56 protein-coding genes and 1 riboswitch (2 of these 57 only partly in view) are annotated in these 57,671 nt (G+C 51.0%); of the genes, 12 read left to right on the forward strand and 44 right to left on the reverse strand.

What is annotated here, in order from left to right:
* The 13 genes from MHH48_RS28445 to MHH48_RS28505 all read right to left on the reverse strand — a co-directional run.
* Positions 1 to 545, reverse strand: partial view of a pentapeptide repeat-containing protein gene (locus MHH48_RS28445; protein ID WP_076324580.1) — the 5' end (the start) only. Its footprint begins 592 nt before the window's first position; only the first 545 of its 1,137 coding nucleotides appear in the window; it begins with the start codon at positions 543 to 545; its stop codon lies beyond the left edge, outside the window.
* Between the two features lie 21 nt (positions 546 to 566).
* On the reverse strand, positions 567 to 2,117 hold the full coding sequence (locus tag MHH48_RS28450; protein WP_076324581.1) for a contractile injection system protein, VgrG/Pvc8 family: 1,551 nt from the start codon (positions 2,115 to 2,117) through the stop codon (positions 567 to 569).
* Positions 2,118 to 2,179: 62 nt separating this feature from the next.
* Positions 2,180 to 2,953: a DNA and RNA helicase gene (locus MHH48_RS28455; protein WP_076324582.1), complete on the reverse strand. Its 774-nt coding sequence runs from the start codon at positions 2,951 to 2,953 to the stop codon at positions 2,180 to 2,182.
* A 150-nt stretch (positions 2,954 to 3,103) separates the two neighbouring features.
* Complete coding sequence (locus tag MHH48_RS28460) at positions 3,104 to 5,752, reverse strand: molecular chaperone (RefSeq protein ID WP_076324583.1); 2,649 nt, start codon at positions 5,750 to 5,752, stop codon at positions 3,104 to 3,106.
* 119 nt (positions 5,753 to 5,871) lie between these two features.
* Positions 5,872 to 6,570, reverse strand: a complete 699-nt coding sequence (locus MHH48_RS28465; protein ID WP_076324584.1) for an iron-dependent peroxidase — start codon at positions 6,568 to 6,570, stop codon at positions 5,872 to 5,874.
* The gene (locus MHH48_RS28470) at positions 6,561 to 7,847 is read right to left on the reverse strand and encodes a normocyte-binding protein (protein WP_076324585.1); all 1,287 of its coding nucleotides are present in this window, start codon (positions 7,845 to 7,847) and stop codon (positions 6,561 to 6,563) included. The genes MHH48_RS28465 and MHH48_RS28470 overlap by 10 nt, the downstream gene beginning before the upstream one ends.
* A complete protein-coding gene (locus MHH48_RS28475; protein WP_076324586.1) occupies positions 7,844 to 9,772 on the reverse strand; it encodes a serine/threonine protein phosphatase in 1,929 nt (642 codons plus the stop codon). Before MHH48_RS28475 ends, MHH48_RS28470 begins: the two co-directional genes overlap by 4 nt.
* A gap of 44 nt (positions 9,773 to 9,816) precedes the next feature.
* Positions 9,817 to 10,701 (reverse strand): protein phosphatase 2C domain-containing protein, encoded by an 885-nt coding sequence (locus MHH48_RS28480; RefSeq protein ID WP_076324587.1) that lies wholly within the window; start codon positions 10,699 to 10,701, stop codon positions 9,817 to 9,819.
* A gap of 15 nt (positions 10,702 to 10,716) precedes the next feature.
* Entirely contained in the window at positions 10,717 to 11,235 is a 519-nt protein-coding gene (locus tag MHH48_RS28485; protein ID WP_076324588.1) for an FHA domain-containing protein, read from the reverse strand.
* Between the two features lie 41 nt (positions 11,236 to 11,276).
* Positions 11,277 to 11,816, reverse strand: a complete 540-nt coding sequence (locus MHH48_RS28490) for an FHA domain-containing protein (protein WP_076324589.1) — start codon at positions 11,814 to 11,816, stop codon at positions 11,277 to 11,279.
* A 36-nt stretch (positions 11,817 to 11,852) separates the two neighbouring features.
* A complete protein-coding gene (locus MHH48_RS28495) occupies positions 11,853 to 12,398 on the reverse strand; it encodes a DnaJ domain-containing protein (protein ID WP_256720720.1) in 546 nt (181 codons plus the stop codon).
* A gap of 126 nt (positions 12,399 to 12,524) precedes the next feature.
* Complete coding sequence (locus tag MHH48_RS28500; RefSeq protein ID WP_076324590.1) at positions 12,525 to 12,956, reverse strand: membrane-associated protease 1; 432 nt, start codon at positions 12,954 to 12,956, stop codon at positions 12,525 to 12,527.
* Positions 12,957 to 13,336: 380 nt separating this feature from the next.
* Positions 13,337 to 15,505: a transcriptional regulator gene (locus MHH48_RS28505; RefSeq protein WP_076324592.1), complete on the reverse strand. Its 2,169-nt coding sequence runs from the start codon at positions 15,503 to 15,505 to the stop codon at positions 13,337 to 13,339.
* A 595-nt stretch (positions 15,506 to 16,100) separates the two neighbouring features.
* Here MHH48_RS28505 and MHH48_RS28510 point away from each other — a divergent pair.
* Positions 16,101 to 18,023 (forward strand): VWA domain-containing protein, encoded by a 1,923-nt coding sequence (locus MHH48_RS28510; protein WP_340388468.1) that lies wholly within the window; start codon positions 16,101 to 16,103, stop codon positions 18,021 to 18,023.
* Here MHH48_RS28510 and MHH48_RS28515 read toward each other — a convergent pair.
* On the reverse strand, positions 17,986 to 18,933 hold the full coding sequence (locus MHH48_RS28515) for a serine/threonine-protein kinase (RefSeq protein WP_256720721.1): 948 nt from the start codon (positions 18,931 to 18,933) through the stop codon (positions 17,986 to 17,988). The genes MHH48_RS28510 and MHH48_RS28515 overlap by 38 nt on opposite strands.
* A gap of 330 nt (positions 18,934 to 19,263) precedes the next feature.
* On the opposite strand from MHH48_RS28515, the gene MHH48_RS28520 reads away from it, so the two are divergent.
* Complete coding sequence (locus MHH48_RS28520; RefSeq protein ID WP_076324594.1) at positions 19,264 to 19,605, forward strand: hypothetical protein; 342 nt, start codon at positions 19,264 to 19,266, stop codon at positions 19,603 to 19,605.
* A 63-nt stretch (positions 19,606 to 19,668) separates the two neighbouring features.
* On the opposite strand, the gene MHH48_RS28525 is transcribed toward MHH48_RS28520, so the two are convergent.
* Both MHH48_RS28525 and MHH48_RS28530 read right to left on the reverse strand, forming a co-directional pair.
* Positions 19,669 to 20,145 (reverse strand): GNAT family N-acetyltransferase, encoded by a 477-nt coding sequence (locus tag MHH48_RS28525; RefSeq protein WP_083659771.1) that lies wholly within the window; start codon positions 20,143 to 20,145, stop codon positions 19,669 to 19,671.
* A 109-nt stretch (positions 20,146 to 20,254) separates the two neighbouring features.
* A complete protein-coding gene (locus MHH48_RS28530) occupies positions 20,255 to 20,833 on the reverse strand; it encodes a GNAT family protein (RefSeq protein WP_076324595.1) in 579 nt (192 codons plus the stop codon).
* 109 nt (positions 20,834 to 20,942) lie between these two features.
* On the opposite strand from MHH48_RS28530, the gene MHH48_RS28535 reads away from it, so the two are divergent.
* Entirely contained in the window at positions 20,943 to 22,400 is a 1,458-nt protein-coding gene (locus tag MHH48_RS28535; RefSeq protein ID WP_076324596.1) for a PLP-dependent aminotransferase family protein, read from the forward strand.
* Between the two features lie 118 nt (positions 22,401 to 22,518).
* Here the strand turns inward: MHH48_RS28535 and MHH48_RS28540 are convergent, their stop codons facing one another.
* Positions 22,519 to 23,019 carry a GNAT family N-acetyltransferase gene (locus MHH48_RS28540; RefSeq protein ID WP_076324597.1) on the reverse strand — a complete coding sequence of 167 codons (501 nt, stop codon included), beginning with the start codon at positions 23,017 to 23,019 and terminating at the stop codon, positions 22,519 to 22,521.
* A gap of 93 nt (positions 23,020 to 23,112) precedes the next feature.
* Complete coding sequence (locus tag MHH48_RS28545) at positions 23,113 to 23,451, reverse strand: DUF2569 domain-containing protein (protein ID WP_179090687.1); 339 nt, start codon at positions 23,449 to 23,451, stop codon at positions 23,113 to 23,115.
* A 155-nt stretch (positions 23,452 to 23,606) separates the two neighbouring features.
* Between MHH48_RS28545 and MHH48_RS28550 the strand changes: the two genes are divergently transcribed.
* Positions 23,607 to 24,695 (forward strand): Xaa-Pro peptidase family protein, encoded by a 1,089-nt coding sequence (locus MHH48_RS28550; protein WP_076324599.1) that lies wholly within the window; start codon positions 23,607 to 23,609, stop codon positions 24,693 to 24,695.
* A gap of 132 nt (positions 24,696 to 24,827) precedes the next feature.
* Here the strand turns inward: MHH48_RS28550 and MHH48_RS28555 are convergent, their stop codons facing one another.
* The 11 genes from MHH48_RS28555 to cobD all read right to left on the reverse strand — a co-directional run bounded on the left by MHH48_RS28555 (position 24,828) and on the right by cobD (position 36,162).
* Positions 24,828 to 26,222 (reverse strand): L-cystine transporter, encoded by a 1,395-nt coding sequence (locus MHH48_RS28555; protein ID WP_076324600.1) that lies wholly within the window; start codon positions 26,220 to 26,222, stop codon positions 24,828 to 24,830.
* Between the two features lie 213 nt (positions 26,223 to 26,435).
* Positions 26,436 to 27,257, reverse strand: coding sequence for an adenosylcobinamide-GDP ribazoletransferase (gene cobS, locus MHH48_RS28560; protein WP_076324601.1), 822 nt, complete (start codon positions 27,255 to 27,257; stop codon positions 26,436 to 26,438).
* Positions 27,254 to 27,832, reverse strand: a complete 579-nt coding sequence (gene cobU / locus MHH48_RS28565; protein ID WP_076324602.1) for a bifunctional adenosylcobinamide kinase/adenosylcobinamide-phosphate guanylyltransferase — start codon at positions 27,830 to 27,832, stop codon at positions 27,254 to 27,256. The genes cobS and cobU overlap by 4 nt, the downstream gene beginning before the upstream one ends.
* Entirely contained in the window at positions 27,829 to 28,899 is a 1,071-nt protein-coding gene (cobT, locus tag MHH48_RS28570) for a nicotinate-nucleotide--dimethylbenzimidazole phosphoribosyltransferase (protein WP_076324603.1), read from the reverse strand. Before cobT ends, cobU begins: the two co-directional genes overlap by 4 nt.
* Before the next feature lie 67 nt (positions 28,900 to 28,966).
* Positions 28,967 to 29,752, reverse strand: coding sequence for an ABC transporter ATP-binding protein (locus MHH48_RS28575; RefSeq protein ID WP_076324604.1), 786 nt, complete (start codon positions 29,750 to 29,752; stop codon positions 28,967 to 28,969).
* Complete coding sequence (locus tag MHH48_RS28580; protein WP_076324605.1) at positions 29,749 to 30,795, reverse strand: iron ABC transporter permease; 1,047 nt, start codon at positions 30,793 to 30,795, stop codon at positions 29,749 to 29,751. Before MHH48_RS28580 ends, MHH48_RS28575 begins: the two co-directional genes overlap by 4 nt.
* Positions 30,792 to 31,796: an ABC transporter substrate-binding protein gene (locus MHH48_RS28585; RefSeq protein ID WP_076324606.1), complete on the reverse strand. Its 1,005-nt coding sequence runs from the start codon at positions 31,794 to 31,796 to the stop codon at positions 30,792 to 30,794. Before MHH48_RS28585 ends, MHH48_RS28580 begins: the two co-directional genes overlap by 4 nt.
* A 257-nt stretch (positions 31,797 to 32,053) precedes the next feature.
* Positions 32,054 to 32,256, reverse strand: a riboswitch (cobalamin riboswitch).
* A 155-nt stretch (positions 32,257 to 32,411) separates the two neighbouring features.
* Positions 32,412 to 33,263, reverse strand: coding sequence for a histidine phosphatase family protein (locus MHH48_RS28590; protein ID WP_340388487.1), 852 nt, complete (start codon positions 33,261 to 33,263; stop codon positions 32,412 to 32,414).
* Complete coding sequence (gene cbiB, locus MHH48_RS28595) at positions 33,254 to 34,231, reverse strand: adenosylcobinamide-phosphate synthase CbiB (protein WP_076324608.1); 978 nt, start codon at positions 34,229 to 34,231, stop codon at positions 33,254 to 33,256. The genes MHH48_RS28590 and cbiB overlap by 10 nt, the downstream gene beginning before the upstream one ends.
* Positions 34,228 to 34,962: an adenosylcobinamide amidohydrolase gene (locus MHH48_RS28600; RefSeq protein WP_076324609.1), complete on the reverse strand. Its 735-nt coding sequence runs from the start codon at positions 34,960 to 34,962 to the stop codon at positions 34,228 to 34,230. Before MHH48_RS28600 ends, cbiB begins: the two co-directional genes overlap by 4 nt.
* A 75-nt stretch (positions 34,963 to 35,037) precedes the next feature.
* A complete protein-coding gene (gene cobD, locus MHH48_RS28605) occupies positions 35,038 to 36,162 on the reverse strand; it encodes a threonine-phosphate decarboxylase CobD (protein WP_076324610.1) in 1,125 nt (374 codons plus the stop codon).
* A 175-nt stretch (positions 36,163 to 36,337) separates the two neighbouring features.
* On the opposite strand from cobD, the gene MHH48_RS28610 reads away from it, so the two are divergent.
* Entirely contained in the window at positions 36,338 to 37,339 is a 1,002-nt protein-coding gene (locus MHH48_RS28610; protein ID WP_076324611.1) for a lipoate--protein ligase, read from the forward strand.
* Between the two features lie 87 nt (positions 37,340 to 37,426).
* Here MHH48_RS28610 and MHH48_RS28615 read toward each other — a convergent pair whose 3' ends face one another.
* The gene (locus MHH48_RS28615; protein ID WP_076324612.1) at positions 37,427 to 38,140 is read right to left on the reverse strand and encodes a metal-dependent hydrolase; all 714 of its coding nucleotides are present in this window, start codon (positions 38,138 to 38,140) and stop codon (positions 37,427 to 37,429) included.
* 285 nt (positions 38,141 to 38,425) lie between these two features.
* On the opposite strand from MHH48_RS28615, the gene MHH48_RS28620 reads away from it, so the two are divergent.
* On the forward strand, positions 38,426 to 39,328 hold the full coding sequence (locus tag MHH48_RS28620) for a DMT family transporter (RefSeq protein ID WP_076324613.1): 903 nt from the start codon (positions 38,426 to 38,428) through the stop codon (positions 39,326 to 39,328).
* A gap of 38 nt (positions 39,329 to 39,366) precedes the next feature.
* Positions 39,367 to 40,173, forward strand: coding sequence for a Cof-type HAD-IIB family hydrolase (locus MHH48_RS28625; RefSeq protein ID WP_076324614.1), 807 nt, complete (start codon positions 39,367 to 39,369; stop codon positions 40,171 to 40,173).
* A 134-nt stretch (positions 40,174 to 40,307) separates the two neighbouring features.
* Here MHH48_RS28625 and MHH48_RS28630 read toward each other — a convergent pair whose 3' ends face one another.
* Positions 40,308 to 41,069, reverse strand: a complete 762-nt coding sequence (locus tag MHH48_RS28630; RefSeq protein ID WP_076324615.1) for a TioE family transcriptional regulator — start codon at positions 41,067 to 41,069, stop codon at positions 40,308 to 40,310.
* 220 nt (positions 41,070 to 41,289) lie between these two features.
* Between MHH48_RS28630 and MHH48_RS28635 the strand changes: the two genes are divergently transcribed.
* Entirely contained in the window at positions 41,290 to 41,700 is a 411-nt protein-coding gene (locus tag MHH48_RS28635) for a GNAT family N-acetyltransferase (protein WP_076324616.1), read from the forward strand.
* A gap of 101 nt (positions 41,701 to 41,801) precedes the next feature.
* Here MHH48_RS28635 and MHH48_RS28640 read toward each other — a convergent pair whose 3' ends face one another.
* The 4 genes from MHH48_RS28640 to MHH48_RS28655 all read right to left on the reverse strand — a co-directional run bounded on the left by MHH48_RS28640 (position 41,802) and on the right by MHH48_RS28655 (position 45,396).
* Positions 41,802 to 42,581 (reverse strand): MBL fold metallo-hydrolase, encoded by a 780-nt coding sequence (locus MHH48_RS28640; RefSeq protein WP_076324617.1) that lies wholly within the window; start codon positions 42,579 to 42,581, stop codon positions 41,802 to 41,804.
* Between the two features lie 160 nt (positions 42,582 to 42,741).
* A complete protein-coding gene (locus MHH48_RS28645) occupies positions 42,742 to 42,978 on the reverse strand; it encodes a hypothetical protein (RefSeq protein ID WP_076324618.1) in 237 nt (78 codons plus the stop codon).
* Positions 42,975 to 44,003, reverse strand: a complete 1,029-nt coding sequence (locus tag MHH48_RS28650) for a TIR domain-containing protein (RefSeq protein ID WP_076324619.1) — start codon at positions 44,001 to 44,003, stop codon at positions 42,975 to 42,977. The genes MHH48_RS28645 and MHH48_RS28650 overlap by 4 nt, the downstream gene beginning before the upstream one ends.
* A 112-nt stretch (positions 44,004 to 44,115) precedes the next feature.
* Complete coding sequence (locus MHH48_RS28655) at positions 44,116 to 45,396, reverse strand: serpin family protein (RefSeq protein ID WP_076324620.1); 1,281 nt, start codon at positions 45,394 to 45,396, stop codon at positions 44,116 to 44,118.
* A 190-nt stretch (positions 45,397 to 45,586) separates the two neighbouring features.
* On the opposite strand from MHH48_RS28655, the gene MHH48_RS28660 reads away from it, so the two are divergent.
* Complete coding sequence (locus tag MHH48_RS28660; protein ID WP_076324621.1) at positions 45,587 to 46,153, forward strand: GNAT family protein; 567 nt, start codon at positions 45,587 to 45,589, stop codon at positions 46,151 to 46,153.
* Between the two features lie 220 nt (positions 46,154 to 46,373).
* Here the strand turns inward: MHH48_RS28660 and MHH48_RS28665 are convergent, their stop codons facing one another.
* From MHH48_RS28665 to cysT, 4 genes are read right to left on the reverse strand one after another with little or no spacing between them, the layout of a single operon-like run.
* On the reverse strand, positions 46,374 to 47,432 hold the full coding sequence (locus MHH48_RS28665) for a sulfate ABC transporter substrate-binding protein (RefSeq protein ID WP_076324622.1): 1,059 nt from the start codon (positions 47,430 to 47,432) through the stop codon (positions 46,374 to 46,376).
* A 35-nt stretch (positions 47,433 to 47,467) separates the two neighbouring features.
* A complete protein-coding gene (gene cysA / locus MHH48_RS28670) occupies positions 47,468 to 48,532 on the reverse strand; it encodes a sulfate ABC transporter ATP-binding protein (protein ID WP_076324623.1) in 1,065 nt (354 codons plus the stop codon).
* Between the two features lies 1 nt (position 48,533).
* On the reverse strand, positions 48,534 to 49,331 hold the full coding sequence (locus MHH48_RS28675) for a sulfate ABC transporter permease subunit (RefSeq protein WP_076324624.1): 798 nt from the start codon (positions 49,329 to 49,331) through the stop codon (positions 48,534 to 48,536).
* Complete coding sequence (gene cysT, locus MHH48_RS28680; protein WP_076324625.1) at positions 49,328 to 50,143, reverse strand: sulfate ABC transporter permease subunit CysT; 816 nt, start codon at positions 50,141 to 50,143, stop codon at positions 49,328 to 49,330. Before cysT ends, MHH48_RS28675 begins: the two co-directional genes overlap by 4 nt.
* Before the next feature lie 299 nt (positions 50,144 to 50,442).
* Here cysT and MHH48_RS28685 point away from each other — a divergent pair, with 299 nt between their 5' ends.
* Positions 50,443 to 50,844: a secondary thiamine-phosphate synthase enzyme YjbQ gene (locus tag MHH48_RS28685; protein WP_076324626.1), complete on the forward strand. Its 402-nt coding sequence runs from the start codon at positions 50,443 to 50,445 to the stop codon at positions 50,842 to 50,844.
* A 180-nt stretch (positions 50,845 to 51,024) separates the two neighbouring features.
* Here the strand turns inward: MHH48_RS28685 and MHH48_RS28690 are convergent, their stop codons facing one another.
* From MHH48_RS28690 to MHH48_RS28700, 3 genes are all read right to left on the reverse strand, one after another.
* Positions 51,025 to 51,618: a TetR/AcrR family transcriptional regulator gene (locus MHH48_RS28690; RefSeq protein WP_076324627.1), complete on the reverse strand. Its 594-nt coding sequence runs from the start codon at positions 51,616 to 51,618 to the stop codon at positions 51,025 to 51,027.
* Positions 51,619 to 51,624: 6 nt separating this feature from the next.
* A complete protein-coding gene (locus tag MHH48_RS28695) occupies positions 51,625 to 52,257 on the reverse strand; it encodes a YigZ family protein (protein ID WP_076324628.1) in 633 nt (210 codons plus the stop codon).
* 106 nt (positions 52,258 to 52,363) lie between these two features.
* On the reverse strand, positions 52,364 to 53,719 hold the full coding sequence (locus MHH48_RS28700; RefSeq protein WP_076324629.1) for a glucose-6-phosphate isomerase: 1,356 nt from the start codon (positions 53,717 to 53,719) through the stop codon (positions 52,364 to 52,366).
* A gap of 197 nt (positions 53,720 to 53,916) precedes the next feature.
* Here MHH48_RS28700 and MHH48_RS28705 point away from each other — a divergent pair, with 197 nt between their 5' ends.
* Positions 53,917 to 54,813: an NAD(P)-dependent oxidoreductase gene (locus MHH48_RS28705; RefSeq protein WP_076324630.1), complete on the forward strand. Its 897-nt coding sequence runs from the start codon at positions 53,917 to 53,919 to the stop codon at positions 54,811 to 54,813.
* Between the two features lie 172 nt (positions 54,814 to 54,985).
* Entirely contained in the window at positions 54,986 to 55,912 is a 927-nt protein-coding gene (locus MHH48_RS28710; protein WP_076324631.1) for a copper amine oxidase N-terminal domain-containing protein, read from the forward strand.
* A 131-nt stretch (positions 55,913 to 56,043) separates the two neighbouring features.
* Here MHH48_RS28710 and MHH48_RS28715 read toward each other — a convergent pair whose 3' ends face one another.
* Both MHH48_RS28715 and tkt read right to left on the reverse strand, forming a co-directional pair.
* Complete coding sequence (locus MHH48_RS28715) at positions 56,044 to 56,361, reverse strand: pyrimidine/purine nucleoside phosphorylase (RefSeq protein WP_076324632.1); 318 nt, start codon at positions 56,359 to 56,361, stop codon at positions 56,044 to 56,046.
* Between the two features lie 100 nt (positions 56,362 to 56,461).
* On the reverse strand, positions 56,462 to 57,671 hold the 3' portion of the coding sequence (tkt, locus tag MHH48_RS28720) for a transketolase (RefSeq protein ID WP_076324633.1). 812 nt of this gene lie beyond the right edge of the window; only the last 1,210 of its 2,022 coding nucleotides appear in the window; the start codon falls outside the window, past its right edge; the stop codon is at positions 56,462 to 56,464.

The following is a 57,671-nucleotide window of genomic DNA, read 5'->3' on the forward strand; positions in this document are numbered from 1 at the left end:
TACTCGCCTACGCAAATTTCGAATTGCGTGTCTTTAGCAAGCTCCTGGTAAGAGGGTAGGGTCATTAAGCGATCGACAGCATGCCGGACGGCATGAACCATATACACGTGAAAAGAATCCACTTGTTCCCTTCTCCAGTAGTCCAATGATTGCGGCGGAATAATCCCCATATATTCCTTCCGTTTGTTTTCACAAGCTTGGCTCCAAGCCGTAAAATAATCATGAATCCACTTTGCCTCATATCTATAAGGTGAGATCTTAGTACTACCTAAAGTTTCGTGATCGAAAACTTCCAGCATATACTCCGCATGTCCCTCAAAAAGTCGAGTACGCAGCAAGGATATTTTAATAACGCAGCATTTTTTCATAAGATCGAGGTTTTGCAATTGAATAGCATACTGAAAGAATTCATCCATGACCAGCACGAGGTCCGCGGCAATTCGATCCTTCTCCCGGCCAAAAAAATCATGCAAAGCTCTAATCTGTTCCGTTCTATACTTCAAAGCTTCCTGTGTGAATTGCTCCCATGCTTCAATCCGATTCATTACGACCTCCCGTAATAGAAACTATTCATCCATTAGAATTTCAACGCCTTTTAACTTAACCTGACCTTGGTCAATCGTTATACCAGCCTTGCCTTCCTTCGTAGACATATCGATTTGATTCCCAAGGAGCAGAATCGAATCAGACACCATTTCAATCTGCTTTCCAGTCTGAAGCTTTATCTTACTGTTACTGTTTAAAATAATGGTGCCTTCGTTGGTCAACGTTATCGATGCGCCGTTCTGCGCCCCGACGATCGTAATCTTGTCTTCCTCGAACATGATTTTCTGGCCTGTCTTAGTCAGGAAGAATTTCCTATCCGGGTTACTCATCAAGTCTTCTTTTATATCCGCATCATAGTGAATAACAGGCTGCAGCATTTCCTGCTTGACCACTGTCGTTGTGGTATGGCTGCCGCCACTATTCTGACTTCCGCTCTGCTGCTGTCCGCCTCCTCCTGTTCCGGAATCCTGAGGAAGCTTCTTCCGTACACTGCTGAGCGCGATGCCTTCTGCCTCATTTGCACTTGGAAAATAAATACGCACATCATCGCCCTTCTCCGGCATGACGTACCACCCTGTCTGATCCTCCGAGGCATACATGGTTGAATAAGGGAACAAATATGCAGTTTGCTGGTTCCAATCCTGATCATATTCCAGCTTCACCTTGACCTCATCGCGAACCACGACGGCTACTTTGCCTTGAATCGAGGCACCGATAATTTTGGTATTATTGACTCTTCTTTGATATCCAGCTCTCGGTAAGCAAAGCGTATATGTATGCGTAAGAACTCCACGAGACATTTCAGTGAGTACTTCAAACACGTGGAGTTGCTGATTTTTGAACGTGACTCTGTCTCCCAATTCCAATTCCTGATTCAGTACAATCTCATAGCAGATGAAATCCTGCTCACTGAGGCCGGACTCTTTTGGGTCTCCCGTATTTTTAAAAGCAAGTAAGTCTTTATACACCCGATAATGGGTTGCCTCAATTTGCCCTCGGTCGCTATGGTCGGGGATGCCAAGATAGAAACAAATGCTGTCGCGCGAAGCAATGGGAACAAGAGGAGCATGATACCGAGATGCCAGACGCTTTAGGAACTGCCAGTCTGTCTCCTGATATTGCAATGTGAATCCACTCAGAGTACGCTGTTCGGAAAACGTATTTCCAATATAAGCTCTCGAATAAGGCGCGGCGATATGCTTCATCACTTGTTCAATCTGCTGCGACTTGTCCTGAAAAGCACGGTACTCCAGCTTGATATCCATAGCATATGTGTGAGACGCAGCCTCAGCCTCCAGCCAATAGACTTCCCGATCTACCTTAATGTGCAACTTGAGCAGCATACCGTGAAACAGCGTCTTTTTTGCCCCCTTTTGATCGTAGTAGAGCAGCTCTACGGGGGTGTGCTCATTGGCCATTCTCATATATTGCTCTTCCATCTCTTCAGGAATAATACCGCTGAAGGTTAGTCTCGCATGGTCATTGATCTTCTTCACCAGCTTCACGTCATGCAGCTTCATCTCAAAAGGAGCAACTTTCAAGGTATCATACGCAACGATCAAGCTTGACATATACTTCATCTCCTTTGCTTACTTCTTTTCCTCTATCTGTAGGCCGACCGCACCAAACTTCCCTAATCCACAATCACCCGCTGGCCGCCGCCCGGGATCATGCCCATCTTACCGCCACCACCCCGGACACCGTCCAGGATACGGCTCAGATACTTGTGGATCTCCACGTTGGTGTACTCCCTGCTGCTTATGCCAAGACGGTTCGCCATATAGTGCAAGATGACGTCCCGAGCGAGGGTTCCCTCGTTCATGCACATCATCGTAAACATGAAGTCCTGCGGATCGCCGCTTCCCTTGCGTATCATTTCCTCGGCAAAGCAGCGCAGGATAACCGGGGACAAGGTGCTTTTGCCGTAAGCCGCATAGCGGACATGCAGAACATTCACGGTATTAAATTCAGTCGCCAGGTCCCGGAAGCCCTGGTAGTCCTGCCGCAGCCGGGCGCCTTCCTTCAGCTTGAAGCGGCACAGCTCGAGCTCGGAGGCACCCGTCTCCATCTGTTCGTCGATCACGATCTCACTGCGATACGTCTGCCAGTCGCTGTCTTCTTCGCCTGCATGGAAACGAACCTTCAGCGCGGCCTCCCTCCCTGTAGCGCGGTACTTGGTGCTCACAGCATCTTTCAGCAAATATAAACGCCCTTGGTGCTTGACGATGCCGGGATGAACGGTCAAGGAATCTGCACCTACCTCAACACGGGCACCTGTAATGATGCCGTCCGTATATTCCTGATAGTAGACATCCACATATTCGCGAGGGAAATCCCGCAGATTTTCCAGCATCGCCGTCTTTAGGATCCGGCCCTTCTCGAACTTCGGTGCGATATGGTTAAACATTGCCTTCCCCTCCTTCCGGCTGTAACGTTCATACGACTCTCCCGGTTAAGTTCTGTGTGATCAGATGACGGATCAAGCTTAGTGTCCCTCCATATGAACTCCATGCAGGTGCAGGACAGGATTGGAAGTAAAGATTAGAAGCACACTCCCCTACTTCATCCCGTCAAAAAAGTCCAGCTCCGACCGCTCATTCTCAAACGGGAACAACTCCTTGCGTCCGAGCAGCAGCCCTTCGTCCTGGCGGGCGATCGGCAGCACGTGAAAGCCCCAGTGATTGTCATCCGCAAAGACGAAATACTTCGTCTCTCCGTTCACGATAGAGTCGGTATCGTCCTGCGGAATTTTATCCTGATAGACCGCCTGGATATCCTCATATTTCACGGACTCATAGTCCTTGATCCGGTTATGGTACACATAGCTGTGCCGCAGCACGCCGTCCGATCCCCGCAGGAGGAACTCCACTTCCTGTGTGTGGTAAGGCCGGGAGATGAAGCCCAGCACCCGGTTCGTCCGTTCCAGGCTGGAGATTAGCTCCAGCTCGCGGCGGTCATGGGTGTATGCGCTAACCGAATACGGGATGACAGCGGCATGATTCGTAATGCTCGTCTCGATGACGCCGGCCTTCCGGGCGTTCAGATAGCGGATCGCTCCGCGCAGGCAGGCCAGCTTCAACTCGGGAACACGGCCTTCGACGGGTTTTTGCCGGAATTCGATGCTCCGTCCCGGTACAAACTCCTTCAGCGCCTCGCGAAACACCTCGATCCGGCAGGATTGCCCGGTCAGCTTAATAATCGAATACTCGCCCAGCACGCCGTCCTGGTAGAATCCATCCAGAAATTTGCGCAGGACCTCGTAGATATCCCCTTTGATCAGTTGGGTAATTTCCTTGATATTGAACACCACATTCGGAATTTCATATTCATCCTTCAATTCACCGCCCCGCAGCACCGACAGGAACCATCGCTCCATCGTCGTGATCTGCAGATCGTTATCCCGGCTGTCGTCCTCCTCTGCGTCGAAGCGGTTCCTCAGGATTCCGGTCTTGCGGAAAAACTGTTCCTTCATACCCTCGGCAATCTCCCACAAGAAATAAAAATTGCCGCGAACCCGGTAATACTCGTCCCGCGAACGATTCTCGTACATTGCAAAGGCGGTCGGAATCATCGCCTCCGCCTCACGATAACGCCGCTCCAGTTCGGTATACACTGCGGCTACGCCGTTCTCATCCACTTCGCGGAACAAGTCGTTTGCCGGAATATCAATCAAATCATCGATATCCGTCACTCTGCGCCGCCCGCTTGTGTAATAATCCGCGAATATGATTTTCATAAACTGCATAATGCGATATGTAATGTTGTTGCCGCCAAAATGCGTATCCCCGTTCTCATACGTCGCATCCATTACGATGCGGTAGGACATATGCCCGTCCTCGACGCGGAAGCGGCAGGAAGATAAATCCGTCGTTCCGCCCCCGCAGTCGATCACGAGTGCTTTATACTCCGTCCCCTCCATGAATATATTCCGCTCCAGGCCGTCCGCAATTGTGTTGTACAGTACGGCCATCCCCTCATCCAGCGCCTCCTGCTGCTCAATTCGATAATCCGGCAAAATCTCGGCGAACATTTTAAGGAATGGAGCCTTCATCTTGACGGGACTCGTGAAATGCAGGTTCTTGAACTTGCATTTGAATTGATGTTCCGCCATCTGGATAACGTATTTCAAATACGCCTGGATGATATCCCGCCGCAGTACGGAAGCCGTATTTCCTTCGCTGTCCATAATCTCGACTGGCTGGTTATAGCTGTTCACCCAGCGTTTAAGCCCCTGAAATACCGAGGCCCTGCTGCTGTAGCTGCTGCGGCGGATATTCAACAACGCCTCATGGCCGAACTGGTATTTTACCGCTGCCGGGTCTGAGCAATCGGCTACGCTGACCGCGGTAGGCAGCGCCTCGAGCCATTCCGTTCTTCGGTACGTCGGATCGGGAAACTTCACGAAATTCACTTCATTGGATCGAATATGACCGTTTAACACATCAAGACTGCTCGGAGACTGCGCATACCCGTGGTATAAAAAAGCGCCGGCCGTCGTATTGGAAGTACCGAAATCGATCGCCAGCACGGCATCCGTCTTTTGCAGCTCCCGTATGTCCAGCTCAGCCAGCGGAATTTTATAATATTGGATTTGAACGGGCGGCAGCGCCTGCGCCTGGTAATACGCCTTATACACGTATTCCGAATCACGCTTGCGGAGGAACAACAGGCTGTACTGGCGATTGGACGTGCGCTGCCATTCCATGCTGCTGTCCGCTGCCAAATAAAAGCTGCCCGCCTCGCCCTCCTCTTTGCGCAAATGAAGAATGCCGCAGAGCTCCATCCGGTCGTTGACGAGCAGTACATTGGACTCCGCTAATACCGCAGGGGCCTTCACCTTATAGCCGTCGCTTTTATCGATGGCGATGTTTGGATAAATGACGATGCGGGCCGGAACGCGAATGCCCCCGTCCCCTTGAAGCGAGGCCTGCATGTATTTGCGCATCACCGTCTTTACGCGCTCGAAGCCGCCTTCGCAGAAAGGGCCGATGAACATTTCTTCGTCCGCGCCCAAATACTTCAGGATGACGCGGATCATTTCTTCCCGGTCCAGCCGATGGCTAAGCCCCTCTACGAGCCGTTCCCGGTAGCAAATATTCCGCAGTTGGAAGGTGGTCATCTCCGTAAGCTCATCCTGCGTATATGAAACCTTCCCGCGCACCCGCTGTTGGCTGGTGGAATCCGTGTACAGTTTATAGCCCTTCATGCTTGATCAATTCCTCCTCCAAAATGGTTAGGGGCATCCTTAAAAAACACCTGTTCAAAAAGTCGAATTTTCAGCACCTAGAAGGTTGAGTGAAGTCAGGACTGAGAAACTACCTCTCTCTAATACATGGCGATGCGATCCTGGATCATTGTATCCGCGGCATCGATAATCCCCACATGGCAATCCCAATACACCTCGGTGCGGTAGCGAACCGGGAGGAACAGCTCCATCAGCAGCTCCAGCTTCCGGCCGGCGAGCTCCGTCTTCTTCTGGCCGATGTAGAACAGCATCTCATCCTTCTCCTCGCTGTTGACATAAATCGTCGAGCGACGAAAAATTCGGCTTACCGTGCTTCGAAGCAGGTTCAGCGTCTCTCCCGTGTCATACATGCGGAGGATTGCGCAGGCGATCCACTCCCGTTCATCCCGCTCGAACAGACCGATCCGCTCCTTTACCCGTTCACCGAACGCCCCGGCTTCCAAATCCCGCAGTACGAATCGTATGTGATATTCCCGCTTATTCATGCCCTGCATGAAGTCCAGCTCCGCCAGGAAATGAATCAGAATATCAAACGACGTATGGCGGATCTCCTCATCTTCCGTCAAGTTGATGTTCAGCAAATCGCGGAACACATCGGAGAATCGATAGAACGGGTTGACCTCAACCTCGACCTGCTCGCCCGCAACGGCATTTAAATCCTCTAAGCTAAGCTCCATGTATGGCGAATACACCTTGGCCGGAAGGAAAGTAACATCCCGCTTATGAATTCCGGATTCCTGCGCCTGAACGAGCAAATCCCAAATGTAATTCAAGCCCATTCTCCTTCACAGCGATATTCGGGGAATGACATCTGGACTTGGGACACCAAAAAGCTCATCATATCCTCGGCTAAATAGCCCAACTCCTTGCCGGATTCCCGGTAGATGAATTTCAGGCACATCCGCCATTTTCCGTTATCCACCCGAACCTCATCCGTAATGAACCGGTTCAGCTCATAGGTCAGCGCGTTATTGGCGGAAGGGGGCCGAATCTCCACGTCCACGAGCTCCAGCCATTCCGATACGGCAAAAGAATGGATAATCCGCACGATCTCGCCCTTGGAGCGAACGACCTGTCCTTGACTGCGGCCATAATTGCTGATGAAATCGTCCCGCTGCCGGTTCGACATCAGTGCGTAACTCAGCTTGCCCATGCCTGTACTAACCGGCTCCACCACCATCAATACCTGCCAGGAATCCGATTTATCGCGCGTCGATACAACGGTCAGTTCTTCCGGCGAACGCTTGATGTAACGAATGCTGTCGTCGTTGGTGTCGACCAGATAGCCATGCTGCAGCCCGCTTTTGCGCAGCGGCAGCACATGTTCGAAATTCACGCGATCAGCCGCCGGAACCGGGAATCCTCCCGTTTTCAGTTCCAGGCGCTGAATGTTCCAGAGCGGAACTAGATCCGTTCTTTTATATGCTTCGTATTCCTCCAGATGAACGGTGATCTCTTGAACTTCCTCTTCTACCGCCAGCTGTACGTCTCCCCCGATCAATACGACGTTCACGAATTTGTAAGCGTAAGGATGATTGATCGTTTTCCAAGGCAGGCCATTGCTTAGAAAAACATGATACAGCTTCTCGATTTCTCGAATGTATGCGGTATTTCGCTCCAGCTTGACTTGAATGACATGACGGCCTATATTCGTAACCAGCTCTCCGCGAAATGTCCGGTCACTGTAGAGCAGCTCCTGGATCATTGGATATTTGCATTCCAGAAACAAGGAGAATAACGGCTGCTTCTCTCCTTCGTTTAGACGGGCAACCAAATGATGCAGATCAATCCTGCGCGGCTCCGTATCCTCTGTAATCATCGGGAACAAATACTCGTGCAGGGGGTCCCATTCCTCACGGCGGCACATCCCCACATACACATCGTATTTGCTGTCCTGATTGCCGACCTCCTCGAATACTCGCCGCTCAATCTGGCGGTTCAGCTCCTCCTGGTATTCGACCAGGCCGAGGAACACGCCGCTCATCAGATTGCGAAGCAGCCGGCGCTGCTGCAAATCCTCCATTTTACTAAGCCGATCCATCACGATATCCTTCATGATCCCCCGCCTCCTTCCGGCGTAGCTGACCGATCCTGCCTGTCGCTCGTAGAACTTGCTGGGCTTGCTCCTGCCTCCTCAGAGCCAACGGTTGTACCCTGATTCACCGAACTTGGCCCTGATGAAGTTGATCCATCAGGCGAAGACGTGCCTCCTGAAGCTTGATCCTCGCTTCCTTCATGTCTCGTGGCTCCGTCAATGCTCGATCCTGAAGCACCGCTCCACTCGGAAGCCCCGCCGGATCCATTGCTCCCGTTCGATCCGTTATTTCCACTTGAGCCATTCTGTCCGTTCATTTCATTCCAATCGTTCATCCCGGACATGCCCGAAACGGGCATCCCTCCATCCGGGACAGAAGACGAATCCAATTGCCCCGCCGCAGGCACGATGGGATTGCGCTTCTCATCGGCCTTGGCAATTTTCCGCTCCATCGCCAGCACCCGCTCCAGCTTGTCGATCTCCTGGTAAATTTCCTGGGCCAGCGAATAAGCCTCAATGGCGGCGTTATAATCCAGTGCGGCTAGCGCGCGGTCACCTTTTTTCTCCAAATTGTCGGCCTTAAGCGTTTTGGTCTCCCGATAAATGGTATTGATTTTCCCCTCGGTCTCTTCCATCTTCGTCTCCAACTGCTTCTGACCGCTCGGATAATTCGCTTCAATCGCTGCCCTGTACGCCTTCTTGTATGTCTCTAGCGCGCTGGTGTAATCCTGATTCTGGAAGTGGATATCGCCTTCCTTTATGACTTCCGTCAGCTTGGCGACCGCCTCACTTCGCTCGATTCGCGCCTGAATATCCTCTACCTTGAACGGCTTGTACTTCTCCGCCTCACCCAGCGCTTTCGCATAGCTGTCCAGTGCCATATCAAAGCTGCCGTCCTTCACGTATTCGTCGCCGTCCGTCATGGCTTGGGCCACGCGCTGCTTGTTGCGAAGCAGTTGGAAATGCAGCTTGTCCTTCAGCTTGCTGGCCGCGTTCTTCGCTTCACTGTAAGCCTTAAGCGCCTTCGGGTAATCGCTGGCGGATGCGTATTCGTCACCCTCCTGCTCAAACTCGGTCATCTGCACGACCGTCTCGGCCAATTTAGCCGCCTGTCTAGCCTTCGCATACCAGATGCCTCCCCCGGCGATCACCATGGTGAGCACCAGTATTGCGATGCGTATGATCCATTTCTTCCGGTTTTTGGGCTTCTCGGTAAACGTCTTGTTAGCGTAAACAGCGGCTGCAGTATAATTCTTCACCGTCTGCTGCTGCTTGCTGAGGACAATGTCCTCCAGCGTATCCGTCAAGCTGTCGGGATCACTCGATTCCGCCAGTGCATCGAGCATTTCCGGCAGCTCGACCTCTTCCCAAATTCCCGGTGTGCATAGAAGAAGCACATCTCCATCCGAAAGCGGAGTTTTATTTGAAATATAGGGTTCAAAACGATCTGGCCGCCCCATATAACTCAACAAATTTCCTCGCTCCTCATGGCCGGAAAATCCTTCCTCGGACACCCTTCCGTCCTCCAGAAGCAACTGCGCCAGGCTCTGATCTTTGGAACGCAAATTCAGCCGACCGCCGCGAAAATGGTATAATCGCGCATGGCCACAGGTCGCCCACACCATCCGCGTATAATTCGTCACGACAACGAGCACGCTGGCTTTCAGCCGGACTCTGCGGCTTTCAAACTTCAACCACTCATGAGCTGTCTCCAAATCCTGCCGGATTTTTCTCCGTGACAAGGATGGCTTCTCCATAAAATTCTCCAGGATGACACTGACTGCCATTTTTGCGCTATGTGCCTCTCGATCCGTATCGAGACCATCCGCAATAACGTAGCAAGCCATGTCCTCAAGCTCCACGAAGGCAAAATAATCTTTGTTGTCGATATACGAACCCGCTTCGGAGACAAATGCGGTCTTGAAATCGCTGTTCTCCTTTCTCATGTGTTCCTCCGTTTCCCCCGACCTGCTGCGAGAATAATGATGTGTTAATCCATTTGCAAAATAATGGCCGTTGCATTGTCCTGATGCTTGTAACTCTTGCGCTCAATCAAGCTGATCATCTCTTCCGCGGCATCCTGCGGCGGCAAGCCCCGCATCAATATCTGCTCCATCTCTACCTCGGTCAGCGCATCATAAACCCCGTCACTGCACAGAATGATCGTGTCATTTGCTTGCAAGGATACCGGATCGCCAACCTCCATGCTTTTAAAACCGCCATATCCCAAATAGTTAACCAGCTGGTTCCGATTCGGATTCTCCTTGGCTTCCTCCTTGCTGATTTCACCGGATAGATACTTTTCCTCCAGCACCGTCTCCAAGGTATGCTTGGAATTGATCGGAATAAATTCGCCATCCCTAAACAGAATAATCATGCTGTCTCCAACCGCAGCCCAATGCAGTAATCCTCCGGACACGATGCCCACGACGAGCGTCGTTCCTCCGGTTTCCCCGCCAAGCTGCTCCAGGATTGCCCGGTTGCTGATCAGTGCCGCTTTGTGAAAATACTCGGTAATATCCGCCGGATCGTCCACCTTTAAGTACTCTCTCGAGAACACCGTAACGGCCAGCGTACTAGCCATTCGTCCATGCGACAACCCGCTAATGCCGTCGGCTATCACAGCCATCGTACCGATTTTCGTTGTCGAGCTTGAGAAGTAATCATCCTGCTCTTCCCGCTTGCCGATCGTCTGGGCATTCCCAATTTTGTTCGTTTCAATAATGTCTGGAATATACAGAAGTTCGCTATTCTCCGGCGTAGTTTCTACAGCGGGGCTCGTACGCAGCTTTTGCCGCATAACAAGCAATACGGCGACGGTGATCAGTGCAGCCGCAACGATTCCGTACGATTCGAAAAAACTCAAATCCTCCATCGTTACCATCCGTTCTTAACTGTTATCCCACTCAAAATGTGGTCCGCATAAAGGCACGAATACAAATTTACTGCGCCCGAGCTGGATTAAATCATAGGCGTTAAGCTCAGCCGGCGTGTATACCGCTTCGTTGTTGTGATAAGCAAGCCCTGAGGCATCGCCCGGCAGCAAATAAAAATTTCGCTTCTTCGGATCGTAGACGATCACGGCATGATTGCGTCTGGACACCGCGTTATCCCCGATAAGCCGAATCTGCATTTCCTCCGCGCGGCCGATGAAATTTTTCTCAGCCATAATACGGTAATCCTGTCCCATCTGCGGTCCCTCGACACATACCAACCAGCCGGTTACCGGCTGAATTCCCGTCGTCTCCCCCAGATAAGGCATCGTCTTCTCTTCCATATCCTCCGCGACCTGGGGTCTGCGTGATTCGTTCCGCGAAGGCTGCTCTAGCGTCGTATTGCAATATGGACAAGTGTTGCCATGCTTTCTCGTACTGAACATGTGTCCATTCAGGCATCTCGTCAAGCTCATCTTCGATTCAATCCCCCATTTGTAGGTAAGTGTGTTCTCCGTTATTTCACTAACAATCGCGTATTAGCAATAAAGATCATATCCCCTGTACCAATCTCTACAGGCTCTTCGACAACAAGCCGATTCGCCTCGCTGCGTCCTGCTTTGCGGATGCCTGTCCCGCTGTGGGAATCCGCATCTTCAATGAACCACTGATCGCCAACGCGATTCAGGACAGCATGCTCGGAGCTGACAAGCGACGCATACTCGCAGTCCGACAAATCTATGTCAACCTCGCCGCGCTGCGTGTTTTTTCCGATCAGGACTGAGGTTTCTCCCTTGACGTACCATTCCTTCACGCGCTCTCCGTCATCATCGAGCAGCACGATCTTCGCGACCGCTTCCCTCGCTACCTGTGGCTTATCGTTGGAACGACCACTGGTCCAAATCAACACGCCTGCAATCACGGCCGATGCCGCGACGATGGACATTTGCAATGTATAATGCAAAGGACGGAGCAGGGCATACAGCACCATACCGGCTAATATTCCGTATATCAACAGATCAATAAGTGTAATCCATTTGTGGTTCTCCGGCTTCAAGTCGCTCCCCCCGTCAATGTATGTAGGCAATATCGGTTATTTTTTATAGCCAAAAAATTGATTGAACATCGCTGAAGTATCCAGCGGATTCTTATCGTTTGCTTCCTTATCCTGCGAATCTGACCGCCCCTTGGGCGACGACATTCCAAAAAACTGCTCAAATTGCTTGTGTATCTCAGCCGGATCAAAACCTTCCGACTCCACCTTCGCCGACGATGTGCCAGACGATTTCCGTCCGCCCTGTCCTGACTGCGACCTGCCATTTTGCTGCCCTGAGGATGGATTGGCACTAGTCTGCCTCTCGTCGTAAGCTGCACGAAGCTGCTCATCGCTTAAGGTCTCGTAAGCCTCGACAATCAGCTTGAACTTGGCTTCCGCTTCTGCATTCCCGGGATTGACGTCCGGATGATAACGCTTGGCCAGCCTGCGATAGGCTTGCCGAACCTCGGCTGTCGTGGACTGCCTAGAAACTCCGAGCTCTGTGTAGTAATCGGTACCATTCAACGCGATTTCCCCGCTTTCGCTTATGCCTTTATCGGCCTGATCAAAGAGCACCTGACTTGCTTTCGTGCTTTTTCCCACTGTCGGCAGGTTGTCACTACTGCAGCCTTTCTTATCTCAAGTGGGCGTTCGCACAAGGTATAGTAAATCTCAAGGGGCCTGGCCCCTTGAGATTACTTGCTGCCCTGGTACTATGAGTGCAATGAATTAATTGCTTGCGTCGTAACCGCCGTTAAGCTTAGCCAACTCGGTTTTGTCTTTCTTCTGCTTCACGTACAGCTCGAAAGAACCTACACCTTCGGTGTCGCCGAACGTTTCTTTGTAATCCACCACAAAAGCGTTAGGGAATGTAATTTCCCGAACCACTTGATCCGCTGCGATCACTTCAAGCGTCAGCTTACGGTAGCAATCCGCCTTTTCTGCAGGAACCAAAGACCACAGCGCCAGCTTCAGCGTGTCATCCGCTTTGTCACCGTCCGTGGCAGTGATGATTTTACCGCTGATTTTCAATGTGGAACCAACATCAGTTGATCTAGCATTTGAATCATCCGGTGTATCTGTGTCATAAATCACTTTCTGAATGTTGTCCAATCCGAGCTCGATCGTTTCGGCTCCTTCTACCTTCAATCTGAATCCCATACGTAAATCCTCCTTAGCATAAGTGAAATTATTTGTTCGGGCAGATGTACTTGCCCAAAATTTATGTAACGAGACGAACCGTTGAAGGATCGTCTCCCACATACAGATTAAGTTGATGCTTCAGCACCGGAAGGCCCGGCTGAATTCAAGATTCGATGCCGAGTATTCCCTCAGTTCCCGCTTCGTGATCAAACTCCCCTTTGAATTTCCTCTAGGCAACTTTTCAGCACCGAGAAGATTGGATGAAGACGGAACTGAGGAGCGGAGCGTAGGCAAAACCTACGTGAGCACCGGAAGGCCCGGCTGAATTCAAGATTCGACGCCGAGTATTCCCTCAGTTCCCGCTTCGTGATCAAAAGTTGTTTTTTGAATTTCCCCTCTTAGGCTTTGACTGGACTGGTGCCTTTGGTAATCATGACTTCCAAATTCTTCACATTGCCGTTATAGATCAGATCAATGTGACACAGGTTGTTCTTATCGTCGATCACATAATTCATGTCATCGCCGTCATGAATAATCGAATTTATGAAACCGCGCTTGGCCAGCCACATGCTCTTCTGGCTGCTCGGATTGTTACTGAAAAATTTAATGATGTTCTCATGCTTGAAGTCGGCCGTCTGGAAGCGAAGAATCCGCTCTATGTATGTGCTGACCAGTGTTTTGTAAATGGAGTCGAACCCGTCCTCCGACGCAGCTAGGCTTCTCGCCTTGTACACCGTAATCCGGCGGATATCCTTGCCTTGCAGCTGAGCGTTCTCCGAGGAGAAAATAAAGCCGAAGTTCTTCCGGTTAATCGAATCCTTGATCGTATTCGTAAATCCGGTAATTTCCTTCGCCATCGTCGTGACCGCCCGCAGGCTGTTCTCGCCAGCTTCAATGTCAAAACGAACGCCAGGGAACTCTTTGCTCGTGTTCTTGAAGGATTCCTTCAAGTACTCCGGACATTGATAGGCTGAGACGATACCCGCAGCCACATACGAGGCCCCAACATAAACACCCTCGATCCAGAGCTTGAGAATGTCTTCCTTTTCCTTGGAGAGCTGGGCTCCGTTCTCGGTCTGAACCATGCGGCTATCGATGATTACGCCCGACTTTTCCTTCGGAATGACCGTAAAGTTCGGAATACATGGAATTGCATATTCACTGTACTCTTTACGGAGGAGCGGCGTGCATTTATCGATGTATTTATCGATTCCTGCAGTAGCCATATTGTTGAACGTCGTCTCTTCTCCCGATTCGAAGCTGAAGAAGATTTGCACCTTGAAGTCTTTGACAACCTGCATGAGCATCGACAAGGATTCCATGGTGTTGCCATCCTGCTTGGCAATTTTCTCGTTGCCCTTGAAGCGCTCGCGGGTTACCTTCACCTTGCCGGCACTCTCCAGCTCTACGGAAGGGACGATGCCGAACCAGATCGTATCCGAGAAATCATTCTTGGAGTTGACCGTGTTCAAATAAGTCTCCAAACGAGGGATATTGGCGCTTTTCACGATCATATCCAGCTTCGTATTCGTCACGAGCAGCGAAGGTGCCATCCCTTTGTTCTTGACGGCATATTGATCAAAAAACATTTTGACGCCGAGAATTTTCTCCACCAGCGGCTTCACGGTTTTGACGAAATCATCCTTGGCCGTTTTGTAGAATTCCAAATACGTGTTGTAGTTCTGTACCTCTGTCTCAAGATTCACTTCCGTGCTTACCGCCGGCAGCGGACTAAAGGTTCGTACAACCAAATCCTTAACATAACCGGATGGAGTTTCCGTGATGGAGTTGTAATCGTCTTCGAAGACAACCGCCAAACCATTGGAGCTGTTCTCGTCCAGCAGCACGAGTTCCGTGCTGTCCCCCTTCGGAGCCTCGATGATTTTTAACTCCCCGCTCTCCCCGATCGTCAGCATCCCGATTTGCACCGCTTCGGAATCGCTTTCCTCGTTGGAGCTGCCGAGCAGCAGACGCGTCTTAATATCCTCGATCGCCAGTGGAAGCATAGCCATCACGTTGTTGTAATTGGCACTCGCCTCTTCGAACATCGCGTTCAGTTTGTCGCCCATATCCAGCTTTTTCGGATCCTCGTCATCCAGCTTCTCGTATTGTCCGTACATGTAATGGATTTCCTTACGAACCTGACGAATGTCATCCATGACCTTCTTCGGCGAAATCATGTCGAGCAAATGCTCAAACTTGAAATCGACGTTCGTCATTCCTTGGCTGCGTTTCGTGTCGATCAGTGTGAACAACATTTTCAAGAAATCATTGTGCTGATCAATCCGGATTTCGGAAATCGCCTCCTCGGCGATTCCTTCGGGCTTCTTCAGCATGTAGACGACTTTTTGGTTAGCCGCATTGAAAAATGAGTACACCGTCGGCGAGAACTTGTCCAAAAATTCATCGAAGCTTCGCACTAAAAGCTGGCTATTGATCTCCTTGATTTTGTCGTCGCTCAGACTATCAATGCCTTTAACATCGCCCACAATGGTGATCAGGTCCAGCTTCTCGGGATTGATCTCTTCGAACAGCATCGTTCGATTGGTCTGATTGATAATATCCATTGTCGTTATTCCTCCTCCCGTTTCTAAAAAGCGCAGCCGGCCTGATGAAGACCCCGGATTCTTTCCCATGCCGGACGCTTGCACTACTGATTTTTCTCGACGGTATCCGACTATCGTATGGGATACCTAGGTCGTATGACCGGGACGAGTTTCACTGTACCCGGGTCTCGAGGGTAATATTAAACATCGCTCATATCAATTGTCAATATCTTGAATTGATGATGAATATAGGGACTTAAGAACCTTTCATCCATCATCTTGAGGAAAATATATCCAATCAAAGACCTATTTTTTGGAATAATATACAATAAACAAGGCCCAATTCCGATATAAGTTTGAATATACATATTTGAGCGACTATTTCCGCTCTATTCCAATACTATATAGTACATAAGGCGGGTATCGGTAAATGAAGAAAAAAAGGCAAAAACAGACTCCAGGCACTTTTTTATTCACTAGGACTTTTATCCTGATTTTTCTTTTCATGTTTTTTACGACAAATTTTCACAATTCATTCCCTGTTTCTGCAAATTCCTTACAAAAAAATCACACCGATGCTTTTGATGCGGTCTTTGTTCTGGATACAAGCTATTCTATGAATCATGCTGACCCCAACAAAATGGCGAACGAAGTGATTCATATGTTCATGGACATGAGCGAAGCGAGCCGGACGAGAATCGGCTTTGTAGCCTACAATCATCAAATTGTGGATTCCAAACCGCTGACCTCCATTTCGGTAGCGGCGAACAAGACAGAGCTCAAACAAAAAATAGCCGGACTCCGCAGAAGCGGATATACCGATTTAGGATTAGGGCTAAACACAGGCGGGAACTTGATTTCATCCAAGTCGTCGGAAGGAGAGGGCAGCGGACGTAAGCCGTTCGTCATTCTTCTTTCTGACGGAGAAACAGATTTTGGGCCAGCTTCCCGGTCTCAACGAACTGCTGCCGATTCGGCTAAGGACGTAGACAAAGCTATTTCAAAAGCGCAGAAGGATGGATACCCGATCTACACGATCGGACTGAACCACGACGGCACCGTCAATCCTGAGGAATTGGAGCGCATCGCGAATGAAACTGGCGGCGCCTCTTATATGACCAGCAGTGCTGACGATTTGCCTGAAATTTTCAACCGGATATTCGCGGCTCAAATGAGATCCGTGCTGCTTCCGGTAGCTGGCGTTACGGCGACGGGGCAGCTGCAAGAGGTACAAGTCGACATTCCCAATTCAAGTATGGGTGAAGCCAACATTATTTTGCTTTCCGAGCATCCACTTAAGGAGACGCAGCTTTTCTACAGCTCAGAGAATATACGTATGTTCAAGTCAGGGAGCTACACGCTGATCAAGGTATCTCAGCCCAAGAAAGGCACGGCCAAGCTTAAATTTAGGGGCACATCAGGGGATCTTGTAAAAATAAATTTGCTCGGAAGCTATGAGCTGGAAGCCAAAGCGGCAATCACGAGCAAAGCCGCCATCAAGGGTCAGCCTACGGGTTTCGAGGCTTATTTCATCCATCCGGCTACAAATGAGCAATTAATGGAGCAGGAAGTGTATCAGTCTCTGCAAGGACAGCTTGTCGTGACGAATCTAGAGACGAATAAGGAAGTTGTTGTAGATATGAAGAACGAGGGCACACGCTTTTATGCCGAATACATCTTTTCCACCTCAGGAAAATACAAATGGCAGGTAAAAATGGACGGTCCGAGCTTCTATCGGCACAGTATCGTCCAAGATCAGAATATTGTGAATATAGCGCCCTCCGTCCATGGCAGAGAACAACTAGAGGTCATCAAAGAAGATGGTCAAGTCGTTCTGGACATGAACGATTTATTCCTTGATGAGAACGGGGATGATTTAACTTACACCATGAACAGCGGCCACAAGCCAAATAAAATGCTGACCCCTGAGCTTAAGAACGGGGAACTGCTTTTGTCTCCGCTTCAAACGGGACAGACCCAAATTACGGTAACTGCTGCCGATTCGGAAGGCGGCTCGGCTACGGCGATATTAACCGTTAACGTCAAATCGAAATACACGGTGCTTAAATGGTCTATCGCCGGAGGAATTGTTCTTCTTGCCATTGCCGCCGGTTTATTTATGTGGCTGCGTCCGAAGCCGGGCTTTGCCGGCAAGCTGGAAGGATATTTTCTGGCAACGGCCAGCGGCAGTGAAGTGCCGGTCAAATCATGGCCGCTCACCTCTTTTGGGGGACGTAAGGTAAGTCTGCTGGAGCTGTTCGTAAGCCTTGATGTACATGAGCCGCTTCCGGAAGCGCAACAAATTGTATTCACCCCGGGCAAAGACGGTAAGCTGATCGTAAAGAACACATCACGTTGCTCACTTGTTCGCAACCGTACGCCGCTGCCGATGAATAAAAAAGAAATCCTCGAATATAATGACAAATTGTACATTACATTCGAGGACGGTATAACTGAAATCGAGCTGCGTTACAAGGCCATTAAGCCGGCTACAAATATTTTTATCCGGAACGAATCCACCGGCGAGCAGACGGGCTAGTCACATATTCCATCGTAATCGCAACCTTGAACCATTTAAGAGAAGAACAGCGTTTGTCCGGCTCAACGATCAAGCCGCGTCGGATGGCTCGGGACAGAAACGGCCAACGGCGCTTCAACCCCGTGCCCATCGGCTCCAGCCGATCATCGAACAATCGCTTGCGAACATCTGTGGGCGCCGTGCCGCGGCAGCAATAATACAACAATGCAGCCAAGCTGTATATATCGCTTACCGGCCCTTGACGAGATTGTTCGGAATAAAGCTCGAGTGGCGAATACCCGGCTGTTGTCAGAATCGGGTAGCCGCCGCTGCCGTCAAAACGAATGGCTGAACCGAAATCGAGCAGCTTCGCGCGCCTCTGGTGATCAATGATAATATTGCCCGGCTTTAAGTCACGATGAATGATTCCTTGCTTATGCAGATGTTCCAGCGTCTCAATCAAGGGAAGCATCGTCTTGTACAGAAAGCCGGGCTCAACTCTATCTGGACGTCCCTCAATCATTTCTGCCAATGTAACCCCTTCTATAAACTCCATCACAATATAGACGGTCTCATTTTGTTCAAATTGACCCATAAAGCGGACAATACCGGGATGCTCACAGTCCTTCAAAATCTTTCCTTCATTAATAAATGCATTCCTTAAAGCTTCATACTTATCATCCGGCACTCCCGATAACCGGCGTACAGAGCTGCCATCTTTCCCTCTACGTACTAACGATTTAGGGAAGAACTCCTTGATCACAAACTTCATATCCTTCTCTTCGCATCTGACCGCGTATACGATGGCCAGTTCGCTTGCAGAAATCTTACTGCGAACCCGGTAAGTCAGTGACGATCCTGACTCCCTGCTGTACAATCTATAATTGCGGCGCAGTCCATTCCCCTCGTTTTCCATCATTACTTTACTCACTGTCAACCTCCACGAACGTTTTAAAGAAGAACCTGGTTGTTATGTTTTTTGCGATTAATATCAAACAACCTATATATGTAATATCCTCATCTTACCAATTTCTCAACAAATTGACCATGCATGATCTGATATATGTTCTCTCAAAATATCCCCCTCACCGGCGAGTAAATATATTGAATTCTTCTTGCGCCCTCAAGGGTTTGAGTCAATATTCCGGGTGCGAAAGTTGAATAACAATATACTCGTTATTTTTTCTCTTGAAAAACTCATAATTCCAAGTATAATACTTGGTATAAAGATAATTAGGAGTTTGCTAAGGGGGCTTTCAACTTGGATCCATGCGATAAAGAACCGACATCTCTGACCCTCGATGATTATCTGGATCTTCTCAGTTTGGCTATACGCTTGGAAGATCGGAAGTGGCAAGCGGACATTGTTCGTACACTTCGCCACATGCAGGAACCTCAGGGCGAGAAAAAAGCGAAGTCGGAGGAATGCACGGAACATGAGCTGTGGCAATGCATGAACCAAATCAATGACCGCATGTTTGCCCTTTACAATGAACTGAAAGCAACGGATGATAAAGATAAACAGCGGAAGCTGCTCGACCAGATGTGGGAACTTAAAATTGCCCGGGTTGAGGTTTTCCGCAAAATACGCTCGATATATTAATAACAAACAAAGACGATAGCTCCTTCTGGAGTATCGTCTTTGTTTGTTATTGATGACCTTTCGCTATGATAAATCCAAATAATAATACGCAAATTCTTCATCCTGCACATACCCTGCGGATGCATACAATTGCTGAGCAGTCACGTTATGAAGCTGCGTGGACAGAGTCAGCCCCTTAGCTCCGGTCTGAAGGGCGTGCGCTTGGGCTTGATGGAGCAGTTTCCTTCCGATACCAAGCCCGCGATATTCGGAATCCACGTACAGATCATTCAAGATCCACAACCTGGACATCGATAGCGATGAGAAGGACGGATATAACTGCAGAAAGCCAGCCGTGACCAGGGTTCCCCCACTATTGTAATCCGCTAAATACATAACGGAATCGCCTCGAGTCAGTCTCTCCCTGATATATTCCTCGGCCCCGTTTAAATCATCTTCTCGCTTATAGAATTGACGATACTGATTAAACAGAGCGGCTGCCTTATCCAAATCCTTCAGCTCTGCTTGATATATATGAATCTCTGCTTTCAAATCACGCACATCCTTTACATCCGACGTTATTCCAAGTTTACTGGATGCCGGTCAAGGTTTGGAATGCAGAAAACCACGAATGGTTTGCACGCAACTTCATTCTCAGGCAGCCAGGATGCTATTGCCCTTGGTGATACAGCGCCCTGTATTCCTCCTCCAGCATGCTCATTATTATAGAGTCATGGTAACGATGCTGGTAGTACAATGCGTCTCGCTGAACCCCTTCACGCTTGAAGCCCACTTTCTCATAAGCCTTGATGGCACGCTCGTTATAATCAAACACCTGCAGCTCGATCCGGTGAAGATGAAGGATTCCGAAGGCGTATTCAAGCAAGAGCTTGATGGCTTCCGGTCCGTACCCCTTGCCGAGATGCTCGCCCTTATCAAGGGCGATGCGAATATTCGCATTCCGGTTAACGTAATCAATATCCAGCAGCGCGATATCGCCAATAATCTGATCGCTATCCGATAAAGCGATTAGCAGCAGGATGGTGTCGTGATTACTGGATTTCTCCTCGATATACCGACGTACCTCTTCCAGCGTAAAAGCCCGCTTCGTCCCGGTCAGCCTCCGCATTTCCGGATTAAACAGCATTTGAAAATACTCTGCGGTATCCTCTTCTCCAAAGGGACGCAAGTAGACCCGCTCGCCTTCAAGAAACCGTACCGGCTTCGTATTTGTTATAGATGAGTTCATGTCGATTGTAACCTCCCGTTTCCTCTGGAACTAAAAATCCCTTATACTATATCAAGAAATTGACCATATCCAAATATGCAGATTCGAATATTTATAAAGGACAGATGAGATGAAACAGGTTCCGGTAAATCAAACAGAAATCACATTATTGCTGGATGATTCCAGCGTTCCCCTGTATGTAAAATTGTATCGATATATGAAACAACAGATATCCGCCGGGCATTGGCTTCATGCAAGCCGTCTCCCATCGGTTCGAAGGCTTGCCGAGCTGCTTGGCATTAGCACCACCCCCATTGAAATGGCTTATCAGCAGCTGCTTGCTGAAGGCTTTATTGCGAGCAAGCCACGGAGCGGATATTTTGTGCAATGGCTAGCCGATCTTCCTTTTGCGCTTCCCGTGGAATCGGCTTCTCCCAAGAGACCTATACTGAAACGACACCATTACTTTAAATATGACTTTCATATGTCCAAAAATGAATACGAATACTTCCCGATGACCGAGTGGAGAAAAGCCTATAACCGTTGCTTGCAGGAAAACAGCACGGCCGACATGCTGTTCTATGGGGATCCGCAGGGTGAAGAAGGGCTGCGTTGCCAGATTGCCAACTATGCCAAACATTTTCGCGGGGTAGCCTGTACGCCTGAACAGGTGATTATCGGCTCTGATCCTTTCCCTCTGCTTGATTTGATCAGCAGACTGCTTCTTCCTTACGGAAAGTCCATCGCTGTTGAGAACCCTTGTTATCCACAGCAGCCGGAGGTTTTCCGGCAGAAGGGGTATGATGTCATTCCAATCCCCGTGCTGGAGGATGGGATCAGTCAGCATGAATTGCAGAGCAGCGGGGCAGCATTCGTAACCGTCTCCCCCTCCCACCAGTTCCCCACCGGCGTCATTATGCCCATCTCCCGCAGGTTGGCGCTGCTGCAATGGGCACAAGAAACTGGGGGGTTTATTATTGAAGATGACGCTGACGGTGAGTTTCGATACTATGGAAGACCGATTCCGAGCCTCCAAGGGCTGATGCCCGACAGTCGTGTAATATACCTGGGCGGATTCTCGCAGGTACTGTCCCCTGCGCTTGGAGTCCAATATATGATATTGCCGAAGGTTCTGCTGCCGGATTATCACCGATTAAAGTTCCAGCTCTTTCTCGACTGTACGGCCTCTAAGCTGAATCAGATGACACTAGAGCGCTTTTTGCGGGATGGCTATGTTGAACGACATTTGCGAAAAATGAGGATGATACTCCGTAGGAAGCATGATCGCCTGATCGGTTCTATTCAACGTCACTTTGATGAACATGCTCAAATATCGGGTACAGGCTCCGGGTTTCACCTCATGCTTCATCTCAACCATCCGTTATCCGAAGAGGATCTGCAAACGTTAGCCGAAGCAAGGGGAATCCGCGTAAGCTCCGCTGCCTATACGCGAATGCTTCCTGCCAATGAGCAAAGCGGATCGGATCGTAGATCATTCATTCTTGGCTTCGGCGGATTGAAAGAAGAAGAGATTGAAGCAGGCATAGAGCGGCTTGCTGACTGTTGGCTGGGAGCGGTCTCCCTCTAAATATCATAACAACATGAAAAAAGCTGTCCTCTCATTTACCAAAAGGGACAGCTTTTTGATATGTTAGTCTGTATGCCCTTTAAGGCAAACTATAAATCATCCATTAACGTATCAGCACTTAAACTGCACGACCGACAATGACCAAATCCCGCTTGATGCCGTCAAGCTCCGCAACCCCGGGGAGGAGCCCCCATTGATCAAAGCCAAACTTCTTCAACAGCTTAAGGCTTGGTTCATTATGGCCGAATACAAATCCGACCAGATTACTGACGTGAAGGCGCGGAGACTCCTCGATTGCCTTCTGAATCAATATACTGCCGGCACCAATGCCGCGATATTTCTCGTTTACGTATATGCTGATCTCAGCTGTGCCGTTATAAGCCGGACGACCATAAAAGGATTGAAAGCTCATCCATGCAACCATCCCGTCATCGGACCGCATGACCCACAACGGACGAAAATCGTTGCTGTGCTCTTCAAACCAGCGTATACGGCTCTCCACCGTAACCGGCTCCAGATCGGCGGTTACTTTTCTGCCTGAGATCGTCGAATTGTAAATGTCCACAATAGCCGGCAAATCCTCTTTGACGGCATAATCGATACGGTATTGTTGCGTCACGATGTCCTACCTCCGAATAGATGCGTAATCTTTTTGTACGAGATCTATTGTACAAGAGGCAGCGGAAAAACGCTTCTTTTTTTTCAAGCGGCATTAATTCACGAAAGTGTTGCGCACTCGCTTGGAACGGATAAAATAAGGGATCCAGATACAGGCGTATAAAATGGACCGGGTAACTTCACGCATGAATGTCCCATCATCCCCCTGAGCCAGGATTTCGATTTGGCTGACTGCGACATAGTCCACTATGCTGGTCAGCAGACTAAATAAAATATAACCGATCATCAATTTGGGAAACGCCCTTTTTTTGCGATACAACAAAAATAAAGCAAAGACTAATGCAATAACAAACACCACATTAACCACGGTCTCAAAAAGGATTAGCTGGACAAGCGAACGATTATAAGCAGGTGACCCTTTATCGGTAATCATACTCCATATCTCCGGCTCAAACACCGGGAAAATATGATTAATATATAGGAAGATCAAGCCCATAATAAAGGAAAACTTTACTTACGCGATTGAACGCGATACCCTAACATTAATGGTATGACAACCGTCTTCGGGTGAAGAAAGGAATGAACAGGATGAACGAACGATTGCAAAGTTTGCAACAATCCATGAATACACAAGGCTGGGATCATGTCCTTGTGACAGACCCCAAGCATGTTTACTATTTGACGGGATTTGCGAGTGATCCCCATGAGCGTTTTCTGGGCCTGCTCCTCTCCTCAGTGAATGATCCGGTGCTGATTGTGCCCGCATTGGATGCAGACGCAGCCGCGGCCGCTTCAACGGTTAAGCATATTGTAACGCATCAGGATACCGATAATCCGTATCTCTTGCTGAAGCAGCAGTTTCAAGGCGCAGCCGGTACGCTGGCCGTTGAGAAGGATCAGCTCACCGTATCCCGTTATGAACAGCTGCAGCAACATGTGAACGCGAACCGGATCGAGGATGTTGGAGCTGTACTCCGGGAGCTCCGAATTCGAAAGTCGGCCGATGAAGTGAAGATCATCAAACATGCAGTGAGACTGGTTGAAGATGTGCTGACGCAAGGCCTGGCCCATGTAAAAATCGGCGTCACCGAGATTGAGGTTGTGGCAGAGCTGGAGTACTTAATGAAAAAAATGGGTGCGGATGCTCCGTCCTTCGCCACAATGGTATTATCCGGCCCCAATACCGCCTTGCCTCACGGTGTTCCCGGTACGCGCCGGATTGAAGCAGGAGATCTGCTCATGTTCGATTTGGGAGTGTATGCGGGTGGTTATGCTTCGGATATTACCCGTACCTTTGCCGTAGGCGAGCTGATGCCTGAAGCCGTCAACATCTATGATACGGTTCTTGCAGCGAACCTGGCCGGTATTCAGGCCGTAAAACCCGGCGTAACCTATGGCTCGATTGACCAAGCGGCTCGCAAAGTGATTGATGACGCAGGATACGGACAGGCATTTGTACATCGCTTGGGTCACGGGCTTGGCATGGATGTCCACGAATATCCATCCATCCACGGTTTGAACCAGGATATTTTGCAGCCTGGGGCGGTATTCACGATCGAGCCCGGCATTTATCTGCAAGGAGTAGGCGGCGTAAGAATCGAGGACGATGTGATCGTAACCGAGGATGGCGTCGAGGTGCTCACCTCCTTCCCGAAAGAACTGACCATCATCGGATAAGCAATTTTCAGCATAAGAAAAAAGCCCGGATTACCGCTTCACTTTCGGTATTCGGGCTTTCTCTATGTACCAGAAAAGAGCCATCCTCGGCAGAAACAATGCCTGCGCAAGATGGCTCTCATGGATACGTTCTTATGCCTGAACCATATCCAGTTCAATATTGTCGTCGTTGTACACGTCTTTGTCCACTTCATTCATGACTTTCCCGGTAATCACACCGGCTGTCATGGAGTCATTCACGTTCAGTGCCGTCCGTCCCATATCGATCAGCGGCTCGACGGAAATTAACAGACCCGCCAAGGCAACCGGGAGGTTCATCGTTGAGAGCACGATGAGCGATGCGAAGGTAGCTCCGCCTCCGACACCCGCCACGCCGAAGGAACTGATCATAACGACCACGATCAGGGTAAGGATGAACGACCATGAGGTCGGGTCCACACCGGCTGTCGGCGCAATCATGACGGCCAGCATGGCAGGATAAATGCCCGCGCAGCCGTTCTGCCCAATCGTGGCGCCAAACGATGCCGAGAGGTTCGCGATGCCTTCCGAAACGCCCAGCTTTTTGTTCTGGGTCTGCACGTTAAGCGGGATCGTGGCCGCGCTGGAGCGCGAGGTGAAGGCAAAGGTCAGCGTCGGGAACACCTTCTTCACATATTTGAGCGGGTTAAACCCGAATATCGCCAGCAGCACCAGATGGATAATGAACATGACGATCAAGGCCACGTACGAAGCAAGGACGAAATCGATCAGATTCATGATCACCGCAAGATCGGTCGTGGCGATCGTTTTGGCCATGAGTGCCAGAATCCCATAAGGCGTCAGACGAAGCACCAGCGTCACGATGCGCATAACCACGCCGTAGACCGCAGAGATCATGTTGCGGAACGTTTCCGCCTGCTCTTTGTTTTTTCGGTCCAACCCGAGAACGGCGATCCCGACGAATGCCGAGAAAATGACGACCGCAATCGTCGAAGTTCTTCGTGCTCCCGTCATGTCAGCAAACGGATTGCTCGGAATGAAATCCAGGATCTGCTGCGGCAGCGTACGGCCCTCAACATCCCCGAGCCGTTCTTGCAGCAGTGCACCTTGCTGCTCCTCCGCTGCACCGCCTTGGATATTGACGGCGGACAAATCGAAGGCCAACGCGGTCGTAATTCCGACAGCAGCGGCTACGGCTGTCGTCAGAAGCAGCACCGTAATGATAAGCCCGCTCATTTTGCCCAGATTCTTTCCGCCCTTCAGCTTCATGATGGCCGATATGATCGACACCATGATCAGCGGAATGACCATCATTTGCAGCAGCCTAACGTAACCGTAGCCTATCAGATTAAACCAATCGGTGGATTTCACCACCACATCGGAGGTCGAAGTATAGATGAGCTGCAGTGCCACTCCGAACAACACACCCAGTCCGAGTCCAGCAAACACGCGCTTGGTAAACGAGTAATGCTTTCTTTGCATCCAGTACAAAATACCGACCAGCAGAATCAGAACAAGGACATTGATGATAACCCAAAGCGTTTCCATCCTAATGATTCCTCCCATTCTTTAGATAAGGATATAGGTGCTCCATCCTCATGTCATAAGTGCGCTAGTATGTATTCATATCCATTACAGCCCACTCTAAACATATCATTACCCGATTGAGAAAATTCCTGCCCAAAATCGTTGTGTTCTCATCGATGCGGATTATGTCGACTATGTTGATCGGATTACCACTGATATTGCTCTACTATCATATCATGTAAACTTCAAAAGGAGAACCACAAATATTAACACAACCGTTTCAATCAGTTCATTGAGGGCTCCGTAAGTATCCCCCGTCAGTCCTCCAAGTCTTCGGGTCATCCGTTCTGCCGTTAAACTGCCAGCGGCCCAGGCTATGAATGGTATGACAAGGATTCCTCCGATTCCAATCATCCCAAGATTAGTCTCGCCTGCCGTGATCCATAGCAAACCTACAATAACTAGCGTTAACAGGACAGCCATTACGCCTGCCAGCGATCTCCTGCCGGCGGTCAATCCATGAAATAGAGCGGCAAGCCCCTCACTTCCCCGTGCCATCGGCCAGCGATACATCGCATGGACCATAAACCAGCGGCTCCAAACCGGAGCGAGCACCAGCAGCCATACCTCTTGTTTCCATGCCCCGGCTGACAAATCCCATATAGACATGATCAAGGAAGCTTTCAAAAGGAGCAGCAGCATACACGCCATGACCCCCATTGCACCTACACGGCTATCCTTCATGATTTCCAGCATCTTCTCACGCGACCGATGGCTAAGCAGCGCATCAGCACTATCCATCCAACCATCGAGGTGCAGCCCTCCCGTCAGCGCAACCCATACAACCAGCAGGATGACGGCAGCGGGAAAGGAAGGCAGCACAAAGCTTACGCCCAGTCCCAATCCGGCAACGATCATACCAATAACCGCACCCACCAATGGATAAAAAACGACGCTCCGTTGTTGCACTTCCGGCGTAAAAGGAATTTCCCTCCGCACCGGCAACCTCGATAGAAATTGAAAAGCGGCCGCAGCCGCTTCGATTATCTTGCTCATATGAGATACTCCTTGCTCTTGATTTCCATCGGAATTCCCGCAGTCACCAAAAATACTTCATCACATATCTGAGCCAGTCTCTGATTCATGATCCCTGCCCAGTCGCGATATATTCGGCCTAGCGGATATTCCGGAACAATCCCCGACCCCACTTCATTTGTTACCAGAATGACCGTTCCCGGATAACCCTGTACCGCTCTTGCGAGCCTGCCGATTTGAAGTCCCAGCCGTTCTTCCATTGCAGCACTTCCTTCAGGCTCTGCTTGCAGCAGCACATTCGTAAGCCACAGTGTCAGGCAGTCCACTACCACCGCAGGAGCATTAGGTTGCGATTGGCCCAGCGTATCCAGCAGTTCCGGGAGGGCGACAGGCTCCTCGACCGTCTCCCAACCGTAGGCCGAATCATGCCGACGGTCTTGATGAATTCGGATCCGTTCCCTCATCTCATCATCATAGGCTTGCGCAGTCGCCACATACGTTCCGGACTCCGAGCGCTTCATGCACAACTTCTCCGCGAATGAGCTCTTTCCGCTTCTGGCCCCACCCGTGACCAACACGCTTCCACGATGGTTCATACGGCCCCTCCGCTGATTCCGGCGCTCTCAAACGTCGCCATCTCATGCATGATCCGGCACGCCGCCTCGACCAGATGCAGGCACAGTACTCCGCCTGTACCCTCGCCAAGACGCATGTCCATTTGCAGCATCGGATGCAGCCCCAGCTCTTTCAACAGAAGCACATGCGCCTGTTCATGCGAAACATGAGAGGCAATCATATAGGAGAGGGCGTCCGGGCAGATGCATTTGGCAACCAGCGCCGCCGCACTGGATATGAAGCCGTCAATGATAACGGGACAACCGTGGGCAGCCGCACCCAGGATAAGTCCAGCCAACCCGCCGATCTCATATCCTCCAACTTTGGCGAGCACGTCGATGGGATCATCGGCATGAGGTCTATTAACTTGTATAGCCTGTTCCACAACTCGAATCTTATGTAGCAGCCGTTCATCGGTTACGCCCGTTCCCCTTCCCACGACTTCAGATGGCTGATTGCCGGACAGAACGGAGAAGATCGCTGCACTCGGTGTCGTGTTCCCAATGCCCATCTCCCCGGTCACGAACATTTGCGTTCCTTGCGACACCAACTCGGCGGCTACCTCTGCACCGGTTACAATGGACTGCAGTGCCGCTGCCTTTGTCATCGCGGGCCCTTTGGCCATATTGGCAGTTCCTCTGCCAACGTTCCGCGACTTCAGCTTCTCATCCTTCAGCTCGATCGCGACACCGATGTCCACACAATGCACGTCCGCCCCCGCCTGACGCGCCAGCACATTCACAGCCGCCCCTCCATTCAGGAAGTTCATGACCATCTGGGGCGTTACCTCAGCCGGAAATGCACTGACTCCTTCTTCACAGACTCCATGATCACCAGCCATGACAACGACGGATTTTTTGGTGAACGACGGCTTCACATTCCCTGTAATTCCCGCTAATTGGATCGCTAGCGCCTCCAGCTTACCCAGACTGCCCGGAGGCTTCGTCAGCGTGTCCAAATAAGCGGCTGTTTCGTTCTGAACCTCGACATTCAGCGGTTTAATGTTAGCAATGATGTGATTTAAACGATTAACGATTGTATCCGTCAATGAAACGACCTCCTTGTATCTTGTTCCTAAATCTTACATCCTAAAGCGGAATATGCGACAACATCGGTCAGGACCACGTGCTATTCGCCGTTAACAGCACCTGCGGAGCACCATTCTCGGGATGGGCCACAATCGAGGGCTCCACCCGGAAAATTTGACGTATATACGCCGCTGTCAAAACTTCTTCCGGCTTGCCAACCCCGGCGATCTTTCCCTGATCAAGCACCAGCAGTTTATCGCAAAATTGGGCCGCCAGATTCAAATCGTGCAGTACGCTGATCACCGTAATCCCGGACGAGTTCCGCCACTCCGCCACCATATCCATGAACTGAAGCTGATAGTGGATATCCAGATAGGTCGTCGGTTCATCCAGCATCAGCAGCGAAGGCTCCTGGACCATTACCTTGCCAAGCGCGACACGCTGGCGTTGACCGCCGCTTAACTCGGTAAGCCGCCGTTCTTCCAGACCATTCAGATCCAGCTTTCGGATAATGGCCTCAATGAGCGGGGCTGCATCCTTATCTTCACGGCCAAGCCAGTTCAGGAAGGGGAACCTCCCCATCTCCAACACTTCCCGAACGGTAAAATCGGTAGGATCAAGCCCTTCCTGCTGAAGCACCGCCACGATCCGGGCCAGCGTCTTACGAGTATAGTGTGCAAGCGCCTTGCCCCGAAGCGTCACACTTCCTTGCGTAGGATTCTCCACACCGGATAACAGCTGCATGAGGGTGGATTTACCGCTTCCGTTCGGACCGATGATCCCCCACCATTCCCCTTCGGCAATGTGAAGGTCCACGCCTTCAAGAATCGGCACCTTGCCATATGCTTTGCCAAGTCCTTGAGCTGTAATCATGATAGACCCTCCCTGCGCCGTTTTTTGTTCCGGTATAGCAAATACGCAAAGAATGGAGCGCCTATGAATGCCGTAACCACACCAAGCGGTATTTCCGTTGGTGCCAGCACGGACCGTGCCGCCGTATCGCACCAGACCATGAATATCGCGCCGCCCAGAGCCGACAGTGGAACAATGACGCGGTAATCGGAGCCGGTGATCAGCCGGATCATATGCGGTACCACAAGTCCCACGAATCCAATCACGCCGGATACCGACACGGCTGCGGCGGCGAGCAGGGTAGCAACGATGAGCACGCTGGTCTTCAACCGATCCACATTCAAGCCCATATGGGCGGCCTGCCGTTCCCCCAGCGACAAAATATTAAGCGCTCGCGACCTGCTCCATAAGTAGATAAAACCTGCGATAAAATACGGGAAAAGGATGGCCGTATACGACCATCCACGCATGCTCAGGCTCCCCATCGTCCAGTACAGGATCTGGTTTACCGTATCTTTGGACATGACCGTCAGAAAGGAAACGACGGCGCCCAGAAACGACTGCATCACCACGCCGGACAGAATGAGCCCGTGGATCGGCAGTTTTCCTTGATCCCTCGCCAGTAGCAGGACGGCCCATAAGGTGCCTGCTCCGGTCAGAAACGCTACAAGCGGCAGCGTGTAACCTCCGGCAAAGGAATATTCCATCCCGAAAAAAATCAGGGATGCTGCGCCAAGCGCAGCACCCGAGGATACACCAAGCGTAAACGGATCCGCCAGCGGATTGCGCAATACCCCTTGAAAGGCGGCTCCGGCGACGGCCAGGGAGGCTCCTACGAGCATCCCCAGCAATATGCGCGGCAACCTCACCTTCATTAAGATTTGCTCGGATGAAGCTTCCCAGCCCGGAACGATGGAATCGCCGATTCCCGGCAGCCGGTGCAGCAGCATCGCGCCAATCTCTCTCACAGGCAGGTGCACGGAGCCGATTCCGAGACTGACAACCAAGGTTAACAGTAATAGGATGATGCCGGCCGCACCGAATCCTGCAAGTTTTTTACTCATGGATTCATCAGTTCCGGATAAACGGCTTTCGCCACTTCTACCAACCCTTGCGTCACACGGGGACCAGGACGGCTGAGCAGGTTCGCATCCACGGATATGACCTGATCGTTCTTGATGGCTTCGATCTGATCCCAGCCGCCGCGCTCCTTAATCAGCTGATCCAATGTTTTCTTGGTTGCTTCATCAACCACATCGTCCGTGTACAGAATGACGTCGGGGTTCGCAGCGATAATATTTTCCTCACTGATTTCGAACCAGCCTTCCGCATCGCCGGCTGCGTTGACGCCGCCAGCTAAGGTGATGATCTCATCCATAAATTCGCCCTTGCCGACGGTCCATCCCGGAGAGAATTCCACATACACTTTCTTCTTGTCTTCATCCTTCACGGCTTTCACGGCTTCCGTAACGGTAGCCAATTCCTGCTTCATCTGATCCACGACCGCTTTCGCCTCCGCTTGACGGTCCGTAATTTGTCCGATCAGTTCGATGTTCTCCATCACGGCATCAATGGTTTTCGGATCATTGACGAACAGGGTAACGCCAAGCTCACGCAATTTCTCGGCATTCTGAGCATTCATCGAAGCCGCAAATACCACATCGGCATCGGCTGCAATAATAGCCTCTTCATTCACTTGGAACCCGCCCAATTTAGGCTTGGATTTGGCCGCTTCCGGATAATCGTCATTATCGGACACGCCAACGATTTCCTCATCCAGGCCCAAAGCGAACAGTTTTTCCGTCTCGGACGGTGTCAGGGATGCAATTTTGGCCGGAGCTTTCTCAAACGTCATTTCAACCCCGGTTGAATCCTTAACGGTCAGCGGATACGTCGTTTTAAGCTCTTCGCCGGAATCCGCCGGCGCTTCGTTATTCTGCTCTTCCTGCTGTGCAGGCTGCGTTGTATCCTTCGGCGCCGCTTCTTTGTCTCCACAGCCAATCAAGGCCAGAGCCATCAGTATGGCTACTAGAAGTACGGACCATGTTTTGTTTAATGCTTTCATCTCTTGAAATCCCCCTATGCATAATTGAGAACCTGGCGCTTTCGAGTTTACATTCCTTCGACCGATCCTTACCGGGAGAAAAACATCAATCGTCATACTCCAAAGAAAAGCAAAAATCCCTGACTCCTCGTAAACAAGGACTCAGGGATTACGTTTTAACATAAGGACATCTGGATAACCGTTCACAGATAGCGCCTTAAACTTCCGCCCACACATGCCGCATGGGTCCGGCAAACGTAATCCTCTCCTCGAAGGACCGTCATTCATTCGCCGAGGGCAGGTCTCCTGACTTGCAGGCTGTAACGACTTCTCCGCCTTCCCAAGCGCTATGGCTCAGTGGCATATGAAGAAGTCCCTGCTTCACAGTGGCGGGACCGTGCCGGACTTGCACCGGCTTCCCTATTAACCCGGCAGAAGGCAACAACGCCTTCTATCCGGGACCCTCGCAAATAATATGAATTTATGTATGTTAGGCCAAGCATGGTTTCTCTGCCCAAGATTATAGGCGATAAACCTTCCTCTTACAACCGAAAGATTCGGTCATTTCAAATGCCTTATGATACGGATTTATCCCGTTATCGCCCATTCCGCACCGATATCATACGATTTCATTTATTAGCTTAACCGCACGCCTTGCCAGCGTTCTCCATCCCATGTCAATTGCAGCTTGAGCTCCTCGCCCGGTGACACCTGCGTTTCCCAGAATTCCGTATGCGAAAGGGTAGCTGCCGCGATCTGCCGGATGACGCCCCCATGGGTGACCACAAGCACATCCAACTCTGCCCTCTGTGTCCCACAACCATAACCGGCTGCCTCTGCCTCTGCCTCTGCCTCTGCCTCTGCCTCTGCCTCTGCCTCTGCCTCTGCCTCTGCCTCTGCCTCTGCCTCTGCCTCTGCCTCTGCCTCTGCCTCTGCCTCTGCCTCTGCCTCTGCCTCTGCCTCTGCCTCTGCCTCTGCCTGCACAAGGGTATCCGGATCTTCCTCCACATGCAACAGTTCCTTCAAATCCAAATACAATCCGGTCAAGAATGCCTGAATCCGGGAACAGAACATTTCCCAGCTCTCCCCATTTGGCGGCGCAACTTCTGCGGGGTTATCAATCCATCGCCGATAGGATATATCGGACTTCAAGTCCTCGTAGGTGTTCCCTTCCCAATCCCCGAAATCGAGCTCACGCAGCCGCGGATCATACTCGACACCTCGAATAAACCTGCCTGGATCTTCATCATCAGGAATAGCGGACATTGTTGAGTCCGATAAGATAACATTCAGCGTCTGCCTGCATCGAAGGAGATCACTACAATAGATCCGGACGAACTGCTTGGTACAAAACCTTTCCCGCAGCGGGAGGAGCTGCTGTCTTCCTTCCACCAGAATCCCCTGATCCTCGTGACCGAGATAACGGCGCTCCTCGTTCCACAACGTGCGGCCATGACGGACCAAATGCAGGGTAATCCTCATATCCATAAGCTTCCTCCTGCTGCGGCCACAAGTCCGAGCACCACGGTACCCAGTAACGTAAACAATACCGATACGCCCAGCAGCAGACGATTTGTCACCTGAATATCCTCCGCTTCAAGCGGTCGTTCGGGATCCCCCATGTAAGCCCGGAACGAGATCACGCCTTGATAGGAATTCTCGCCTCCCAGACGAATGCCCAGCGCACCAGCTACGGCCGATTCCGGGAAGCCGCTATTCGGACTGGGGTGCTTTCGCGCATCCCTTCTAACCATCTTGATCGCTTTTTTCCATTGCAGCGAAAACATCGCAGCCACTATGGTCAACAGTCCTGCGGTCAGGCGTGCCGGTATCCAATTGGCGATATCGTCCAGCCTTGCGGATGCCCAGCCGATATGCTGGTATTTGTCGTTTTTATAACCGACCATGGAGTCGAGCGTGTTCACGGCCCGGTAGGCCATCGCCAGCGGCGCTCCCCCGATCAGGGCAAAAAACAGCGGAGCGATGACCGCATCCACGATATTCTCCGCAACCGTCTCCACCGTTCCCCGTACGATCTCCGGCTCATCCAGATGGCCGGTGTCTCGCCCGACAACCATGCTGAGCGCGCGCCTGGCCTCCGTGATATGGTCGGAGCGAAGATGGCCGTAGACCTCCAATCCTGCTTCACGCAGTCCCTTGATGGCAATCGTAGTCGCAATAAGCACGATCTCCACTCCCCAAGCAAGCCAAGGATGAATCGCTGCACACAACAACAGCAGCAGCCACGCCAGCACGAAGGAGCCACCGGCCACGATCACCGGCAGCAGAATGCCCGCCCACTTCAGGCTCTGAGCGGAAGTCGCCCAATGGCGTATCCAGCCTTCAACCCGGCGGATGGCTTTCCCCATGCCAATGACGGGATGGGGGAGCCATCTCGGATCTCCAATCAGCAGGTCCAGTACGACCGCTGCCCAAATGACCCACACGACGGTCATATCCGGTCCTCTCTTTCGGAGACAATGCTTTCCGTAACACTCTCGTAGACAAGGCGGCCGATCATGCCACCCAGATCGGTTGCGGTTCCGGCATAATGGTGGTTCACGCCATACGCTGCATTGCCGCTGACCCCAAGGACCATCGCGTCCGTCGTCGTTCCGGTCGCGACGGCTCCGGTTTCATGATCCTTCACGCCCAGATCATGTAGCGCCGCGGCTTTCGCTTCCGTCGCCGTCAGCATGGCGTTCACCATACAAGCCGGCGTCATCATCCCATCCACCATCAGCATGATATTAATCGTGCCCGGCTGGTAAGCGGCAAAGGTCGTACGGCTCGACCCAGCGCGGGCTGCATTGCCCACGCCGGCGGTGGTGCAGCACAGGATGGAAGCCTGTTCACTCCGCTCTTCCCGGATGGAAGCATATTTCAGTTTTACAGCCGTCATCAATCCAGCTGTAGATTCAGCCGGATAACCGTGAGCAGCTATAAAGTTAGACATATCGTTCACGGGGTCGCTGCAATCATAATGCTTGTCCACATAACGATTCACGATATGATCCAAGCTTACGAATCCGCCGCCGTATATGGCGCTGCTAATGGACACGGCCTGCTCCGGAAGCAATATCCGGATATGAGGCTGTTCCAGCTTCGATTCGAGGGACACCACCGCTCCCGGCCACGCATTCGAACGATATAGGTGATTCTTGCCTTTCAGAAAAGGTACTGCCATGTTTCTCTCTCCCTGCTCTCTATGATCTAAATCTGCTTGATCCCGAGCTTCATTGGTATGTGCCGTTTAATACCCTTAAGTTGCGTCTTCAGAAGAAATGCCAAGAACCTCCGCCATAATGGCAAGCAGCCTGTCGTTATCTGCGGCATGTTTAACGGCTAGCCGGATATGACGCTCACCAAGGCCCGGGTACATGGCGCAGCTGCGGACAAGCACGCCGCGTCTTCCCATCTCCGACTGAAACATCTCGGCACGCCATGGCCGCGGAAGCTCCATGAGTAGAAAATTAGCCTCGCCCGGCGTAACGTCCAGCCCCAATGCTCGTAAACCATGTATGAGCTTCTGACGCTCTGCGAGAATCAATTGCAGCGTATTCTGCTCGTAGTCCCTGCCGCTGCCAAGACAAGCCTCGCCCGCAAGCAGCGCCAGTCCATTGACACTCCACGTCACCTGCTTGCCTGCCATCTTGCGTATCACATCGGGATGCGCGGCCGTATACCCGAGCCGCAGGCCCGGAATCGCATAAAACTTGGTCATCGATCTGACAATCACGGTTCGAGGATAGTCATGAAGCTCTGGCATCAGGGTCTGTCTGTCTCCCAGCGGAATAAAGTCGATAAAGGCTTCATCCAGCACCAGCCAGGTCCCTTCTTGCTCTGCGCATGCCGCTATTTCACGGATATCCTCAAGGCTGTACTGAACCCCATTTGGATTGTTGGGCTGTCCTAAAAACACGAGATCCGTGCAAGCTATCAGTTCCATTACATCCGCCTTGTCTGCTCTCCAGTCCCTCTCCGGATGTCCGCACACGGAGCGGATGTCGGAACCAAATTTTAAAGACAATTCCCGGTATTCGGAAAAACACGGGTCAACCACGCCCACAGTCCCTGGCGATAGCCCCATCAACAACAGCGCCATGCACTCTGCCGCTCCGTTGCCGACAAGGATTCGCCGGGGATCGGTGCCTAGCTCTGCTGCGAGCAGCTCCTTGAACTTGCGGTGTCCCGGATCCGGATAACGAATGACCGCACTCATTCCCTCTTGTAAGGCCGTAATAACTCCTTGCGGCGGTCCAAGCGGATTAATATTGGCGCTGTAATCCAAGAAAGCCGAGGCTTGCCTTCCGAATGCGGCAGCGGCCGTCTCCACGTCCCCTCCATGGCCGTACACCTCGATCAAGGGTTGTTTTTTGTCGTTCATAAGGGCTCCTCCTGTTCCATGCCCTGGACTCTTGCAAGTCCTGCCGTTATGTAATGCCATCATTATGTCGCTACTGTCCCTGACTCGTCAACATGGAATCCTTTGTCTCTGTCTTAAAATTGGTTTACAATAGTCTGGAAGCACCACATTTTGAATTGTGACGACGGAGGATACTATGCTATTTATCGATAATCAGGGGATCCACGATCCATCCATTAATCTAGCAATTGAAGAATATGCCTTGAAGCACTTGTCCATGGACGAGAGCTACCTTCTCTTTTATATCAACAAGCCTTCCATTATTATCGGAAAGCATCAGAATACGATCGAAGAGATCAACCAGGAATACGTTCGTGACAACAACATTCAGGTTGTACGCCGGTTGTCCGGGGGCGGGGCCGTATACCATGATCTCGGCAACCTGAATTTCAGCTTCATTACGAAGGATGACGGCCAGTCCTTCCACAACTTCCTGAAGTTCACGCAGCCGGTCATCGACTTCCTGCAAAAGATGGGTGTACCCGCCGAGCTGAGCGGCCGGAATGACCTGCAGGTCGGCGAGAAGAAAATTTCGGGGAACGCGCAGTTCTCGACGCGGGGACGCATGTTCAGCCACGGCACGCTCATGTTCAATCTGAACCTGGATGATGTACAAGCCTCGCTGAATGCCAATCCGGAAAAATTCAAATCCAAGAGCACCAAATCCGTCCGCAGCCGCGTGGCGAATATTAAGGAGCTGCTTGGTACGGATATGACCATTGAACAGTTCCGTGCCGAGCTGCTTCGCTCGATTTTCGGTATGGAGCCGGATCAAGTACCGCAATATGTCCTTCAAGAGAAGGACTGGGAGATCATCAACCAGATTTCAAAGGAACGCTATCAGAATTGGGATTGGAACTATGGACTCTCCCCTGAAAGCAATGTGAAGCATGCCAAGAAGTTCCCGGTGGGCATTATTGATATCCGCATGGACATCCGTGAAGGACATATCGGGGAGATCAAGATTTACGGCGACTTCTTCGGCGTCGGCGATGTCGCTGATATCGAGAACCTGCTTCGCGGCAAACGGTATGAAGAAACTGCTGTGCGCACAGCGCTATCCGGCATCAACGTCAAGCATTACTTCGGCAACCTTGAGCTCGACGATTTGATCGGCTTGATTTTTCTTGAGGAATAGAGCCGGCTCGTATTAAATAAGCCTCCCGCCCGTATGCTGCATGCATAAGGGTGAGAGGCTTTTCATTTCAAACAGGTATACCTCGGATCAAGATGAGGCCATAAACACATACCAAACAAGGACCAGTGTTAACACGATACATACATTCTCTACCGTGCGTCCCCATTTGCTTCCGGTGCTCATGATTTTCAGTTTAATTCTCCATTTGAACGGAGGAAGCGGACGGATTCCGCGATTGGTCAATGCATCTGCAAGCAAATGGATGGAGTAGGATAAACCGCCGGCAAACCATAAGCTTTCCCCGCCGATCTTGCCCTGCGATGCAAAATACAGCAGGCCCGTCCATCCGGCAGCGGCATAGACGGTATGGGTTAACCCCCGGTGGGTCACCAAGGAGCCTGCAATGAGCACGCTGCCTGCGATTGTGTTCCATGGGCTGAAGCCCTGCCCGAAGGAGATCAGTCCGAGACCGATCAGGAACATGACGATATGGCGCAGGGTCCGGCTCGGCAGGTACGAAACAACCCCGATCAGCCCGGCCAGGGCGATGTTCCATGGGGCATACTCCTTGCCGTAGAAGACAACGAAGATGGCTGCGCCAATCATCGCTAGCTGGAGGATTCGCAGCAGCCCGGAAGGAATGGCTTTGCGGACCAGCAGGGAGTTGGGCTCGTCGATGTCGGGAAGCAGTGCGCTAACCAAAGCCACTGCGGCAGCCGGCAACGTGACAGGCACTTCGCTCATGCCCATGACGGATAACGTAACCCCTGTGCTAATAATCAAATGAGCTCTGCCCATCATGATGACAATCTTCCTTTCTAAGCTCAATGCTGACTATGGGATCGATGGAGTTGCCGGTCTTCACGTCCGATAACCCAGGGTCATGAGAATATACGTTCGGTTCATTAGTATAGCAAAATCATCCTCTTTTTGTCTACCCCTTCCACTTTGGTTAGGCTTAAAAATGGTTGTCCGATTCTCTGATATGGGATACAATTTGATCACTTGCCCCAAGGTTACGACCGGGGACGAATGTACGGGAATCTCATCAGGAGTTTCACATCTTCAAGAAAGGATGACTTCCGAGTGAATCGCTCACGAATTGCCGATCTCAGCCTGCTTCTGGTGGCCATGATGTGGGGATCTACGTTCCTCATCGTTCAGCATGCGGTCCGCGTGCTCCCGCCGATGGCCTTCAATTCGGTCCGCTTTTTGGGAGCGGCCCTGCTCCTTGTATTGATCATTACCCTCTTTTACCGGAGCCAGTGGAAGCTAATATCCGGCAAAATGCTGCTGCATGCTTGCCTGCTAGGTCTTTTTTTATTTATAGGGTATGCCTTTCAAACCGCGGGCCTTCTGTACACAACCACGTCCAATACAGGCTTTATTACCGGCTTGTCCGTCGTGCTGGTCCCTTTCATATCCTATGCCCTGTTAAAGCACTCCATCTCCAGATTCACCTGGATCAGTGCCTTGCTTGCGGCAGCGGGTCTGTATCTGCTTACCTTCACCGGTTCCGGCATGAGCTTGAATAAGGGGGATTTGCTCGTATTCGTTTGCGCCATCGGTTTTGCGCTCCATATTGGTTATACGGGCGTTTATGCCGGTCGATACCCTGCTTTGCTGCTGGCGGCGCTCCAGATGGCTGTCGTGGGAGTATTTAGCTTAGCGGCATCTGCACTGACCGAACATGTCGGCAATATGACCGACCTGATGGAGAAGCTGACCCAGCCGAACGTGCTGTGGGCACTGGCTATATCCATCGGACCTACCAGCGCATTCGCCTTCTGGATCCAAACCGTCTGTCAAAAATATACGACGCCATCCAGGGTGGCCATCATCTATGCAACGGAGCCGGTATTCGCCGCGCTGACCGGAATCCTGTTCGCGGGAGAACTGCTTACGCTTATCGGCGGCATCGGTTGTCTGTGCATTTTGGCGGGAATGGTGATTGCGGAATTGAAGTCTGCGCCACAGAAGGTACAATAGAGTTAAAGACAGAGACAGAAACAAAAGGAGAGATACCCATGACAACTTACAAATTGATGGCCATCGACATTGACGACACCTTGATCAATGACGATAAGGAAGTAACCCCCGGCGTCCAGCAGGCGCTTGAGCAAGCCGTAGCCCACGGTGTCGTTGTGACACTGGCAACCGGACGTGCCTATGCGTCTGCTCAAGCAATTGCCCGCCAAACCGGACTTAATGTTCCTATTATCACCTACCAAGGTGCCTTAATTAAAAATCTGCTCGACGAGAAGGTTCTCTACGAACGCTTCGTTCCCGTCGACGCTGCCGTGAAGCTGTATGAATACTGCGTAGAGCATAATCTCCATCTGCAAACCTACATCGATGACAAGCTGTATGCCCGTGAAGAGAATCAGAAGCTGATCGATTACTGCGCCCTGAACCGGACGCCGTATTATATCGAGCCTGATTTTATGAAGATGGTTCAGAAACAGACCCCGAAAATGCTCATCATTGACGATCCCGACTATCTGGATGAACTGATCCCTGTATTCCGTGAGCTGCTGGGCGATGACATGCATATTACCAAATCCAAACCGCATTTTCTGGAGTTCATGCATAAGGAAGGCACTAAGGGACATGCCCTCACCTTCCTTGCGGATCATTTCGGCTGCGATCTCAAGGAAACCATCGCTGTCGGCGACTCCTGGAACGATCACGAGATGCTGGAAGCCGCCGGTCTTGGCGTCGCCATGGGCAATGCGATCGAGCCGCTTAAAGCGATTGCCGATTACGTTACGCTCGGGAATAACGAGGACGGCGTGAAGCATGTCATTGATAAATTCGTGCTCAACCAAGGTTAATATACGGGACAAATAGATCTACACAAACAAGCCTCCATGATATCCATGGGGGCTTGTTTGTGTCCATAAAAAACGCAGCCATTGCGTTCCCTAACCGGTCAACTGGGGTGGCGCAAAGGCCTTACGCCTGTCCGTTATTCCCGGTCCGGGTTAAACGTCAGAATCGGCTTCAGAAGTGCCGTATCGTTGAACTCCAGCAGGCCTACCTCCATGCACAGCTCCATCAATTTATGAATGCCGTTGAATTGCTGCAGATTCCGTTGATGAATGACGGATAACGCTTCGCGAACCATTTTTTGTGCCTGCTCAATGCTCTGATGCTCCACGGCCTGAATAATCTCCTTGATACTCTCCAAGTAATATACAGTCCGCCTGAGCGAGCGAATCAGCAAAATCTGCCTGACTTGCGACGGGGTGTACAGCCGATATCCATTCTCGGGGTTTCGATCCGGGGTGATCAAACCTTCCTTCTCCCAGTGACGGATGGCGGACGACTCCACGTTGGTCAGTTCGGCGACTTCCCCGATCGTCATATGGGCTTTGAGCTTTTTGTCCTTGATGATGTTAAGCTCGGGATTCTCAAGCAACGCAAGCGTTTCATCCGCAATGTTTTTTTCCTGCAACAGTTTAACTTGCTCCCCATTCACGACCCAGAGGGCTTCATCCATCTCCCTCTTCTGAATGTGGCGAATCACATCATAAGTCACCGCGTAACCAAAGCCCGGAAACATGGCGCGCAGACAACGGAAGTAGGCCATATGCATTTGCGTGTATAAACGGTAGCCTTTCTCGTTCCGGGCAGGAGGGGGTACCACTCCCCAAGCTTCATAATGCCTTAAAGCACTCGTGCTGATGTGCAGCTCTTTGGCGATATCTTTCGGCTTGTAGTAATGCATGCCGTTCCCTCCCCAATCACGATTGAGAACCTACTTTACCAGAATCGCAAGCCATTGGCAAACCTTAAATTAAAACATTAAAGTGCTATGAGAAGGCCTGTGGGATAACACCGTTGACTTGGTTAGATTCGCTACAAGACATCTTCTCACTTGCATCAATGTTGTATATTGAGTGGTGTAGAGACGAGTTGAACTTATTCTTAACAGCGGGAGGCTGATTATGATGAACGTGCACATAACCGAGGATGTTCCACAGAATAAAGAATACATGGATCTAAGAGTAGATGCAGGACTGCCTGAGGTTGAGATTGCGGCCATAGAGACAGCGCTAAACCGCAGCGTGCTGTCCCTTCTGGCCAGAGACGGCCATGACCGGCTGATCGGGATGGGAAGGGTCGTAGGTGACGGCACTTTCTATTTTCAACTGGTGGATATTATGGTTGCGGCCTCTCACCTTGATCAGGGGGTTGAAGAGATGATTGTGTCCGAGCTGCTCTCCCGCCTGGAAAAAATAGCGCCAAGCGGAGCCGAGGTCACTGTCATCACGGACGTGCCCGGAATCAAGCTGTACCAACAGGCCGGCTTCAAGCTGCTGTACCCTGATCGATACGGCATGGCCAGGTCTGTGTAAGAGAGCGGCGCCTTCAAACCTGTGTAAGGCATCCCCACTGGGCTGCGTAATCGCTTCCGCTACATTTTCACGCTCCTAGTCACAAGAACTCATAATTTTCTTCACTTGCTCAGCTTTACTGTCATCCCCGCCATCGCCACACGGACTCCCTCTGGAAGAGGCAGCTCATTCCGAACGTCGACGTCGTGCGACATATGGGTATACACCGTTTGGCGAGGCTTCACCTCGGCGAGCAGCTCTGCCGCTTCCTTCATGTCATAAACGGAGCGCGTCTCGAATTTGGCAGTTTCATGAACAAAGCTCGTTCCCAGCACCAGGAGATCCACGTCCTTCAGCGGTTCCTTTTCCGCAGGGCTCAGATTAATCGAGTCTGAATTGTATACCCATGTGTACCCTTCCTTCAGGAACCGGTATGCGTAGGAGTACCCGTTCTGTCCATGGTTTACCTTCCAGCAGGAAATCTCCCAGCCGCCAAGCGTCATCCCATCGTCCACAGCCGTCATCTCCATCTGGCGCGGAAGCCATGGATACTGGCGTACAATCTGCTCCAGCACCTCGGCAGGGGCGTATAACCGACCTTTTTCCCTCTGCCATCTGCAGGCATCACTCCATTCCGGAAGACCGCCGATATGATCAAAATGGGCGTGCGTAATCAGCATATCGCTCATCTTCCGCTTTCCCAGCCCCTCCATCATAAAGCGCCAATCCGGGCCGCAGTCGATCATGAAAGTCGTTTCTTCGCACCCCACCATCACGGCAGAGCGCAAACGCCGATTGATTCCCGTATTCCGAGCTTCCGTGCATACCTCGCAATCGCAATATACCCGCGGAACGCCCATGGCATCTCCCGTTCCCAAAAAAGACAATGTATCCCCGCTCACATGACATCCCCCATTTGTGTTATCGATTCGTTCTTGGTTACGCAAACCTTGTCCTTATATTGTATAAGTCAATGAAGAAAAAACAAAGACCGCCCGGATCATCCCGAACGGTCTTTCGTCATTTCTGTCATACGATCGATATGGCTATGATAGCAATTCATTAAGCAAACGAGGGCTTATTATCGTCAACAGCTCCGCTGATGACCTTGACGTATTTCTTATCTACACCTTCTACGGAAGGACCAACATATACACTGCTCTTGCTTGAGCGTCTGACCGAGCGCTTCCGGGATTTCAGCGTACTCATCATCGGTACGGGTCCCCGAACCACCCAGCTGCTGCTATTGGCGGACCCCTGCGGATGACCTGACGTTCTCTTCTTCTCATTCCTGCTCACGACGAATCCCCTCCAACTAAATGCCTGATGGTACGAAGCAGCTCACGATTCTGCTCTACAACCTCCGCGAGATCTTCATCCGTAAGAATCTCATGTCCCGTAAAATGCACGGACAATACATGATTTACACCTAAAGGATAGCAGAACACATACACCTGCGCAACTTCCTCTTCGTGATAAAATGCCCATTTTCCACTATTATAGACATCTATCACGTAAATCGACTGGTTACTTGGCGAATGTTCCTTATTCCCATCGAACGGGAAATACCGTCCTCTACCTACATTACCCCCAATTTGGGCAATGCCTTCATCTCTTCGGCCCCAGAACGCGGCGCCGGTCACCCTGAAGTCCCCTGCAGCCGGTGGGAGCAAGGAGTTTCGGACAGCTTCACTCAGTGCATGATATTTTTCCGCTTCATCAATCACATGCACATTTCGGTTATATTCCCAGAAAAAATGCAGCACGCTTTGCTTGCGCTTCAGCTCCGCATCCTTCTGCTCAATCACGGTGCTCGGGTTGTTGTAGAACCCTTCGGTTTCGATCGCACTCAGAATATGCCCGCAAGCGACATCGACGGCCGATTTGTAATCGTCATCGCTTCGCAGTTCGTATTCGAGCAGCGTTATGCCCTGCAAGTCGGAGAGTAGATGATATTCCTTAACGATAACATCTTGAACGGAACTGCTGTCTGCCTCCACTTGATCCGGGATGATGCAGTACACCCTTCGTCGCCCGAGCCTTCCCCAATACAGCCCCATTTCGAACAACGTGTTATCGCGGGTAACAAATACATGTTTGCCTCGAATGAGGGCCACATCATCCGGAGAAAAGACGAACACACCAAAATCACTGGACGCAAGCTGCTTCTCCAAAGCTTCCATCGTATACAGGTTAGCCCCGAACGTCCCGCCGTACCAAGGTGTCACTTGAGCGGATCGTTTGATTTGTTCGTGGATCGCCCGTGCATACTTGATGGCCTCTCTGGAAGAACCTATGAATAAATTCGGCTTCGGTATGGTCATAGGCACATCCTATTCTCCCTTTGTTATACATTTTAGTCTTATTCGACCATTATAACAAAGTTGCCTATTTTTGGGTGAAAATTATGGCAGGCGCATGTTGGTATAGTATATGCTAAGGTCTCAAAACAGACCCCATAAATAACCATGTGCCTGTGTCCCGATCTTCAATGGCAAAGAAAAAAGGGCGGTTGATATTCATGACGATCGGCTCGGTAGGCTCAGCAGCGGTTGTCTCGATCCCCACGGCTGTAATCGCTGCGGCCACCGTGCCCTTCTCACTGACATCAACTACGGTTTTATGTCTTATCTTATCAATCCAAAATTTCTCTCCATCGTGTGCCATGGCGCTAAAATCAGCTGCATCCCTGTCGAATGCCTGAATCATCCCCAGACTTTGAAGCGCATCCGGGAGCTCGAAGGTCTGTTCTACCTTAAATTTGGGCAGCCCAAGCTGGATGGTCTCATGCGGGAAATCGCCTTTCCAGACGGACGCATCCTTCCACAGCTGCTGATGCAGCTCACCCATGGATGAGGATTCCTTCGGCAGGATGACCAGCATGTGCATGCGGCCATCTCCATACGGAATGCGAATGGCCTGCCAGGACTCCCCTTCTTTGTAACTATATCGTCCTTCCCGCTTCATCATCGGAATTTTTTGTGTAGTGCCGTCAGAAAGCGTGAATTCTTCATCCACGGTATTTGCCGGATCAAATTCATCCATCCACCCGCCGTTAAAATAAATGGCATTGATCAGAACCGCAACGCCGCCCGGAGGTTTATCATATATCGAAGGGATCATGCCGCTGGTCTTGTCGTTCACCCACTGGTTTATAGCATCCATGGCATCGGCATGCATCAAGTTGGCCTCCTTAACTTCAGCACGATAGCTATCCTTAACGGTCTGCAAATACGGCTTCTTCATCTCAAGTCCTTGCTGGTGCCACACGGAATTGGCCACATTCAGCACGACGCCTCCCCCGTTCTCCAGTAAGGAGCGCAGCTGGCGGTTGCCTTCGTTGATATCGTCCACACTCATGCCCTTCCATCCAAGTACATCGGACATCTCGGCAGCCGTATCGCCGGCTGTCCCGTTATAGGCAAGTGCCAAAGCTTGCGTGATGCTGTATGGAGAAATAATCAGATTACCGCTCTTGTACTCAGAGCTATTCGATAACGCCTGGTGCAAACGCAAACCAAAATCATTCTGCGCTTTCACCATGCCGGTATCTACCTTGCCCAATACCTCTTTGCGTTCCTGAGCCGACAATTCCTTCACTTTGGGCTGCTTATGCACAATTCCTTGCGGTTCCCCTGACTGGATCTCGCTGCCCTGAGCGCAAGCGGTAAGCCCAATAAGCAAGCATAGGCCTGTGAGTACCTTTCTTTTTCGCATAACCTTGTCCCCCTTCAATGTCAGATTCTTTGTCTATCTGCTATTGACGGAATGCCCCCACCTAATGTTTCATATAAAGGATCAATTATCCAAATTAAGTTGGCAATCAACTTCATCACCGTTACAATGTAGAGAACCTGCACCATACTTAAGGCATATACAGAATACAGAGCGAAAGGAATTTCTACATATGCAAAAAATCCTTCTTGAAGGCAGCAAAGTTACGCTAAGATCCAGGAAACCCGAGGATACCCCTGTTTTATATAATTTGATCTATGGCACCGAGAATCCGGAATGGAAAAAATACGACGCTCCTTATTTCCCGCTCAAGCAGATTTCCTATGAAATTTTTGAAACGCAGTGGAACGCCGACTTCGAAACCGATCAATTTCCGAGTGACCTGCTCATCGAAGCCGAGGGAAAGACGATTGGCATCGTCACGTTTTATTGGGAGCATGAAGCCTCACGCTGGCTGGAAGCCGGAATCCTGATTTACGATCCGAGCCATTGGAGCGGTGGCTACGGTACGGAAGCACTGTCGCTCTGGATTGAATGCCTATTCCAAAATCTCACCATTGCCCGTGTCGGCATTACCACCTGGTCCGGCAATCCGAGAATGATGCGCTGCGCGGAGAAGGTTGGCATGCAGCTTGAAGGCCGCATGCGGAAGTGCAGATATTACGCGGGCGTCTACTACGATTCCATTCGCATGGGCATTCTGCGCGAAGAATGGGAAGCGCAGAAAGCGCGCGTGTAGGGCAAGATGTACTGCGCAATTCGTATACGTGGAATATTTGCAGCGCATGAGGCGTTATTCAGACGATTGCTAATGTTCTATAAATACCAAGAAAGCGAGCCGGCCAGGAGATCCTGGACGGCTCGCTTTCTCTCTTTTTGATTGACGGGTCATTACGAAACGCAACCCATACACACTATCCCTCATGAACCCATCCAATCGCTCCATTTGCCATCAAGCATCATAGCCCGGCCAGTACCTGATACCAGACTCCACGCTTGGAATACAGCGTCTCGCGTACCTGATCCCATCCACCCAGATACTCGATATCAAATAGCCCCGGCGGATTGAAAAACCGATCCTTCGTCTGTTCAAACACCGATTCTTCAACCGGACGGAACCCATATTTCACGAAGATGTTCTGCGCCTCCGGTGTGCGCAAGTACTCCACAAAAGCGGCCGATACATCCTGAGTGCCGTGCTTTTCAGCAAAACGTTTGACGACTGCAGCCGGATTCTCGATCAGCATCGTATGCTGCGGCACAACGATATCATACTGGACGCCTTGGGCAATCCGGGCAAGCAGCTCGTTCTCATACGTTACGATCACATCTCCGACCCCGTATTCAAAAGCCGCCATGGAAGCCCGCCCGCTTTTATCGAGCGATTCCACATTGCGGTGAACCGCTTCAAGGAAAGCTTTCGCTTCGGCAGGATCACGCTTTCCGTTCTCTTCGGATTGTTTCAGCCCCGCGCCGTAGATCGCGTTAATGTCCCACTGGGCGCCGCCCGAGGTCTTCGGGTTCGGATACAACACCTTGACGTCCGATCGGGTCAGATCGTCGAAATCCCGTATCCCTTTCGGATTTCCCTCGCGCGTGCCGAGAACGACAATCGAACGTGTCACCATGCCGTTATACGGCTGGGATTTCCATTCCGGGTCCACAAGCCCTTCCCTGACCAGCTTGTCGACATCCCCTTCCATGGCAAGCAGCGTGACGTCGGCCTCAAATCCGCCCGTGATGGCACGAGCTTGTGTTCCGGAAGCCTCGTAGGATTCCTGAAACCGAATCGTTTCTCCCGTCTGTTCCTTCCACTGCGCTTGAAAAGCAGGGATGATCTCGGACAGGGCATCTCTGGCCACGCTATACGCGCCCAGAACGATCGTTCTCTCTCCGGTTGGGGTTATCACTTCTTCGCTATCGGGCGGGCCACTCGTGCATCCTGCCATAACAAAACTGAAGAGAAGGGCCATGCCAACCAGCAGGAATGAGTTACGTTTCATATTCAAGATCCGCATGAATGAATCCACTTCCCTTCGGATATTTAGAATCATCAGATCATAATTGGCATCGGGTCGACCTTCAGTCGATTCTCCTCGATCCAGCTGTGCTCTTCATTAAAGAGATAAGCCCGGTGAACGAGGACGCGGACCTCTTGACCCGGATACAGCGTTTCCTTCTCCAGTGAACGGTAGGTGATCAGCTTATGTCCCTTAACCTCTACCTCCACCAGCCATTCGCTGCCGCGGAAATGCAGATGACGGACGATCCCCGTCTCTGTTGCGGACAGCACGCTGAAATCATGCTTGCTGCCAATCTCGATATATTCCGGACGAATCAGCGCACGCGTCGCATTCTTGTTAGCCGCTGCCTCAAATCCCTTCAGCTCGGCTGCGCTCGAAATCACGGTGGATTCGCCTATGAACGAAGCAACGAACGGCGTCTTCGGCTCCTTGTAAATATCCCAAGGCGTTCCCTTCTGCTCAACACGCCCCTGATTAATAATCATAATTTCGTCCGCGACTTCAATCGCCTCATCCTGGTCATGCGTCACAAAAATCGACGTTATGCCGACCCGCTCGATCAGCTCGCGAAGCCAGGAGCGCAGCTCCTGGCGGATCTTCGCATCGATGGCTGCGAACGGTTCATCCAATAAGAGCAGCTGCGGTTCAGGCGCGAGCGCTCTGGCAAAGGCTACACGCTGACGCTGTCCACCGGATAACTGGTGCGGATAGCGGCTCTCGAAACCTGCTAAACCGGTCAGCTCCACCAATTCCATGACCCGGTCCTTGATTATGGCCTTGGGAGTCTTCTTCACCTTCAAGCCGAAAGCGATGTTATCAAATACGGTCATATGCTTAAACAAGGCATAATTCTGGAACACAAAGCCGATTCCGCGCTCCTGCGGCGGAAGATCATTGACCACTTGACCATGAAAGGAGATTTGCCCGGAGTCCGGATTCTCGAGTCCCGCCAGCATGCGCAGGATGGAGGTTTTACCGCCTCCGCTGGGCCCCAGAAGTCCGATCAGATGTCCCTTCTCAATCTCAAAGCTGACATCTTTGACGGCATGAAACGTACCGAAATGCTTGTTCAGATCGCGAACTTCCACATGCATATCAATGCACATCCTTTCTTTTTTTGGCCCATTCCATCAGCAGCAAAAGTCCTACCGAGAAGGCAGCCAATACCAATGCGACGCCATTCGCCGCAGACACGTTAAAATTCTCCACATCCTGATATACAAGCGTCGTCGCCGTCTGAGTTTTGTTCATGATATTACCGGACACTACCAGCACTGCACCAAACTCGCCCAATGAACGGGCTACCGTGAGCACCAGGCCATATACGACAGCCCATCGGATGGAAGGCCACGTTACTTTCCGGAACGTTGTCCATCCGTAAGCCCCTAGCGTCGCTGCCGCTTGTTCCTGATCATTCCCAATTTCCTGCAGGACAGGCATGACCTCTCGAACCATGAGCGGAAACGTGACGAAGAGTGTCGCGATCACCATGCCCGGGAAAGCATACACCACCTTAAACCCGATCCCTTCAAAAAAACCGCCCATGATGCTGTCAGGTCCGAGCAGCAGTACAATCATCAAACCGCCAATGACCGGCGATACCGCATAAGGCAGATCGACAATGCTGTTCAGAATGCCTTTGATCTTGCGGCTGAGCCAATTCGCCCGTACCAGGTACAACGCCATCATGATGCCAAATAACGTATTAAAGAACGTAACGAATACCACGATAAGACCCGTCATCATCAGGGCATGCAACGCTTCCGGCCTGAACAGACCTTCGGCAAACCCATTCAGACCTTTATCAAACGCACCGATCGCAATTCGAGACAGGGGGATGATTAGCAGAATGATAAATACGGCGTACGTAAGTCCGATCCACAGACGTCTCAAGCTCGTCTCCCCCTCTGCTGTACGGCATTAATCACCCAGAGGATGATGAAAGAGAGGGTAAGGAGCAGAATAGATACGGCAGCTGCTCCTGCAGGATTATCGCTCTCGACCTCACCAAAAATAAAAACCGATGCAATCAGCGTTCTTCCCGGAATGTTGCCGGCCACCAAGACAACGGCCCCGAATTCGGCCAATGCTCTTGAGAATGCCAGCATGCCTCCGCTTATAATCCCTGGGAGCATCGACGGCAGGATGACTTTAAAAAAGGTTCTCGTCCTGGAAGCTCCCATCGTATATGCCGCTTCTTCCTCCAGCGGGTCGAGCTCCTCCAGCAGTGGCTGAACCGCCCGGATGACAAACGGAAACGTGACAAACATCATCGCTATCACAATCGCGGGCTGGTGGAACACAATTTCAAAACCCAATTTCTCTGCTATGCCACCGAGAAAGCTCCCGGGGCCCAGCAGCAGCAATATCATCAGACCGCCTACGGCTGTCGGAAGCGCAAAGGGCAGGTCGACCAGACTGTTCAGCAGCGTCCTTCCCGGAAACTTATAACGTATGAGCACCCATGCAATCATCGTTCCGATAAGCACGTTGATGAAAGTAGAGATGACGCCCAGCTTGATGGTAAGCAGCACAGCCTTCCACGCTATCGGATCCATAACGCTCTCCGTAAAATGACTCCATCCTGCAGAGAATGATTGCACATATACCCCAAAGATCGGCAGTACGATCAAGGCAAGAAAATAAAGCAGCACGGTACTTCGAAAACCCCAAGTCCAACCTTTATGACGAATCCATGTTGTCATATCATATCCCTCCCGCCTCCGGATGGCATCCCGGTCGACACTTTCACAAACCATCTTTATATTTCCTATTTGTATACTTGGTTTTCTTTACACATACTTTACCAAAAGCTGAATCCCATCGTCAATCCATCTTTTGCACTTTATCGGGTAAAATAATAGAAATGGTAAGAAAAACGTCTGTCGACGTACTTTCTCAGTAGACAGACCGCATTTAGCGGAAGTTTTTCTTGCGAGATAAGGATGCTAAGCCTCGGATGTTTATACTTTCTTATCTCTTAAAAAATGAGGAGGTATTCTACATGCTGTATACCGGTGAATTAGATACGCAAGGCCGCAATGAGATGAGGGATATTACAAGGGAGATCCACTCCTACGTGAAACAGAGCGGGGTCCAGCAGGGAACGGTGCTGATCTATTGTCCGCATACGACGGCGGGGATTGCCATCAATGAGAATGCGGATCCTGATGTGAAACGGGACGTCCTGATGTCGCTGGATGAAGTCTATCCATGGAATCATCCCAAGTATCGCCATGCGGAGGGCAACACCGCTTCCCACCTCAAATCGATCACCTGCGGCCCTTCCCAGACCGTGATCATTCAGAACGGACACCTGCTTCTCGGACGTTGGCAGGGCATTTATTTCTGTGAATTTGATGGTCCGAGGCAGCGCCAATATCATGTGAAGATCATGGAAGGATGATCCCTTAAATAAGATTTTATGTTGACGCCAGCACATGTATAACAACACAAAAAGCAGACAGGCACATGCTAGGGGGCGTGGACCTGTCTGTATTTTATTCATTAGGTGATTGACGTTTCAACGCTAGATCGTTGTAACGGATTGAAGTATCAAACTACACGTCTTGGCAACATTTCAAAATCAGACCCTGCTGTATAGACTCCGGCATAACACTTTGATATGGGTAAGAGCGGCTGGTTTAATCTCATCAAAACCAATTCTGTCCTGAATATAATACGATATAAATCCATGCAGCGACAAAAACAAAGTCAGCGGAACGGTTCGCCGTTCTTCCTCACTGTAATTCTCCTCAAGCAAATACTGACGGACCAGCATAGCAAACATTTCAAAACAGCGTCCCTGCTCAGAGCGACAGTAGGACAGCAGTTCTTCGTCCCGAATCATGAACATGATTTCGTATTGGTAAGGATTATCCAGACCGAAACGAACGAATTCCAGCATCAGCTGCTCCAGCTTCGATACCCCATCACAGGGAGGCTTTCCTGAGATTTCCAACAGCAAATCATTTAGATCATTAAAGTCCTTCATGACAATGGCGTAGAAAAGCTCCGCCTTTTCCTTAAAATGATAATACAAGGAGCCATGGCTGTAACCCAGATGCTGCCCGATGCTTCGCATCGATATGGCCCTGTATCCTTTGGTTATGAACAAATGCCTGGCTGCTTCCAGTATCCGCTCTCTCGACAACTCGCGTTCTACTGCTCTTCTTGCCATATTATTTTATTCCCCTTCAATAAAATAAAGCCGCTCTCCCTCTGTGATCAAGGACTGCCCCTGTGTCAAATCCACCATCCAAGTCATAAAGCTCTCCGCATCACCATCGAGCGGCAAGCAGGTCAAGGTCACCGTGTCGGCAAAGTTTGTCTCTCCCATACGAACGCCCCGGTTACGAAGCTCGTTCTCCACCTTACCCAGCCAGGTATAATCCAGCTCCACGAAAATCTCCCGGTGCAGAACCCTTGTAATCGGTTCGCCTGACTCAATCGCAGCCACGGCTCCGTCGGTGTACGCCCGGATCAATCCGCCCGCACCCAGCATAATGCCGCCAAAATAACGCGTGACCACAATGGCTACATTCTTCCGCCCCTGATTGCGGATCACCTCGAGAATCGGCTTACCCGCCGTTCCGCTCGGTTCCCCGTCATCCGATTGCTTCTGAATCTCATCCCGCTCTCCGATCATATAAGCAGAACAATTATGGGTAGCATTCCAATGTTTTTTCTTGATCTCTTCAATAAAAGCGACGGCTTCCTCTTCGGTTTCAACTGGCATTACGTGCCCGATGAAACGCGATTTCTTGATGACAATCTCTTTGGAGCCCGTCTGACGTACCGTTTTGTAACGATCCAGCATGAAACTACAACCACCTCTATATTGCCAAGAAAGCAGTCCACGGCAATGATATGCCAGCGGACTGCTTCCTTCAGCGTCTTACGTCTAATCTAATGAAAGTGTCAGGTTAATCGGAAAGTCTAGCTTCCAATTCGGCCTTCTCTTTCTCATACCCAGGTTTGCCGAGCAATGCGAACATATTTTTCTTGTACGCCTCTACGCCCGGTTGGTCAAACGGGTTGACACCCAACAGATAGCCGCTGATACCGCAGGCCTTTTCGAAAAAGTATACCAGATATCCGAACGAATAGGGAGTGAAATCTGGAATTGTCACAATCAAATTCGGAACTTGTCCGTCTGTATGGGCCAGCATGGTGCCTTGGAAGGCCTTTTTGTTGACAAAATCCAATGTTTTCCCGGTCAGGAAGTTCAATCCGTCCAGATCATCCGGATCCGATTCAATCGTAATATGCTCGGATACGTTCTCAACCTGAATGACCGTCTCGAAGATGTTGCGGCTGCCTTCCTGGATGAATTGACCCATGGAGTGCAGATCGGTAGAGAAATCGACGGATGCCGGGTAGATCCCCTTGTAATCCTTGCCTTCGCTCTCGCCGTAAAGCTGCTTCCACCACTCGGATACAAAATGCAGGGAAGGCTCGTAGTTCACGAGGATCTCGATGCCTTTGCCTTTACGGTAAAGCGCGTTACGAACCGCCGCATATTGGTATGCCTCGTTCTCGGCTACGTTCGGGCTGCTGTATTCCTTGGATGCGTCAGCCGCGCCTTGCATCATTTCTTCAATGTTGATGCCTGCCGTAGCAATCGGAAGCAGACCAACCGCTGTCAGCACGGAATAACGTCCGCCCACATCGTCAGGGATGATAAAGGACTCGTAGCCTTCCTCGGAAGCCAGCTTCTTGAGGGCGCCCTTCGCTTGATCTGTCGTAGCGTAAATACGTTTGCGAGCTTCTTCCTTGCCGTATTTCTTCTCCAGTTCCGCACGGAAAATACGGAATGCGATAGCCGGCTCCGTCGTTGTGCCGGATTTGGAGATGACGTTGACGGAGAAGTCTTTGCCTTCAATCAATTGAAGCAGGTGAGTCACATAAGTGGAGCTGATGTTGTTACCCGCAAAATAGATTTCCGGTGTCTTGCGCTGGTCCTTCGACAGCTCATTATAGAACGAATGCGACAGCATTTCGATGGCCGCGCGTGCCCCGAGGTAGGAGCCACCAATTCCGATAACGATCAGAACGTCCGAATCGCTTTGGATTTTGGCAGCCGCTTTCTGGATGCGCGAGAATTCTTCTTTATCATACTGCGTCGGCAGGTCGATCCAGCCCAGATAATCGGAGCCGGCACCCGTACCGTTATGTAACTGTTCATGAGCTGTGCGGATCGGCTCAGCGAAATAATCAACTTCGTGCTGATTAACAAAAGTCAGTGCTTTACTGTAATCAAACTTGATTTTTTTAGACATGCCTTAAAACCTCCTGTGAATTTAGAAATAGGATACTTTAATTTAATAACGACCGCAAGTTTCACGGGCCAACTGTCATCTATTCTTCATGCGTGGATCTCCTTACCGCTTCCATTCCTCACAAACGCTGGCTTCGTTTCGGGAACCCATGCTAAGATAGAGTGGATCAGGAATCCATAATCGAAGGTGATATAGCTATGAAAAAAATCGGGTTTATCGGACTGGGCACCATGGGCGCTCCCATGGCCTCCAATCTGCTGAAGCAGGATTACGATGTGACCGTGTATAACCGCACCCACGAAAAATGCCGTCCGCTCGCCGAACAGGGAGCCTCCATTGCGGAGACGCCTCGTGAAGCGGCTGAAGGACAAGATCTTGTTATTACCATGGTAAGCAACGACCAATCCATCGGCGATGTATTCTACGGAGAGAACGGTCTGCTTGGCTCCCTGAAGAGCGGGATGACCGTCATTGACTGCAGTACGATCTCCGAGAGCCTTGTCAAGGAAATTGCTTCCGCCGTATCCGGTCTCGGCGCTTCCTTCCTGGATGCCCCGGTAACCGGCAGCAAGCCTGCAGCGATTGATGGAACCTTGGTCTTCATGGTTGGCGGCGATGCCGCGGTCATCGAAGCCCATGCGGACGTATTTGACACCCTAGGCAAAAAAGTCATCCACATGGGGCCTAACGGAAGCGGCGCTGTCGCGAAGCTTGCGCATAATACCATTGTGGGCATTAACAATCTGGCGCTTGCCGAAGGCTTCGCCATCGCCGCGAAGTCAGGCATTCCCGCTGACAACTTCCTGGAGCTCGTGCAGCTGGGATCCGCTGGCAGCAAAGCGGCAGAGCTGAAGGGGCGCAAAATCATCGAGGGCGATTTCAGCAACCAGTTCTCACTTGCGCTCATGCTCAAGGACCTTAAGCTGGCCTCTTCACTCACCGATGGCATCGGAATGCCTTCCCCTATGCTGAATCTGGCAAAGAGCCTGTTTCAAGCCGGTGCCAGCGAAGGCTATGGCGAAGAGGATCTTTCCGCTGTCGTGAAATGCTATGAAGCCTGGATCGGCCAGAAAATCGGCGAACAGCAGCCATAATACCAGCTAAGCCATGCTTTACCTTACACTGGCCTCCTTTATACTGGGCTGGGTTCCGGATCATCCGGACCAGGAGAAGGAGCCAGTTTTTTTGGTCTTTTCATGATTTTTCCTTCCAGAAGAAACTTTTTTCATTTTATTTCGTCTACTATGCGAAGGGAGGAAATACAACATGAAATGGACCAAAGGTTTAAAAGCAGTGACAGCCGCTGCCCTATTAACCACTGTACTATCTTCGGTAACAGCTGTATCACCGGCTTCTGCCGCAGCCAAACCAACCGCTTCGATTAACAATGTGACCGCGAGCGGTGAAGTGCTGATTAAGCAGGGCTCCACCTTTGTTACCCTAACCGATCTCAAGCCTCTGGGTAATTATGTCATGAAGTACGACAACAGCAAGAAACAGGTGACGATTCAGGGTGATCACCGAACGGTGATTCTTACGGCGGGTAGCACCCGAATGGAAGTGAACGGAGTTCAGAAGACGCTGCCTGCAGCCCCGCTGCTCCATAAAGGCAAGACCATGATTCCCCTGAGGGCCGTAGCCCAAGCTTTTGATGCCGACATCGACTGGAATGGTTCTCTAAAGACGGCTTATATCAATAAAGCAGATGCCGTTATGCTTGCTGACTTAAAGAGCTCCGATCTGGCCACCGCCCGGAATGCTGCAGCCAAGCTGCCTTATTCATCCCAACTGCAGAAACCTGAGCTGGAAATGCTCCCTGTGGAAATGCAAGGCGTGAATTATTATTTTCCAAAAGGCAACTCCAATCGCTTCTTCCTGGTCGATAACGACATCGCTGAATATTACGAGATCCAGGGTGGCGTCAAATACTTGAAATGGCAAGGCAAACTGGACTACTCCGCCAAAGCGGCTGCCAATCAGAACCTGTTCTTCCTGCCCCCGATTCAAGCAGAGATCGGTAAGCAGCCGGATGCCAGGAACTGGACTGTAGCCGAATTCGCATTCCGTTATCCTTCCGGCGTCACCAGCTACAAACTGCTCGACCGCGGAAAGGAATGGGGCGAAGGATACGTAGAGCTTGATAACCACTCACCAGGCTACAAAGGCGAGATCGTGCCGATTCCGGAAGAATGAGTCCATTATAACAACCACCGTTAACGGCATGCGTTGATATCCAGCATTGACAATAAGGGTTCAAAGCCAACGGCTTTGAGCCTTTTTGTTGTGCATTTACGGACACGAAATCACATGCAGCATTTAATTTATTACATGGTCGGATAAGAGCAGCAATAATCCGTAACGGTGCGGATTTCCAACTTAAAGCTTGAATTGCCCGGAACGTTAAAGGTCGCGGCCCCTTGAATCTCTAACCACTCCTGCTCACCGGGCAGCAGGACACGCAAATCGCCCGACAAAATTTCCATAATCTCAGGGCCATCCGTGCCGAATTCATAGCTTCCCGGAAGCATGATGCCGAGCGTTACCTTCTCGCCACTGTCCAGCAGCACCGTACGGCTGGTTACCTTCCCCTCATAGTAAACGTTGGCTGCCTTTGTAACGGTAGCATTCTTAAATTGTGACATCGACAAACTCTCCTCCTCCAACATAGTTATGGCTTGATATATGGACGGCACCCGCATGATGCGGGTGCCGGAAAATCAATATGGAGTTAGATCCGTTGGATTACAGCAAGCCTTTTACCCGGCTAACCACATTCTCAACGGTAAATCCGTACTCGGCAATGACACGGTCGCCAGGAGCCGAAGCGCCAAATGTGTTGATGCCCAGGATGTCGCCTTTGTCTCCGACATAACGCTCCCATCCGAACGGATGAGCCATTTCAATAGCCAGACGTGCTTTTACGTCAGGAAGCAGCACGGAATCTTTGTATGCCTGATCCTGGCTGTCGAACAGATCCCAGCTCGGCATGCTGATGACGCGTACATTGATGCCTTCTTCAGCCAATGCTGCTTGCGCTTTAACGGCAAGCTGAACCTCAGAACCCGTTGCAATGATTTGAGCTTGCACGTTGCCATCCTTCGCATCGGCAACAACATAAGCGCCGCGTTTGATGCCTTCACGTGCATGATCCACCGTACCTGGAAGAATCGGCAGATTCTGACGTGTCAACACCAAAGCTACCGGACGGTCGGTGTTCTCAACCGCATAAGCCCATGCCGCGGAAGTTTCGTTGGCATCCGCAGGACGGATCACCGTCAGGCCTGGAATAATACGCAGGGAGGCCAATTGTTCAATCGGTTCATGCGTAGGGCCGTCTTCACCGACAGCGATGCTGTCATGAGTCAGCACATACGTAACTGGCAGCTTCATGATCGCAGCCAAACGTACCGCCGGACGCAGATAATCCGTAAATACGAAGAACGTACCGCCGAAAATCTTCAGTCCGCCATGGAGGGCGATACCGTTCATGGCACCGGCCATTGCGAATTCACGAACACCATAGTACACGTTACGGCCTTCGTAGCTGTTCGCTGTGAAAGAGGCCAGGTCGTTCAAGTGAGTCATCGTGGAGCTTTCCAGGTCAGCCGATCCGCCGAGCAGCTGCGGTACGCCTGCAGTCAACCCGTTCAGCGCTTTACCGGAAGCTACGCGAGTGGAAACCGCTTTGTCATCCGCGCTGTATTTCGGAAGGTCTTTGTCCCATCCTGAAGCCAGTTCACCGGATTCGCCGCGCTCGAATTGCGCTGCCAGTTCCGGGTAAGCCTCTTTGTATTTCGCAAACTGATCAACCCAAGCTTGATAAGCCGCAATACCGCGCTCTTTCACTTTGCCAAAATGCTCGCGCACTTCCTCAGGCACATAGAAGTCCTCTTCATATACCCAATTATAGAAATCCTTGGTCAGCTTCGCTTCATCAGCTCCAAGCGGAGAA

The sequence above is a fragment of the Paenibacillus sp. FSL F4-0100 genome, assembly GCF_037993005.1.
GTDB lineage: Bacteria > Bacillota > Bacilli > Paenibacillales > Paenibacillaceae > Paenibacillus_AQ.

Excerpts from the sequence above, each read along its gene's own strand:
- MHH48_RS28485 (WP_076324588.1), bottom strand. The coding sequence starts at position 11,235 with ATGAGCTTGACGAGATGCCTGAATGGACACATGTTCAGTACGAGAAAG.
- MHH48_RS28650 (WP_076324619.1), bottom strand. The coding sequence starts at position 44,003 with ATGACCATACCGAAGCCGAATTTATTCATAGGTTCTTCCAGAGAGGCC.
- MHH48_RS28585 (WP_076324606.1), bottom strand. The coding sequence starts at position 31,796 with ATGAAAGCATTAAACAAAACATGGTCCGTACTTCTAGTAGCCATACTG.
- MHH48_RS28625 (WP_076324614.1), top strand. The coding sequence starts at position 39,367 with ATGACAACTTACAAATTGATGGCCATCGACATTGACGACACCTTGATC.
- MHH48_RS28580 (WP_076324605.1), bottom strand. The coding sequence starts at position 30,795 with ATGAGTAAAAAACTTGCAGGATTCGGTGCGGCCGGCATCATCCTATTA.
- MHH48_RS28500 (WP_076324590.1), bottom strand. The coding sequence starts at position 12,956 with ATGGGATTCAGATTGAAGGTAGAAGGAGCCGAAACGATCGAGCTCGGA.
- MHH48_RS28535 (WP_076324596.1), top strand. The coding sequence starts at position 20,943 with ATGAAACAGGTTCCGGTAAATCAAACAGAAATCACATTATTGCTGGAT.
- MHH48_RS28465 (WP_076324584.1), bottom strand. The coding sequence starts at position 6,570 with ATGGGCTTGAATTACATTTGGGATTTGCTCGTTCAGGCGCAGGAATCC.
- cysA (WP_076324623.1), bottom strand. The coding sequence starts at position 48,532 with ATGCATGTGGAAGTTCGCGATCTGAACAAGCATTTCGGTACGTTTCAT.
- cobD (WP_076324610.1), bottom strand. The coding sequence starts at position 36,162 with ATGAACGACAAAAAACAACCCTTGATCGAGGTGTACGGCCATGGAGGG.
- MHH48_RS28470 (WP_076324585.1), bottom strand. The coding sequence starts at position 7,847 with ATGAAGGATATCGTGATGGATCGGCTTAGTAAAATGGAGGATTTGCAG.
- cysT (WP_076324625.1), bottom strand. The coding sequence starts at position 50,143 with ATGACAACATGGATTCGTCATAAAGGTTGGACTTGGGGTTTTCGAAGT.
- MHH48_RS28545 (WP_179090687.1), bottom strand. The coding sequence starts at position 23,451 with ATGATTACCGATAAAGGGTCACCTGCTTATAATCGTTCGCTTGTCCAG.
- MHH48_RS28655 (WP_076324620.1), bottom strand. The coding sequence starts at position 45,396 with ATGCGAAAAAGAAAGGTACTCACAGGCCTATGCTTGCTTATTGGGCTT.
- MHH48_RS28610 (WP_076324611.1), top strand. The coding sequence starts at position 36,338 with ATGCTATTTATCGATAATCAGGGGATCCACGATCCATCCATTAATCTA.
- cobU (WP_076324602.1), bottom strand. The coding sequence starts at position 27,832 with ATGAACCATCGTGGAAGCGTGTTGGTCACGGGTGGGGCCAGAAGCGGA.
- MHH48_RS28635 (WP_076324616.1), top strand. The coding sequence starts at position 41,290 with ATGATGAACGTGCACATAACCGAGGATGTTCCACAGAATAAAGAATAC.
- MHH48_RS28555 (WP_076324600.1), bottom strand. The coding sequence starts at position 26,222 with ATGGAAACGCTTTGGGTTATCATCAATGTCCTTGTTCTGATTCTGCTG.
- cobS (WP_076324601.1), bottom strand. The coding sequence starts at position 27,257 with ATGAGCAAGATAATCGAAGCGGCTGCGGCCGCTTTTCAATTTCTATCG.
- MHH48_RS28665 (WP_076324622.1), bottom strand. The coding sequence starts at position 47,432 with ATGCGGATCTTGAATATGAAACGTAACTCATTCCTGCTGGTTGGCATG.
- MHH48_RS28690 (WP_076324627.1), bottom strand. The coding sequence starts at position 51,618 with ATGGCAAGAAGAGCAGTAGAACGCGAGTTGTCGAGAGAGCGGATACTG.
- MHH48_RS28475 (WP_076324586.1), bottom strand. The coding sequence starts at position 9,772 with ATGAGAAAGGAGAACAGCGATTTCAAGACCGCATTTGTCTCCGAAGCG.
- MHH48_RS28715 (WP_076324632.1), bottom strand. The coding sequence starts at position 56,361 with ATGTCACAATTTAAGAATGCTACCGTTACAAAGGCAGCCAACGTTTAC.
- MHH48_RS28480 (WP_076324587.1), bottom strand. The coding sequence starts at position 10,701 with ATGGAGGATTTGAGTTTTTTCGAATCGTACGGAATCGTTGCGGCTGCA.
- MHH48_RS28630 (WP_076324615.1), bottom strand. The coding sequence starts at position 41,069 with ATGCATTACTACAAGCCGAAAGATATCGCCAAAGAGCTGCACATCAGC.
- cbiB (WP_076324608.1), bottom strand. The coding sequence starts at position 34,231 with ATGACCGTCGTGTGGGTCATTTGGGCAGCGGTCGTACTGGACCTGCTG.
- MHH48_RS28705 (WP_076324630.1), top strand. The coding sequence starts at position 53,917 with ATGAAAAAAATCGGGTTTATCGGACTGGGCACCATGGGCGCTCCCATG.
- MHH48_RS28450 (WP_076324581.1), bottom strand. The coding sequence starts at position 2,117 with ATGTCAAGCTTGATCGTTGCGTATGATACCTTGAAAGTTGCTCCTTTT.
- MHH48_RS28615 (WP_076324612.1), bottom strand. The coding sequence starts at position 38,140 with ATGATGGGCAGAGCTCATTTGATTATTAGCACAGGGGTTACGTTATCC.
- MHH48_RS28600 (WP_076324609.1), bottom strand. The coding sequence starts at position 34,962 with ATGGCAGTACCTTTTCTGAAAGGCAAGAATCACCTATATCGTTCGAAT.
- MHH48_RS28710 (WP_076324631.1), top strand. The coding sequence starts at position 54,986 with ATGAAATGGACCAAAGGTTTAAAAGCAGTGACAGCCGCTGCCCTATTA.
- MHH48_RS28590 (WP_340388487.1), bottom strand. The coding sequence starts at position 33,263 with ATGGATATGAGGATTACCCTGCATTTGGTCCGTCATGGCCGCACGTTG.
- MHH48_RS28695 (WP_076324628.1), bottom strand. The coding sequence starts at position 52,257 with ATGCTGGATCGTTACAAAACGGTACGTCAGACGGGCTCCAAAGAGATT.
- MHH48_RS28700 (WP_076324629.1), bottom strand. The coding sequence starts at position 53,719 with ATGTCTAAAAAAATCAAGTTTGATTACAGTAAAGCACTGACTTTTGTT.
- MHH48_RS28510 (WP_340388468.1), top strand. The coding sequence starts at position 16,101 with ATGAATCATGCTGACCCCAACAAAATGGCGAACGAAGTGATTCATATG.
- MHH48_RS28660 (WP_076324621.1), top strand. The coding sequence starts at position 45,587 with ATGCAAAAAATCCTTCTTGAAGGCAGCAAAGTTACGCTAAGATCCAGG.
- MHH48_RS28505 (WP_076324592.1), bottom strand. The coding sequence starts at position 15,505 with ATGGATATTATCAATCAGACCAATCGAACGATGCTGTTCGAAGAGATC.
- MHH48_RS28455 (WP_076324582.1), bottom strand. The coding sequence starts at position 2,953 with ATGTTTAACCATATCGCACCGAAGTTCGAGAAGGGCCGGATCCTAAAG.
- MHH48_RS28460 (WP_076324583.1), bottom strand. The coding sequence starts at position 5,752 with ATGAAGGGCTATAAACTGTACACGGATTCCACCAGCCAACAGCGGGTG.
- MHH48_RS28575 (WP_076324604.1), bottom strand. The coding sequence starts at position 29,752 with ATGATTACAGCTCAAGGACTTGGCAAAGCATATGGCAAGGTGCCGATT.
- MHH48_RS28530 (WP_076324595.1), bottom strand. The coding sequence starts at position 20,833 with ATGAACTCATCTATAACAAATACGAAGCCGGTACGGTTTCTTGAAGGC.
- MHH48_RS28550 (WP_076324599.1), top strand. The coding sequence starts at position 23,607 with ATGAACGAACGATTGCAAAGTTTGCAACAATCCATGAATACACAAGGC.
- MHH48_RS28685 (WP_076324626.1), top strand. The coding sequence starts at position 50,443 with ATGCTGTATACCGGTGAATTAGATACGCAAGGCCGCAATGAGATGAGG.